The sequence below is a fragment of the Marinobacter lacisalsi genome, assembly GCF_042651045.1.
Classification (GTDB): domain Bacteria; phylum Pseudomonadota; class Gammaproteobacteria; order Pseudomonadales; family Oleiphilaceae; genus Marinobacter; species Marinobacter lacisalsi.
This window is the reverse complement of sequence record NZ_JBHSDI010000007.1, coordinates 112,632-169,400: the sequence shown is the minus strand read 5'-3', so window position 1 is coordinate 169,400 and position 56,769 is coordinate 112,632. Positions and strand designations below refer to the sequence as shown.

The window sequence follows — 56,769 nt, the reverse complement described above, 5'->3', positions numbered from 1 at the left end:
GCAGCGCGGACGAGGAGCGCGCCACATAGGCGGTATGATCCGGCCTCAGCGTGTAAACGCCACCTAACAGGAGCCCCACGACTCCTCCAAAGACCGCAAACAGGGCGCCCGCCCAGAGCAGATTCTGCACCACGAACGGAAGGCCTGACGCCGCCAGCACGGAGAACAACAGCAAACCACCCGCAGCGCCGGCCAGGCCGAGCCAGATGTGGGAGCGTATGGCGGTGTGCATGATGCCCTGGTCCTCCGGCTCCATCCTGGATCCCTTGTGATTGTCGTCGGGGCTGATGATGCGAACCTGCCCCCGGCTCAGGCTGGTCTGATTACAGAGGTCAGCAGCGACCTTCTCGGCTTCCGTGGCGGTGCCGCATTGCGCTGCCAACTTGTGATCGAGGATTTCTCCGGATATATGCATGGACGTTTTCATTTCAGCCTCCCAGAGAGTGCGTGCTCCACAGCGACCATTTCACGGGGTCGTGTGGCCAGTCTAGCCAAGTAGACCCGGCTCCGGTGGAGAACTAACAATGTTTAATGTGGCGGCCATCTGGCACTGGAGGGGAAGGGAGATGATCAACAAACGCCGGTCAGAGAGACGAAATCAGCGCGCCATCAGGTCCCGGACCCAGCGGGGCACGCCCTCGCTGGCCGGCTCCCGCCATATGCGGGCGCGGGTCATGGCGGGCACTTCGCCGGGGTCTATTACAGTGACCGGCACGTCAAAATCAGCCAGCTCCACCAGCCCGGCGGCGGGATAGACCTGAAGAGACGTGCCCACAATCAGCAACTGATCAGCCATCGGCACGATCTCGGCCGCCGCCTCGATCATCGGCACCGCCTCACCGAACCATACGACGTGGGGTCGTAGCTGGCTGCCCTGCTCGCAGGTATCACCCAGGCGGATCTCGTCATAGCCCAGGTGATAGATCAGGTCCGGCACCTTCGAACTGCGGACCTTGGTGAGCTCGCCGTGCAGGTGCACCACATTGCTGGAGCCGGCCCGTTCGTGGAGGTCGTCCACGTTCTGGGTAATCACCGTTACCCGGTGGCTCTGCTCGAGCTCCGCCAGGGCACTGTGGGCAGCGTTGGGCTCGACAGAGCCCAGCTGCCGGCGGCGCTGGTTGTAGAAATCCAGCACCAGCTCCGGGTTACGGGCGAAGGCCTCGGGGGTGGCCACATCCTCGATGCTGTACCTTTCCCAGAGACCGCCACTGTCACGAAAGGTGGAAAGGCCACTCTCGGCACTGATGCCGGCGCCGGTCAGTACCACCACATGATCTTTCATAAGGCCTCCGTCTGTTGGTTACAGGTCGAAGATCTTGCCCGGATTCATGATACCGTTGGGGTCGAAAACCTGTTTGATGCCCCTCAGGTAGGCGATCTCCGCCGGACTGCGGGTGTATTGCAGGTAGTCCTTCTTGACCATGCCCACACCGTGCTCGGCGGAGATGCTGCCCCGGTGGCGCTGGACGATATCGAAGACCCACTTGTTCACCTGCTGACACTTGTCGAAGAATTCTTCTTTCGCCATGTCTTCCGGCTTGAGGATATTCAGGTGCAGGTTGCCATCCCCGATATGGCCAAACCAGATGATCTCGAAATCCGGATAGTGTTCGTTGACCACCTGATCGATCTCGGTAAGGAATTCCGGCACCTTCGATACCACGACTGAAATATCGTTCTTGTAGGGGGTGCGAGGGGCGATGGATTCGGAGATGCGCTCCCGCAACTGCCACAGGTTGTTGGCCTGGGTTTCACTCTGACTGATCACCCCGTCCAGCACCCAGCCGTTCTCGACACACTGCTCGAACAGCGCCATGGCATCGTCCATCACCTGGTCGGACACCGCTTCGAACTCCAGCAACGCGTAGTAGGGTGCCTCGGTGTCGAACGGTGCCTGCACCTGGCCGTGGGCCAGCACGTGCTGCATGGCCTGATGGGAGAAGAACTCGTAGGCGGTCAGGTCCACTGTCTTCAGGAAGGTCTGCAGCACATCCATGGTATTGGTGAGGTCAGCCAGCCCCAGCACCATCACCGTGAGGTTGGTGGGCTGCCGGGTCAGCTTCATGGTGGCCTCGGTGATAAAGCCCAGGGTGCCCTCGGCGCCGATAAACAGGTGGCGCAGGTCGTACCCGGTGTTGTTCTTCTCCAGATCCAGGTTCAGGTCGAGGATATCGCCCTTACCGGTGACCACTTTCAGCCCCGCCACCCAGTCACGACTCATGCCATAGCGGATCACCTTGATGCCACCGGCATTGGTGGACAGATTACCCCCCAGCTGGCTGGAACCGGCGGAGGCAAAATCCACCGGATAGAACAGACCATTGTCTTCGGCAAACGTCTGCAACTGCTCGGTGACCACGCCTGCCTGGCACCGCACGGTGCGATCACTGGGGCTGAAGTCAAGAATCCGGTTCATGTTGTCAAAGGCCAGCACCACTTCCCCATTGGCGGCCACCGCACCGGCGCTGAGGCCGGTACGCCCGCCGGATGGCACCAGCGCCACCCGGTTCTCGTTGGCGAACTTCACCACCGCCTGCACCTGCTCGGTGGTCTTTGGCAGTACAATGGCCAGCGGACGAGGCGCGTACTGTTTGGTCCAGTCCTTGCCATAGTTCTCCAGGTCGGCCGGATCGGTGAGGACCTTGCCGTCATCCACCAGGGTTTTCAGGGAAGCAATGATCTGTTCCGGTTTCATGGGTTGCTGGATCTCTCGGAAGAAGGGCCGGTGACCTGAACGGCTCTTGATTCAGGTGAACAGGCCAGCTGTGAAAATTTGTCGTTATGGTATCATACCGCCCCTGTTCTGTGAGCCCGCGCCAACATCGGCAACGGAAGGCACGGTGCTTCACGTCACGCAATAGAAGGTCTGGAAGCTTACCCATGTCAGAAAAGTCTCTCGAAAAGAGCAAGATCCGCATCCTGCTGCTGGAAGGTGTCCATCAGTCTGCGCTGGATACCCTCAATGCAGCCGGCTATACCAACATCGAATACCTGTCTCACTCCCTGGCGGAGGACGAGCTGATCGAGAAGATTGCCGACGCCCATTTCATCGGCATCCGTTCCCGTACCCAGCTGACGGAAAAGGTATTTGATGCAGCGAAAAAGCTGGTCGCGGTAGGCTGTTTCTGCATCGGGACCAACCAGGTGGACCTGCAGGCGGCCACCCGCCGCGGTGTCGCCGTCTTCAACGCCCCCTTCTCCAACACCCGCAGTGTGGCGGAACTGGTGCTGGCCCAGGCTATCCTGCTGCTGCGCGGTGTTCCCGAGAAAAATGCCCGCGCCCACCGTGGCAACTGGCAGAAATCGGCCAAGGACAGCTATGAAATCCGGGGCAAGAAGCTGGGCATCATCGGCTATGGCAACATCGGCACCCAGTTCTCCGTACTGGCTGAATCCCTGGGCATGGATGTTTACTTCTACGACGTGGTCTCCAAGCTGTCCATTGGCAACGCCAAACAGGTGGGCACCATGAAAGAGCTGCTGAACCTGGCGGACGTGGTCAGCCTGCACGTGCCGGAAACACCCTCCACCAAGTATATGTTCGGCGCCGACCAGTTTGCCCAGATGAAACCGGGCAGCATCCTGATGAACGCGTCCCGCGGTACCGTGGTGGATATTGACGCCCTGGCGGAAGCCCTGAGCAGCGGCAAATTGCTGGGTGCGGCCATTGATGTGTTCCCGGTGGAGCCCAAGTCCAACGACGAGGAATTCGTATCTCCGCTGCGGGAATTCGACAATGTCATCCTGACGCCCCACGTAGGCGGCTCCACCATGGAAGCCCAGGAGAACATCGGCAAGGAAGTGGCCGAGAAGCTGGCCATGTACAGCGACAACGGCACGTCCGTCTCGTCCGTCAACTTCCCGGAAGTGGCGCTGCCGTCACACCCGAACCAGCACCGCCTGCTGCACATTCACGAGAACGTGCCGGGCGTGATGTCCGAGATCAACCAGGTATTCTCCGAAAACGGCATCAACGTTTGCGGCCAGTACCTGCAGACCAAAGAAGAAATCGGCTATGTAGTGGTCGATGTGGACAAGGCCTACGGCGAGCTGGCCCTGGAGAAGCTGCGCACGGTGAAGGGGACTATCCGCTGCCGCGTGTTGTTTTAAAGACCAACTGAACAAGCTCGGGTGCCTTCTGACGCTGCACTTGTGTCCCTGAAACATCAGAAGGCGGACAGAGCTTTTCAAGGATTCCGGGCCCCACCTGGTCAGGTTGCGGGCCCGGCTTGCCTCAGAACAAACCGGGCTATACCCACTTCAGCCCTATGCCGACATCACCTCATCCCCTTCCCCGGCGTAGACTTCCGCAAACACCTCCTGGGGCAGGCGCGACGGTTGGGCCTGTTGTTTCTCTCGAACCTTCCTGCTCAGGCGCTTGAGTTCATCACTGGGCTTCGCCCATTCTGTTTCCGGTAGCGCTTCGGACCATTCCGCCATCTTCTCCGGCACGGCGCGGTGGGTCAGGGTTTTCACCTTGTTGGCCTCCCATTCCACCAGGCGGTTGGGAATCGTCCAGAAGGTCATGATGTGGTACAGGTACCAGCCGGCGAAATAGAAGATGCCGGCCTCGCCATCCCGGTACTGCTGGTGCAGGCGGGCGCGGGCATTGCGGAACACGTGGACACCTTCCCAGGGCGGGTCGTCCGGGCCCTGGAGGTCCAGCGGGTCCTGGATCTCTTTCAGGGTGTGTACCTCGTACTCCATATAGGCCCGGATCGCCTCCCAGTTGCTGATGGCCTGGGCCAGACCGTAGGTCTGGTACTCCAGGGTGTACTTCTCGCCGTTTTCCGGGTGGTAGAACCCGAAGCCAAAGCCATACTGGCGCTGAACACCGTATTCCGTCACGCCACGGGCCTCGGTGACCCAGGCCACCAGGTCCTCCCAGGGCACCACAATGGGCTCCTTCTCCCCCTTAGGCACAAAGCAGGCTTCCCGGCGCTGCCGGTGGAAGCGGGTAGGCACCTTGTACATTAGGTGACCATGGGCCTGCCAGCGGGGCAGGTACCCTAGAAACAATGCTCCAAGCCCACCAGCAACAGCGATCCACCACATATAATCGAATAGTTGCCAGAAGGCTTCAATCGCCCGAACCATACCGACCCCCTGGAGCAGGCCTATAACAGCAATGCCCAAGGGGGTAATAAATGCCAACATTATGAACACACCAAACGGCCCACCAAGTGTCGCCTGCCAACTGAAAGCCGAGGGCACCCCGGTACCAAATTCCAGGTAGGCATCGTTCACCTCGCCGATGGCGTGGGCATGGTCCACGGGGGGCAATCCGGTGGGCAAGGGCCTTGGCGAAAGAAACGTCAGTTTGCCGCTGGAAAACGGTTCCGTCCGGCCCGCCCGGGGCGGGATTTCCTGTGCATCGTTATGTTTGCTCATGGGTTATCCAGGCTCATCGTTGGGTCCGGCAGGTTTCGCCACTGGACGCTCCCCTTGGGTGTTTCGTCCGTTGGTGTTATCGGGTTGCCGCTATCCAGATAGATCTTTGGACCAGCCAACCGGCACCCAATTTGGCCCTATGCCGACATCACCTCATCCCCTTCCCCGGCGTAGACTTCCGCAAACACCTCCTGGGGCAGGCGCGACGGTTGGGCCTGTTGTTTCTCTCGAACTTTCTGGCTCAGGCGCTTGAGTTCATCACTGGGCTTCGCCCATTCTGTTTCCGGTAGCGCTTCGGACCATTCCGCCATCTTCTCCGGCACGGCGCGGTGGGTCAGGGTTTTCACCTTGTTGGCCTCCCATTCCACCAGACGGTTGGGAATCGTCCAGAAGGTCATCACGTGGTAGAGATACCAGCCGGCGAAATAGAAGATGCCGGCCTCCCCGTCCCGGTACTGCTGGTGCAGGCGGGCGCGGGCATTGCGGAACACGTGGACACCTTCCCAGGGCGGGTCGTCCGGGCCCTGGAGGTCCAGCGGGTCCTGGATCTCTTTCAGGGTGTGTACCTCGTACTCCATATAGGCCCGGATCGCCTCCCAGTTGCTGATAGCCTGGGCCAGGCCGTAGGTCTCGTACTCCAGGGTGTACTTCTCGCCGGTGTCAGGGTGGTAGAACCCGAAACCAAAACCGTACTGGTGCTGTACACCATATTCCGTCACGCCACGGGCCTCGGTGACCCAGGCCACCAGGTCTTCCCAGGGCACCACGATGGGCTCTTTCTCCCCCTTGGGCACAAAGCAGGCTTCCCGACGCTGGCGGTGGAAGCGAGTGGGGACCTTGTAGATCAGGTGGCCATGGGCCTGCCAACGGGGCAGATAACCCAGAAACAGTGCTCCAAGCCCACCTGCAACAGCGATCCACCAGCCGTAGTCAAACATATACCAGAATGTTTCAGTGGCCTTGGCAAGATCGTAGCCGTGAAGAATAGCCAGGGCCGCCGCAATCAGTGGAACAAGAAACGCCACCATAATGAACACACCAAACGGTAGGCCAAGCGTCACCTGCCAACTGAAAGCTGATGGCACCCCGGTACCGAATTCCAGGTAGGCATCGTTTACCTCCCCGATCGCATGGGCATGGTCCACAGGGGGTAAACCGGTGGGCAAGGGCCTTGGCGAAAGAAACGTCAGCTTCCCGCTGGGAAACGGTTCCGTCCGGCCCGCCCTCGGCGGGATGTCCTTCGAATCATTGGGCTTGCTCATAGGTTATCCAGGCTCATCGTTGGGTCCGACAGGTTTCGCCACTGGACGTTCCCCTGGGGTGTTTCGTCCGTCGGTGTCACCGGGTTGTCGCTGCCCCAGGACAATTTCAGCATGTATACATCTTCCGTAAACTCATCTTCCTTGATGCGCCTGCCCGATTTGACCATTAGTGCCAGGTCCCGGGTTCTCCTCATGTACTGGGTCCTCGTGTGTTCGGGCTCGGTGAAGGACAGTTGCAGGCTGCCTGCCCCTTCCACCAACTCCAGGCTTGCCAGCACGGCATCGGTACAGGGAACCCAGGTTTCCGGTGCAATGTGGAATTTGGAACGCAAGCCGGGCTGGATACGCCAGGCCGCGATGGCGATACGGTAGGGCGATTCGCCCCCAAGCCGCTCGGCCAGTGCATTGGGGGGTAACGCGTAGCAGTTCAGGGTGAGCCGCTTACTTCCGTTCTCCCCGCTTTCATGGGCCAGGTCAACGCTGCTGGATACGCTGGCCAGGGCTTCTTCATATTCTTCCAGGGTGCCGTCATGGATTTGCTCGGGTTCCGTGGACCAGGGCACTGTCAGCAACCACTTGTCCCGTTTGTCCAGGTTGTACCGGTTGTACAGCCAGGTGCCCGCCAGTTCGAACACCGTGAACGCAAGCCCAAACATGTTCAGGCGTCCAAATAGCGTGGACAGGCGGGTGCCAGCTGTGGCCCAGGCGGCCCCCCTGGCTACCTTACCCTGGGCCCTGAGCACCTGAACCCCCATACCTACGGTCCGGTAAAGACCATAGCCCTGTGACACTGCCAGCCCGCCAGAGCCCACCATACCCATCACGGCCCCCACCTGCGCGCCGGCATTTCCCCGTCGCACGGCTTCCTGCCACTTGGCTTGGTGCCCCATAAAGACCATGGCGGAACTCATGGCACCCGCCGCATAGGCAAAGCCACCTAACCACGCATGCAGCTTACCCATTCGGATATGCACTGTCTTCAGGGTGCTGCGTTGCCAGATATCAGCCAGGGCCTTGGCCCTTGCGCGATAAGCGGTATCCATAAGCCCCTGAGACGCCATTAAACCGGCCCCAAGGGTTGAAACCACAGCTCCAAAGAATTCCAGAGCCGCCTCCTCTCGCTTTGACTCATCGCCGAAGAAATCACTCGAAACGTGCCAAAGATTGACCGCCTGGGCCGCAAATACCACATACCCTAGGCCATCCCCAACCAGATTGACCTTGGGCGCAGTCACCACCCCCTTGCGGAAATGTTTCACCAATCGCCCGACTTCTTCCTGGGCTGCTGCCGGTGCGACAATTGACAGCCTCGCCCGCCCCTGGGCGCCCTCCTCGACCTGAATAGCGGGGGACGTCTCGTCAACCGGGCTCAGCGCGCCGGCTACCCGCTCGCCTATGGCACGGTGTTCCTTGCGCACCTCACTGAACTCGGCCCGCTTGGCTGAGGCCTCAGCGGATGTATGTCCATGATGTTGCTTGGCCAGTTTATATTCATGGCGAATGTCGGACAGCCGCTCCCTCAGCGCCAGCATCCGGGCGACATCCTCCCGGAACGCTGCCAGTTCCGCTTCCGAGGCGAACCGGAATTCGGCTTCGCCGGCTTCAATCGCCGCCAGCATGCGCTTCTTGAAGAAGAACGGAAGGTCCCGGAACAGCTCGTCCAGCTCCGGCATAGACTGGCGACCGATGCCGTCGTACAGCTTCTGGAGGGAGCGGGCCATGCCCATGGACACGGCGGGGGAGAGCACATCGCCAATGGCGTCCGCCTTCAGCTGGATATCCTCTGACAGTTTCTCCAGATCCGGCAGTCTGCCGGCCTCGGCGCTACGCAGCTTGTCGATCCACTGCTTCGCCTCGGTCGCCACGCTATACCCCGCCTTGGTAACCGAGGCATAGGTCTTGAGCAGTTCCCCATCCGGCGACTGATCGTCGATCGTCAGGGTCTGAAAGAGCGGGTGGGTGTACTGGGGGTGGCGCTCCATCCAGGCCAGGATATCGGCGCTGGCCTCGTCGGAACGGCCAATATCCTTCAGGCAGGCGTATTGCAGGTCAAGCGCCTTTTCGATCTGCTCCTGGTCATCGGCGTCAAAGTACCAGGTGGCCCGCTGCAGGCGGTTGCTACACAGCATGTCGACACGGTCTTCCGTGATCACGTCCAGTTGCGGCTGCCAGCGGGCCAGCCGGGCGCGCTGGTCCGCCATGAACTGGTCCATCTCGTCCCGTTTGATCAGGTCGTTGATGCCCCGATCCCCGAAGCCATCGCCCTCCAGGGTCTTTCTCAGGGCGGAGCGCTTCTGTTGCTCCAGTTCATAGAGGCCATCGATGTGATGCTCGACAAAATCCGGGTCCGCGCCCTCAAGCGCTTCCCGCAGGTACCACTTGCCGACAGCCGCCTTCATGGGCCCGTCCACTGCCGCATAGTTATAAGGATGGGCAGTGCGTTTAATGTTCACTATCTCTTGCCTGAGCTCAGGCGGCAAAGATTGATCATGGGGTGAGGGCAGAGACTCCTCGTCAAGCTGATTGAGGCCATCCAGCATTGCCGCCTCGGTTTCGGCGCGGGTCTCCGGGTCCATCGCATCCAGATCTTCCCGGAGGGCTCGGACGGCGGGGCTCTGGTTACTTTCCAGGAGGGCATCCAGGGTTTCCGCGGTCAGCACGGTCATCGACTCGATGAGGGCGCCCAGGACGTAGTTCCGTTCATTGTTCTCCTCGTTGGCCCACTGGTTCAGCCAGCCGACCACCGTGTCCTGGTGCCCGGCAAGATCAAGCATCACGCCAACATCATCCCGCATCACCAGGCACAGACAGTCGTCCGGGTCGTCCACGTTCTGCTGTTTCAGCAGTTTGCCCACCCGGGTCTTGTGGTAATAGGGCACGTTCTCCCAGGCGTAGGGGGTGGTTTCCTCCGGGTAGCCATCTTCCATGGGGTCGGGCTGGTAGTCCTCGGCGAACTCGGCGACCCATTGCCGTGCCTGCTTGACGGTCAGCAGGTGCTCGCCGCCGGATAGCGGGGAGCCGGCGCCAAGATTGACCCGCTGCATCCAGTGGTGCCGTTCGTCGGGGTTGTCAGTGATCTGGGCTTTCTTCCTCGCGGTCCACTGGGCGTCGGACTCGGAGAAGCAGACATAGAGCACGTGGTCCGAGGGGTATTCCATCGGGCCACCACTGAGTTCATTCTTCTCGTATTTGTATTCCTTCAGTTCGCCGGCGTCTTCATCGTAGATGTAGATAAAGCCGTCCCGGAGCATGCGATAGCCCAGGGGGCGGGACTTCAGGGAATAGGGCATGCCGGCCACGGAACCCGCCGGGGGTGTCTCCACACGCCCATAGCGCAGGGGCAGCAGGGTCACGGTGTGCAGCAACGGGCAGGTGGCTGGTGCATCGATGGGTGTGGCGGGCAGTTCCCAGCTTTTCAGGTCGCCGGAGTCCCGGTCATCCCCGGGGCGTGTCTTTGGTGCCATGGTTCATCCTTGAATCTGAAAGGTGGTTGCTTTCTATGGACGCTGGTCGGCCATTGCCTCCTGTGAACAACACTGGCGGAGGTATTGCGTTCGCTGCCGGATATCATTCTTTCCCGCCTTGCCGGCTTCAGCCGACAGCCGACACAGTTCCGGCCAGGCTTTGGGCAGTGCCGGACCACCCAGCGCTTTGCGGGTCGGTTCGTCCAGCCCGTCCCAGATCATCAGGTCGGCCCGGCGGACGTTGAAACGGCTAAAGGCCTCAAACAGGCCGGGGGAAAGGGAGACAGTCTGGTCAAGGTCCGGCGGCGTTGTGTCGGTCTTCAGGGCCAGGTGGTGCCATTGCCCGGTGGTCCGGTCCGGCAGGACCATTTGCTGGATGGCCCCTTCGGGGCCGGTGCGGATCAGGTGGTCGCCAATGATCTCGCGGGCCAGGGCCGGGTGGCTGATGCGCACCAGTTCCACCGCTTCCGGTGCCCGTTCGATCTGGATTCGCTGGCGCATCCAGCGGCTGAATTGGGGGTAGCTCAAGGGGGTGAACAGGAGGTAGCCGGCTTCGTTCGCAGCTTCGTGTTCCACAAAGTGCCGGAGGGCCGGGTCGTCGGGGCCGGACAGCCAGACCGCCCAGGGGGAGACGTCTCTCACGGGCTCCCAGGGGGTGTTGTCATACAGACAGTCCACCTGGGTAATATCGCTGGACCACTCAAACAGTGCCAGGCCCAGGTCCTGGATGATGCAGGAGTCCAGGACCAGCACCACGCCGGTGTCCTCCGGCCAGGCGATGAAATCGAACGGGTTGTGGCTCAGGGGGTAATGCCCGGGAGTCATGCCGGTGCCGCCTCGCACACCGGACAGGTGGCCTCCCCCTTGAGGATGGCGGCACGCTGGGCGTTGAGGTCAACCAGCGGAGCGTAGGGGGCCGGGCTTCCGCCCGGACCAGCGGAGGACCGGCCACTGCTGCCGGCGCCGGACCCCTTCCCCATATCCAGCCGGGCAACACCGCCAACACCGCCGTCAGGCGTTACCGACACACCAGCATCACCAACATTTACCGTGGGGTTGCCCACCGTAACCGTGCCACCGTGGGCCGTTTTGTCGCTTACGCGAACAGCGGACTGTCCATTGAAAGAGACGGAAGAAGAGCCCTGTACGGCGGTATCCGCCGGGCCACGGCAAACCAGCTTGTCGCCCACACGGGCCGCTGGCTGACCGCCGATCATGACGTTGCCCGAGCCTTTGAAAAACACACCGCCAACATGGTCTTTCTTGCTGGTGGTAGCAGGGCATACGTGGTAGGAGCCGAGAGTAGCAGCGGGTTTTCCCATCCTGGGTTTCCTCCGTGAATCATCCTTGGTTTGGTTCTTTTTTCGTCAGCAGTATACCCACCGGTCTCGGCAAGTCCAATGACTAGGTTCTCAGTTTGCACTGACCAACAGTGTCAGGGGCAAGCGAGGTCTCAGGCTGCAAAAGGGTCGTAAGACCCTATTGCAGCCAACCCCAATCAACCTGCCGTTGGCTACTGCTGCATTGGCACCAGGGTCAGCTCGACGCGGCGGTTCTGTTCGCGGCCAGCCGGAGTGTCGTTGGTAGCCACCGGATAGCGCTCGCCATAGCCGGTCGCCCGGGTACGTGCCGGGGCAATGCCCTGGTTAAGCAGAAAATTACGCACGGAGGTGGCACGCTGCTCCGAGAGCATCTGGTTGTAGCTGTCGGAACCGGTGCTGTCGGTGTGACCATCCACCTGGATCACGGTCTGGTCGAACTCTTTCAGCACCAGAGCCACGGATTCCAGCACACCGGTGAAGGACGACTTGATGGATGACTGATCGGTGTCAAAGGTGATGTTGCCCGGCATGACCAGTTCGATCTGGTCACCGTTGCGTACCACGCGAACACCGCTGCCTTCCAGCTTGCGCCGCAGTTCCGCTTCCTGGCGGTCCATGTAGTAGCCGATGCCACCGCCCACGGCGGCGCCACCGGCCGCCCCGATCAGAGCACCCTTGCCCCGATCGCTGCTGCCTGAAGTGGCAGCGCCCACTGCAGCACCGCCAATGGCGCCAATGATACTGCCCTTGGTGGCATTGGAGGTTTTCTCCTCACCAGTATAGGGGTCGTAGGTCATGCATCCGGACAGGCCGAATGCCGCCACGGAGAAAGCGATCAGAGTTTTTTTCACGGTCAGGTCTCCTGTGTTGTTAACCGTTCGTCAATGCCAGCAAACACGTCTTCTTTCCCGGTTTGGTCAAAGGCATGAATGATGCCCCTGAAGACGCTTGCCTGCAGATCCTGTGCTTCATTGACCAGATGGTGCCGCCCGTCGGGCAGCCTGATTTCCTCCACCGAGGAGAACTTGTTTCTGATAATCCGCAGGTTGTGCTGCCAGTCCACCGTACGGTCTTTTTCACCCTGGATCACCGTGACCGGAAAATCCACCGGGCGAGCGGACTCAATATGCGGCACCCACTGGCGCAATGCTGTTACCCAGTCGACATGTACGGCCCTTGCCTGCAAAGGATCATGTTCACGCAGGAACTTGAGGAACCGGGTATTGGCGCTGTTCTCGGAGAACGCCCGTTTCCATCGCTTCAGGAACGGCTTCGCCACACTGTGAAGAGCTCGCGCACCCAACCAGCCCATGGGGCGTATCAGGGGCGCCAGCAGTACCACAGACCTGAAAGCCGAGGTGCCAACGCCATGGTGATTCGACAGCAGGTAATCAATCAGTATACCGCTGCCCGTGCTCTGGCCTACCGCGTGCCAGGGCTTGGGAGCGTGTTGGCCGACCCTTGCCAGCAAGTCGCTCAAGACAGCCTGGTATTCGACGAAACTGCCGATGGCCGCCGGCGTACCGCTGGACAGGCCGTGCCCGGGCTGGTCCCATGCCAGCACGTCATAGCCTGAATCCAGGCAGCGTTCGATAAGCTGGCTGTAGAGCCCGACATGGTCGAAATAACCATGCAGGATGAAGACCGTGCCCCGGGTCTCCTGTTGCTCCGGTTGCCGGTAGAAGTGAACGGCTATCTGGTGGCCACCGGCCTCAACAACGCCTGGTGTGTAACGTACATGCGGATGCTCCACCCACAGGTCCAGACCATAATAGCGACAATACGCCTGCATGCCCGGATTCAGTTCCTGCGACTCATTGGGAGAGAAAGGACGAAGGCCCTCACGGACAGCGTCGCTCTCCCACTGCGGTACACCGATTTTGTCTTTTTTCCAGTACACGTATACCTACACGTCTGTGGTGGCCGAAGGGTTCCCAGGATAAAATGTAGCATCAGGAAGCCTTTAGGCAGAATAACACAGTCATCCTCCCTATCCGCCCTTGTTACGGAATTTACGGGTTTTTTACCTCAGCCGGACCCAAGCAACGCTCCCCTCGAATCAGCTCATCCTTATGACGGCGGGGCCAGCGCTTGACCCGCCACTCCAGGCTGAGGGCGCGGGAGCGATTGCCAACCGGCTGACTGAACACCAGCTCCAGCGGCCCCTTGCCACGCAGGCTTCGGGCGCACCGGGGGCCGCTGGCCTGATGCTCGGCAAATCGCCGCTCCACATCGGTGGTCACCCCGGTGTAGAGACTGCCGCTGGCGGTGCGAATGATATACAGGTGCCAGTCAGTCATTGGCCACGTTGCCTGCACCGGTCCGCTTACTGCCGGATTGCTGCACCCAAAGGCCGGCCACGATCAGGATCAGGCCGACCCAGGTGGAGGCCAGGATCACCTCACCCAGGATCAGGTAGATAAATACCAGCGACAGGAAAGGCGATATAAAAATCAGGTTGCTGACCCGGGCCGTGTTGGTGGCCAGCTTCATGGCCCGGGACCAGAGCACAAAGGCCAGCCCCATCTCGAAGGTGCCGACATAGAGACTGCCGGCGAAACCGGCACTGGCCAGGGGCGGAAGGCCATCCTGCCACCAGGTTATCGCGAAGATGAACGGCAGCCCGAACAGGAAGTTCAACAACAGGCCTGCGACCGGCTCGCGGCGGTCACGGGTAGCCAGGATCCAGTAGCTGGCCCAAACCAGGGTACTGGCTATGGCCAGGGCGACCCCCACCGGGTCGGAAAACGACAGGTCCGACAGATTGCCCCGGGTGGCAATCACCACCACGCCGCCATAGCAGACGAGCCCGGCCAGGATGTCCGTCACCCGCAGGGTGTGCCCGAGAAAAGGCACCGACAGATAGGCCAGCACCAGAGCCCAGGTGTAGTTGATGGGTTGCGCTTCCTGAGCGGGTAGCCGGTCGAAGGCGCCGAACAACAACAGGTAGTAGAGGAACGGATTGATCAGGCCCAGGGCCAGTGACTGGAGATACTGGCGCCGCGACAGCCGGAAAACACCGGCCAGCCGCCCCTGAACAGAAAGTATCAGGGCCAGCACCCCAATAGAGGTCAGGCAGGCCATCAGCAGCATCTGTAGTGGCGTGTAGTAACCCAGGGTCAGCTTGAACGCGGTAGCCACGGTTGACCAGAGCAGCACGGCACCCAGCCCGGACAGCATGGCAAGGCGCTGGTTTTTCATTCCTTTGCTCCACCGTTATCAAGCCAGCGGTAAAGCGTGCGGCGATTAATGCCCAGCACCTGGGCCGCACGGCGTTTGTTTCCGCCGACCGCCGCCATCACCTGGCGGACATAATCCTGCTGGAGAGCCTCCAGGGTCGGCCAACTGGCGATGGAGTCCTGGTCACCCCCATCGCGGCCCTTGTCCAAGGCGCCCATCTGGCGCTTGCGAATACGGGCAGGCAGGTGTTCCGGCTGCACCACGTCGCCGTCGCAGAAGGTGACGGCCCGTTCCATGGCGCTGGAGAGTTCCCGTACATTCCCCGGGAACGGATAGTCGACAAGGGTTTGCAGCGTCGCCTCGCCCAGGCGCAGGAAGCCACGCCCATGCCGGTCTGCCGACTGACGGAGAAAGTGCATGGCCAGCAGCTCCACATCATCGCCCCGCTGACGCAGGGGCGGCACCGACAGGGTAAGCGTCTCCAGCCTGTAGTAGAGGTCTTCCCGGAAATCGCCTCGCTCCACCGCTTCCAACAGGTCTACATGGGTCGCAGCAATGATTCGCACATCCACGGGTTCCTCCCGCTCCGCACCCACCGGTTTGACCTGGCCTTCCTGCAATACTCGCAACAGTTTGGCCTGCAACGCCAGAGGCATCTCCCCGACCTCGTCCAGTAGCAGTGTGCCCCCACTGGCTTCGGCGAACAGTCCCTTGCGGGCCTGTCGGGCTCCGGTGAAGGCCCCCGCCTCGTGACCGAAAAATTCGCTTTCCATCAGTTCGTGGGGAATGCCGGCACAATTTACCGGAATGAAGGGCTTCTCACGGCGACTGCTTTCCCGGTGTATGGCCCGGGCCACAAGCTCCTTGCCGGTGCCGCTTTCGCCGTTGATCAGAACGGCTGCATGGCTCCGGGCCACCTGACGGATCTCCTGGCGCAGCCGATCCATGGCGACACTTTCCCCCACCAGCCCCAGGTTGGCGGGCTGCCCGGATACCGAACGATAACGGGCCAGCTCATGACTCAGAGCGGCATGGGCAAGCAGCCGCTTTACTTTCAGCCGCAGGTGTTCCGTGGACAATGGCTTGGTGAGAAAATCGTCAGCGCCAGCCTGGAGCGCCTCCACTGCCTGGTCAACAGTGCCGAAGGCGGTAATGATGACGAAAGGCACCACGCGCCCCTCGGCCTGTAATTTGCGCAAGACCTCCAGGCCATCACCATCGGGCAATCGCAGGTCGGAAATGACCAGATCCGGAGCCTGGCCCAGGACCTTCGATACGCCTTCAGCTGTGGTACCCGCCACCAGAACCCGGTAGCCATCCAGCTCCAGTTCTTCCTGAAGCAGTGTGCGCAGACTGACGTCGTCCTCGATCAGTAACAGGGTTTCCGATGCAGTCAAACTGATTACTCCTGACGCGATGAGATTGGTGCGGCGGCTGGCCAGAACAGGCTCATGCGGCAACCGCCCAGGACGCTGTCGGTTACGGTCAGCTCGCCCCGGTGTTCTTTGATAACACTCTTGACCATGGCCAGGCCAAGGCCGGTGCCTTCACCCGCTGGGCGCGTGCTGAAGAAGGGCTCGAAAATACGCTCCCGGATGTCTTCAGCAATGCCCGGGCCGTCATCATCTACCCGCATCTCCCAGCGATTGCCAGACCGCTGTACCGTCACATCCACCCGGGAATGGGCCGCCTCGCAGGCGTTGCGAATGACGTTCAGGCAGGCCAGTTCCAGTCGCGTCGGCTCTGCCTGCACAAGAACCGGTTCATCCGGTAAGGCAAGGGTGACCGGCACCCTTGCCGTTCCGGGCTCATCCCGCAGGCCATCTGCAAGCTCGCGGAGAATCGGTGCCAGGTCCACCGGCCGACGGGCATCGGGCACGTGACGAAAGCAGTCCAGCAGTTGCTCGATAATGCGGGTCATTCGCTGCACCTGGTAACGGATATCGTCCAGGTGGCGCCTGTCATCGTTCCCCAGATCATTGCGTGCCAGTATCGCCGCCCTGCCCTCGATAACGTTCAGGGGGGCTCCCAACTCATGGGCGACCCCCCCGGCCACCCGGCCGATCATGGCGACTTTTTCCTGGTACTCCAGCTGTTCACCCAGCTCCTGTTCCCGCCGGACACGCTGGCGGATCTCTTCTTCCGCCTGCGCCATGCGCTGGCCCAGATGGTGAAGCCCCTCGTGCAACTGACGAATTTCCCGGGGCCCGGAAGGGGTGGAAAGTATCTGCCAGTGTCCCGGCCCCATACCGCCCATGGCAGACAACAAACGATTAACGTAACGGCCTACGGCGCCGTAATGGCCCAATACCACCACGAGGCTGACCACCAGCAACACCAGGCACCAGGTAACCACCGCCCAGATCCGCGCAGATGCAACCTGACGGTGGAAATCGCTACGTTTACGGGTTACCTGCAGCAGGCCAATGATACGACCGTCTGCGGCTACCAGCGGCGTGAACTGGGAGAATACCGACACCCCGTCTACCCGGCGAAAAGTGCCCCCCCGCTCACCACTCTGGATGACTTCGTTGGCACTGCGGCTGGTACGCACATTAGTATCGGCAACGCCCAGACTGGCCACCTGTATACCTTCAGCATCAAAGATGGATGCGCCATAGACGCGACCGATCCGGAAGATGGATTTAAGGGCCTGGTCCAGCACGATGTCATTGCCGTCTTCCATAGCCCTCGCCAGGGGACCACTGGCCGTCCGGGCCACCAGTTCGAGGTCCTCCCGCAGGCGCTCATCCAGGTTGTCTTCTATGGCGCTGACGGCAAGAAAGATACCAGCGCCGACGACCAGCATCAGTGGTACAACAATACTCAGGAACAGCGTCAGCCGTACCGAGTGGAAAACTTGTCCCGCGCTTCCAAGCAGACGATTCATGACCGGCTTCCAGAATGTGTCCATGGCCCGGCAGGTTAACAACCTGCACCAAAGCGGGAGGCTCCGGTGAGACCCCGTTTATGCACCCTGCAGGCGCCAAAAGACATAGATGTCACAACACGGTGTCACATGTGGCATATTGCCTCAACCAAGATTACAGCGCCGTCACCCAAGAATAAAATAAGTTCCTGTATTTTATGGATTTTCTATACCTTCCAGATTTGGCACGACTCTTGGATGCTATAAACAACGACACCGAACGTTTCGTCAACAAGGAGACTGACCATGAAAAAACTGCTGACTTCTTTCACCGTATCACTGGCACTGGTAGCCGGCGCACCGGCTGTATACGCCCAGTCCCAGACCACCCAGGAGCCGGCCCAGACCGACCAGGGAACCTACAGCAACCCGGCTGCCAGCGGTGAAGCCGAAACCAGCTACAACGATGAAGAACTGCGCAAGTTCGTGGAAGCCCAGGACGGCATCAATGATATCCGTGATGAGTACATGGGCAAGATTGAGGATGCCGATTCCCAGGATGATGCCCGGGAACTTCAGATGGAGGCCAACGACAAAATGGTTTCCGTGATTGAGGACGCCGGCCTGGATATCCCCACTTACAATGCGATCGCAACCGCATACAACAGCGAGCCAAGCGTGCGCAACCGCGTGGATGCCCTGATGTAACGAACGACCCTCCGAACACATCCTGCTCAGCTTGCCCCGCCTCTGGCGGGGCTTTTTTGTTGGCGAGACGGGCCCGCGCCGGTACCGTAATGACTGTATCTCGTCTACGATAGCCTCAGACACGCACTGCGCACGGAGAACACCATTTCATGAAAGCCAGGCACTATGGCGCCCTCATGCTGGCACTCGCCAGCGGACTGTTGCTGTCTGCCTGCAGCGACGATGACAACCCGGTGAAGGGGTTGCTGTCTGACGAGCCGGAACCGGTGATCTGGCGTTTTGCCCTGGAGGAAATTGGCGGCAGTGTTCAGGACGCCTGGGCTCAGGAATTCCGCCGCCGTATTGAGGTACTGTCCGACGGACAGATTCAGGTGGAAGTCTACCCCTATGGCTCCATTGGCACCTCGCCCCAACTGACCAGACTGGTGACCGACGGCCGGGTACACCTTGCCTTTGCCTCTCCCGGCCATGTCGCCGACGACATTCCCGAAGCCGGCGTCTTCCTTCTGCCCTTCCTGTTTCCGGAAAATGACGGCGCCAACCGCAAGGTGCTGGCCGATAATGAACTGCGCGAGCTGCTTCAGGCCGGGTGGCAGGACGCCGGCCTGCAATTGCTGGACCTGGTGCCGGAGGGCTGGATGATCTGGACGGCTAACAGGGCCCTCGACACACCGGATGACTTTTCCGGTCTGCGCATGCGAACCATGACGGCCCCCCAGCAGGCTGAAGTGTTCCGGGCCTGGGGTGCTGATCCGGTGCACCTGCCCTACTCAGAGGTATACGATGCCCTCCAGCTGGGTCAGGTGGACGGTCAGAGCAATCCGGCCTTTGCCATTGCGGAAATGAATTTCCATGAGGTGCAGTCGGTGATGACTGCGCCGAAGGCCACACGCTTTGTGGCCAGTGTGGTCAGCAACCGCGACTGGTACCGCAACCTGGACGAAGAGCATCGCCAATGGGTCGACGCGGCCCGTAGTGGCATGCCGGAGTTCATCGACGAGATCCAGCGGGACTATAACCGGCGGCGACTGCAGCAGCTGCGGGAGTCCGGCCGCATCACCCTGGAACAACTGACGGATGAACAACGTGCACGATTCCTGGAGGCCAGCCTGCCCGCCCGTGAGGCCTACCGGGCACGCGCCGGAGAACGCGGGGAGCGCATCCTGCAGCGGGTGCAGGCATTATCCGGCCCTTAGGCACGAGGGTGCCGCTGTCTACTCGGGCACCAGCCAGTCCTGCTGATGCCGGATATCCAGACCATCCGGTCCGGCGACCTCTGCCAACATGGTGCCCAGCCGGTCCCCGAACCCCCAGGGTGGATTCACCACCAGCATGCCTGAGCCGGTCATGCCCCGCTCAGGCGGCTGATTGAGCAGCGCCTCACTGTGCCAGATCTTGCGCACGCCACTGCGTGCCAGTCGTTCCGCCAACTGACTGTGAACGCCACTGGTCAGCTGTGGATACCAGACCAGGAAAACCCCGTGGCGGCACTTCTGCCAGGCCCTGGCCAGAGTGTCCGCCACGCGCCGGTAATCCTCCTTGAGTTCATAGGACGGGTCCACCAGTACCAGCAGTCGCGGCGCCCGCGGTGGCAGGTGACCCAGCAATCCGTTCAGGCCATCCTCCGCCAGCACCGACACCGGGCGCTCCCGGGCCCATTGCTGCAGACGTGATGACTCTCCGGAGTGAAGCTCGAAGGCGGTCAGCGAGTCCTGTTCCCGTTGCAGGCAGCTGAACCAGGCCGGCGACCCAGGGTAATAACGCAGTTGCTCCAGCCCCCTGTTCAGTCGTTCGAGCTCCTGCAGAATGGGTTGCCAGTCGGCCCCCGAAAGCTGATCACGCCGCGCCCATAGCCGCCGTATCCCGGCATCCGCCTCGGCGGTCTTGCGGGCGCGATCCGCTTCCAGGTCGTAATGGGCAATCCCGGCATGGGTATCAAAGCCGGCGATGGCCGAGGGCTTGGCCTGCATCATGGTCAGGGCCAGCACCTGGGCCGCGTGCTTGTGCACATCGGCAAAATTGCCGGCGTGGTACTCGTGGAGATAACTCAACATCCGATCCGCTCCGGACTCCGTATCAGGGGTGGCTTCATTAGGCCCGATGATCGACTTCCAGACAAGGCGGGTGCCGGTACGACTGACGGGGAAAGCCTGTTAATCTTTGCCATCAACAAACGACGGCTCGACCATCGTGACTTACCATCAACCGGGAGATCGCCCTTGTCGGAGACGCAACGCTCGCTGAAAACCGCTGACCAGCTCTACAGCCTGATCGCCAATGAAGAGGATGCCAGAGTCTGTACCGATCTGCCGGAGGACGCCTGCCGGGAGGTACCGCGCAACTTTTTCCTGATCCTGTTCAGTAACGTGCTGACCAAGCTCGGTGATCTGCTGATCAGCCCGAAAACCGTCCTGGCCTGGTTGTTGAACGCCGTTGGGGCGCCGGCATTGGTAGCCTGGCTGGTTCCGATCCGGGAGTCGGGCTCGATGCTGCCCCAGATGGTCATCGGTGCCTGGGTAAGGCGCAAACCGGTACGCAAATGGTTCTGGACCCTCGGCGCCCTGGGCCAGGCCGTCAGTGTTGCCACCATGGCTGCCGGGGTATGGTTCCTGCAGGGTTATTACGCCGGTGGTGTGGTGGTCGCGGCACTGGTGCTGTTTTCCCTGGCCCGGGGGTTCTGTTCTGTATCCATGAAGGATGTGCAGGGCAAGTGCATTCCCAAGGGCCGCCGGGGCCGCCTGTCCGGTCTGGCCACCACCCTGGGCGGCAGCGCTACCGCGATACTCACCATCGTGCTGTTCTGGGACCGGGGCGACCCGTCAATGCTGTTCTATAGCCTGTTGCTGTTGCTGGCAGCGGGCTTCTGGGTGGTGGCCGGCGTGCTCTTTGCCAGCGTCGACGAGTATAACGGCGAAACCAGCGGTGGCGGCAATGCCCTGAAGGATGCCTTCAATAACCTGAGTCTGTTGCGGGATGACCCGCCGTTCCGCCACTTTGTGATCACCCGTGCATTGCTGCTTTGCTCCGCCCTGGCGGCGCCCTATTTCGTATTGCTGGCGCAGAAACAGGCCGATTCCGCCTGGCTGCTGGGGGTTTTCCTGCTCACCAGCAGCCTGGCCAGTTCCATCAGCGCCAGTATCTGGGGCTGGATGGCGGATGCCAGCAGCCGACAGGTCATGATCCGGGGTGCCATCATCGCCAGTGGTATCTGCCTGGTGGTGGGTTTTTCAGCGTTGATTTACGGCGAGCAGGTCGGTGGCATCTGGCTCTACCCCCTCGCCTTCTTTATTCTCAGCATCGCCCACGCCGGGGTGCGCCTGGGCCGCAAGACCTATCTTGTGGATATGGCCGGCGGTAACAAGCGGACCGATTACACCTCGGTCAGCAACTCGGTCATCGGTCTGCTGCTGCTTGTTGTCGGCGGCCTGACCGCCCTGCTGTCACTGGTGTCAAACGTGGCGGTGATTCTGGCACTGGGTTTCATGGGCCTGGCAGGTGCGGTCAGTGCGGTGCGCCTGGAAGAGGTCTGAGGCGCCGTCCCGGGATTATCAGGGCGCACGACCATCATTCAGCGCCAGCGCGCCCCGCACCACCCGGTAGATATACCAGATGGCCAGCCCCAGCAGGATGAACCAGCCGATGAAAATGACGATGGTCACAGTGCCTACCACCCCCCACAACAGCGCGAGCCAGAAGGTGCGGATCTGCCAGCGGAAATGGGCAGCGAGCGTAGGGTTCCGGGCCTCGTCCTGCTTCACATAGTTGATAATGACTCCGGCTACCGCCATCAGGCCGGTCGTGGGAATGGCTAACGCCTGCAGCAGATAGACGGCGACGACCACCTTCCACAGGGGGTCTTCGTCCAGGCGTCGCTCTTGCTGCCCGGCGGGAATAAATTCCGCATCGGTCAAGGCTTGTTCCTGTATTTGAGCATGTTGGCCCAGTATAGGCACTGATGAGGGCGGGACACCAGTGTGCCTTAACACTAGCGTCCCGTGTGGCTGGTGGCCGGCTTGTAGCCAAGCCGCAACCCACCCCAATGGCGACCCTTCACGAAGATCGGCACCGACAGGTCGTGCATGATCTCGCCGGTATCACGGCGATAGGTCTGCAGTAGCATGTTGTCGGTGTGGCTGCCGCAACGGGCACCGGTGCGGTCATTGAACAGCCGCTTGCTGCGGCTGCGTACCAGGTCCTGTTCCGGGTTACCGGTAGGCTCATGGGCAAAAACCCGGTTATGGGTAGGCACGTAACCATCGGGGGCCGTGGCAATGGCAAAGACCAGGGCGTCATGGGAGGCTGCGACCGGTTCCTGGAACTCCGGCAGCACACGATCCGTAAACTCATCGAAGCCGCTGTGGTACTTGACGGGAGAGGTATTCGCAATAGGCGTGCGTTGCTGGTCAAACAGTTGTGCCTCAGTCAGCTCGCCCTTCTCCAGAGCCTGCTCGAAGCGTTTACCAATGGCATCGGCGGTGGTTGTCGCCTGCTCGTAAAAGAAACGGTGATAGCTTTCCCTGCTGCTGGCGGCAAAGGCGGCATTAGCCTGCTCCGCCAGATCCATCAGGCGCGCCGCCTGAGTCGCCAGCTCGCCGACACCCCGGTCGCTCTCGGACATCTCGTCCCGCAGGGTTTCCACCCCCTGGAGAATCTGCTCCAGGTTGCGCTCGTTCTCCCGGTCACTTTCGGCGATGGCAAACACTTCAACCTCCAGTTGGTCCGCCTCATGTCCGATACGCTCCAGGCTGCCGGAGACAGACTCCACCGATGTCAGTCCCCGGTCCACGGAATCGGACAGTTGCTCCACACCATCCAGGATACTGGCGGTGGCCTGGCGTATGTCCGCCAGCACACCGGCCACTTCCGAAGTGGCCTCTGTGGTTCTCGATGCCAGGCTTCTTACTTCGTCGGCCACCACGGCGAACCCCCGCCCCTGTTCACCGGCGCGGGCCGCCTCGATGGCAGCGTTCAGCGCCAGCAGATTGGTCTGCTCGGCGATAGCCTCAATGACCGAGGTGACTCCCTGGATCTGGTCAGACTTGTCGTTGAGTTCGCGGATCAACGAGAGATTCTGTTCTGACTGTTGATGCACCTTGCGGATATCGCCGATGGCAGATTCCAGGGCCCCGCGGCCATCGCCGCTGAGCCGGCTGGCACCCTGAGCCCGCTCGGCGGCGTCTCCGGCCTTGCGGGCACTGTCACGGACGGTTTCGGTGACCTGGCCGGCATAGTCGGCCATTTGCCGGGTTTCACTGACCTGGCGGTCCAGGCGTTGTTTGAGCTGGTCCACGGCCCAGGACACCTCGGCCGCGGAAACCGCGTTCTGGTCTGCGGAGCTGGACAGGGTTCCGGTCAGGGTCCGGCCAGTGGCCGCCTCCTCGAGCAGTGTCTGGAAACGGGCATACCATGGATGGCGCCGGTCCAGTTCTCCACGGGCGAGTTGATCGGTGGCCACCAGCATGGGCGACATCACCCACCGCCACCACAAACCACCCGTCACCAGGGCCGCAAGTGCCGTCACCAGCACAACCAACCATACATTGCCGGCACTCGCCTGGCTGCTCATACCTGCTGCCACGGAAGTTGCAAGCAATGGCAGCAACCCGGTTAACACAGCAAACCGGTCTGGCATCCCCATCTGGACCTCTCTGAATTATTGTATTGTTCATATTATAGTCAGGTCAGCATACGACAAAGTCACCGCGAATAAATCCGACTTTAGTTAAATCAGGCTTTCAATTTACATCAATTAACATTCACACCGCATGGACACAGAAACGCCGGCCCGAGGGCCGGCGCAGATATCGAAGCTATCTGTTTCCGTTCAGCGACTGGTCAGGGCATCACGCCCCAATAACGCCACCACCATCCCGGGTCACAACCACAACGGAAGAGCGGGGATGTCCTTCCGCAGAGTCCTCGGGCCAGGCAACCGGATGCTGGATGCCCACGAACATGCTGGTGCGGTCCGGGGTGGTCACCACACCGGTAACCTCACAGTTGGTGGGCCCCACCAGGAAACGCTTGATTTCCCGGGTATCCGGGTTCGCTGCCAGCATCATGTTGTTGCCCCAGGGCTCGCCCCAGCGCCCGTCGGTCTGGATCCACAGGCGGCGGTCAGAGTCGAACCACAGGCCATCGGGGCTGTTGAACAGGTTCGATTGATCCAGCTCCACCACGGCGTCTCCCTCCACCACGGTCTGGGTGCCGCTGTCGCCAGCGAACACAAAGATGTCCCAGTCGAAGGTGGTGGCGGTATGATCGCCATTGGCTTCCATCCAGCGAATGATGTGGCCATCCGGGTTGGGGCCATTGGGGTTGGCAGCGTCTTCCTGGGCTTCGGTGCGATTGTCGTTGTTGGTCAGCGTGAAGTAGACCTCTCCGGTCTGCGGGTCCACGGCTCCCCATTCCGGGCGATCCATGGGAGTAGCACCGGCGATATCGGCGGCGAGACGGGTATTCAACAACAGGTCGGCCTGGTCCTCGAACGCCGCATCGAACTGGATATCACCTACCATGGTGCCAACCGCGTCGGTCATCTTCTGGACAAAGCCGGCATCGTCCATGGACAGGGGCAGCCATTCCCCGCTGCCATCGTCATTGAAACGGGCTACATACAGGGTACCGGTGTCCAGCAGGCTGCCATCGGCGGTGGCAGCGCGATATGGCTGGGCCGACACAAACTTGTAGATGTACTCGAAGCGGCTGTCGTCACCGGAATAACAGACCACCGGCTGGCCTTCCACCGCCGGGGCGAAAATCACCCCTTCGTGGCCGAACTTGCCCAGGGCGGTGCGCTTCTGAGGAACGGACTCCGGGTCAAAGGGATCAATTTCGACCATATAACCGAAGGTGTTGGCCTCATTGCGGTAATCGTCAGTCGCGGAGGCTCCAGTGCTGGTCGCATCGAAGCGGACATATGCATCGGCGCGACTATCCGCCAACTCCCACTTATAGCGGCGGGATTCGGCCATGACACCCGCACGTTTGTACTCCTTTGGCATGGGCTCGTCACGGCAAGCGAAATAGCCGTGCCAGTTTTCTTCGGCGGCCAAATAGGTGTTCCAGGGCGTGGGGCCCATGGAACAGTTGTTGAGGGTGCCGCGGGTAGCGGTGCCATCGTTGCTGTACCTGGTCACCACCTTGTCGTCGCCCCGGACCGGCCCCTGCAGTTCCATGGGTGTGGCACCGGTGATACGGCGGTTATACGCGCTGCCATGCACCAGCTCCCACTGGCCATTACTGTCGCGGCGGATGTGCGCCACAGTGACGCCGTGGGCAGCAATTTCCTTGCGCACTTCATCGGCCGGCCGGTCACCGTTGCCCAACGTCGTAGGCCCGTTGGGATGCGCTGCGTCCGCATCGATATACTCGTGGTTGAACACCAGCAGGCCCTCAGTGGAGCTGTTACCACCCTCATTCACGTCGATGGGATAATAGTGCATGCCGTCATGGTGCATGCCTACCTGCTGCTCCTGCTGCTCACCGGTGTTGTTGGCCTGCAGGTCAAAGTCCGGATAGGCACCGGTTACCGGCGTCCCCCAGGGCAGGAAAACCGTGGCTGTGTAGCCAGCCGGCACAGTGATCTGATTCGCATCGGTGGGTGCTACCGGCTCGAAACCCAGAGAAAGGGATTGGCCACCACTGTCGCCATTGCCACTGTCATCACCGTCGTCATCATCGCTGTCGCTGCCGCAGCCGGCCAGAGACAGGCCCATAAAGCCGACCAGGGCAGCGCCCATGGTGCCTTTCATGACAGTCCGACGCTGCATGCGTGAAGAAAGCACCTGATGGAAGGGCTGATTGTCGCTGTGGTTCACGACGGGTTCGTGTTCAGGGTCAAGCTTGATCAGGCTGGGTGCATTCTGGTCTTTCATGGTCTCTCTCACTTCTGATTATCAGAGGTTGTGGAGACCACAGGATGGGCAGGATAGTTTACAGAGCAGTGACAGAAACTTGTCACTTTTTACTACCCTGGATGACAGGGCGCCTGGCATGCCAATTCGATGGCACCGAAAAAACCAAAAAAAAGCAGGCACCCGGGATGCCTGCTCTTCCTGACGAAGATGTGCCCGGAGATTTACTGGGTCATTTCGTCTTCGGCCTCTTCCATGGACTCATCCACTTCCTCGCCGGCTTCCTCCATTTCCTCGCCCATGTCATCGGCGGCATCGGAGGCAGATTCAGCGGCACCTTCTATCGGGCCTTCCTGAGTGCCGGTTGCATCCTCGAAGGTTTCCTCGGTGGCATCGGCCGCGTCCTCGGTCATTTCCTCAACGTTTTCCGCAGCCTGGTCAAAATCTGCGCCTTCTTCGGTGTCGTCGCTGCAGGCAGCGAGCCCCAGAACCAACATCAATGTGAAGAAACTCAGCGTCAGCTTTTTCATCAGTCATCCCTTTTGGTTGGTGAGAACACGGCCAGCCCCGACAAATCGAGACATGGTTCACGTTCGCCGTGTCGTCAGCACCGATACTAGGACACTACCTGTCACAATTGCATTGCCATCAGATTACCGGATGTCAATAACCGTTCAGGTTGTAACCATCGATAATCAGGATGTGATCCACTGCCAGCAGCACACCCTTGTCCAGAGCGATATAATCGCCCCCGGGACGGGTGAACAGGTCACGGATACGTGAATGTACTACCTGAACCTGTCCGGCTGCATCCCGGTAGACCAATTCAACAATCTGCTGCTGAAGGATGTAATGGGTCAGTTTCGACTTGAGGGACGATTCCAGTAAGGGCCTTGCTTTCGCCATATCCTTGCCTATGGTGAGCGGGAACCGAAAATAGCGAATTCCTGGAAATACGCCATGCTGCATAATGATTATCAGACACCGTGATAAGTCTGGATCAGTTTGCCGGTATTTTCCAGAAACCGGCAGCAACAATGAGACGATGTGTCAGACCGATTCAATCGCCCACCTGTTCGCTGTCGAGGCTTTTGTTTAGAATAGCCCCCCTTTCAACTCGCCACCGAACAGGATGATCCATGGACTGGCTTCAGGTTGTGATCCTAGCTCTGGTACAGGGCATTACCGAATTCCTACCGGTTTCGTCTTCCGCCCACCTGATCCTGGTGCCGGTGCTCACCGAATGGCAGGACCAGGGTCTGGCCTTCGACGTTGCCCTTCACCTGGGCAGCCTGCTGGCCGTGGTGCTGTATTTCCGCACAGAGCTGATGGCGATGACCGGCAGCTGGTTCCGCTCACTTCAGACCCGTAAACCGGACGCTGACGCCAGGCTGGCCTGGGCTGTCCTGCTGGGTACCATACCGGTGGGACTGGCAGGCCTCGCGTTCAAGGACACCATTGAAACGGTGCTGAGATCACCATTGTATCTGGCCGCCGGCCTGATCGTATTCGGCGTGGCGCTGGCCTGGGCCGACCTGCGTCATCGTGGCAGCCGCACGGAATATCAGATGACCTGGAAGGACGTTCTGATCATCGGCTGTGCCCAGGCCGTGGCCCTCTTTCCGGGCACGTCCCGCTCGGGCATCACGATTACCGCCGCCCTGTTCATGGGTATGAACCGGGAGGCGGCGTCACGCTTTTCCTTCCTGCTGTCCATTCCGGTAATCGTGCTGGCCTGTGCGCTGTTGATCAAGGATCTGGCGGCAACACCGGAACCCATCCAGTGGGGCGCCATGGCGGCGGGAGTCCTGCTCTCGGGGATCTCTGCCTACCTGTGTATCCACTTCTTCCTGGCCTTTATCAAGCGCATCGGCATGATGCCGTTTGTGGCGTACCGGATCATCCTCGGCGTTATCCTGATCGGTGTGTTTGCCTGATGATCTGACCCTCGTCATACGCCGATGTCAGAACCAGTTTGCCTGCATATCGAGGCAGGTGGTGTCCTGGTTCTGCAGCAACACCAGGTCCTGCGCCACTTCCGGCAGGGTCCAGTGGAAGAAGTAGCGGGCGGCATGTAGCTTGCCCCGGTAGAAGCTTTCCTCGCCTGGTGCGGCCTCAGCCAGTTTGCGCGCAGCCGCATTGGCCTGTTGCAGCCACATCCAGCCCGCCAGCATCTCACCAAACAGGTGCAGGTAACGGCTGGCGTTGGCCAGAACACGATCCTCCGCCCCATCCTGCAGGCCCTGCCCAAGCCCCTGGGTAACCTTCACTGCCCGTTGCAGGGTCTCACTCAGGGACAGGGCCCACTGCTGGGTGTCCTGGGTGGACGCTGCTTCAAGATCCTTCTGCAGGGACTGCAGGAACAACTGCAAACCATGGCTCTGGTGTTGCCACACCCGCTGCCCCAGAAACTCCCGCGCAAGGCGGCTGGTTTCCCCGGGATCAGGGATCCGGCTGGTATCACCCGCCTTTCCCAGGCTCACTGAGGTCAGCCAGGCTGCCTGCCGGGGCCACCAGGCAATCAATGGTTCCAGGAATGCCAGCAGACGTTCGCTGTTCTGTCGCCGTTCCGCTTCGGGATGACTCTGGACATCCTCGGCCAGAGACGCTCCATACAGCCCCATGGCCAGAGCGGCTTCGCTGCGACTCTTCGCCACCAGCAGGCGCCCCCGCAAATCCGCCGCTTGCGGTGCATCCAGATCCGCCGCCTCCAGTTTTTCCAGCAATGCCCGGTAATCCTGCCAGGCGCTGACCGATGCCGCCATGGGCGCTGCCACCAGATCTTCCGAACGGGTACGGAACAGTCGCGATTGCTGTCCGGCACTCTCGTACAGGGCGTTACCCAGGGTCAGGATGACTTCCGGCACTACGCCCACGGAATCACCTGCCAATGCTTCCGCCCGCTCATCGCCGGCACTGCTGCGACCTGCCGACAAACGACTGAAGGTCTCCACCACGGCCCCGAGAGAGCTGCGGGAATGCTCCTGGTAGCGATCGCGGGAGGCCAGGGCACCGGTATCAAGGACGTCAAACAGCTGGAACAGGAATTCCCGGGATTCGACCTGACTGGCAACCATGATTTCTCACTCTGATCTGATGGACAACGGGCCGGGGTTCGGAGAGCCCGGCCGCCCGGCGGGCGCCTAGTGTGCCTTAACATTCGGCGACAGCCTCGCACAGGGCGGTCTACAGATCCATAGTCAGGCTCACATTGCGACGGGATAGTGCCTGGCTGAAGGCGCGGCACAGATCCACCAGGGGGTGGGAACCATCAGTTCACGCGGGGATACACACCGCAGACACCGCCTCTGGACAATACCCACTGCCACAACTGGATCTCACGGGCACGGAAAGCTCCGGCACAGGACAGCAGATAATAGCGCCACATCCGGAAAAACCGGTCCCCTAACTCGTCGGCGAAACGGGGCCAGGCTTGCTCGAAGTTGCGGTACCAGGCCATCAGTGTCTTGTCATAATCCGGACCGAAATTGTGCAGGTCCTCCACCACGAACAGATCGTCCACCGCATCGCCAATCTGGCCGATGGAGGGCAGCTCGCCATTGGGGAAGATATACCTGTCAATCCAGGGATCATTGCCATGGGTGCGCCGGTTGCTACCGATGGTGTGCAGCAGGAACAGGCCGCCCTCCTTCAGGCAGCGATGGGCCACTTCCATGTAGGTGCGGTAGTTCTTCTCACCCACATGTTCGAACATGCCGATGCTGACAATGCGGTCAAAGGTTTCGTTCACCTCCCGGTAGTCCTGCAGCCGGAATTCCAGCGGAAGATGCGGGTATTTTCGGCGGGCGTGCTCAGCCTGCTCCCGGGATATGGTGATACCCACACATTCCACCCCGTAATGCTCGGTGGCATAAGCCATGAAACTTCCCCAGCCACAGCCTATGTCGAGCACCCGCATGCCGGGCTCCAGCTGCAACTTGCGGCAGACAAGATCGAGTTTGGCTTCCTGGGCTTCATCCAGGGTTCGGGCATCTTTCCAGTAACCGCAGGTGTAGGTCATACGGGCATCAAGCATGGCCCCGTAAAATTCGTTACCAAGATCATAGTGCCGCTCGCCGACTTCCCTGGCACGGGCAACCGTCTGCCGGTTGAGCAGGCGGGCTTTCAGGCAGTGCAACAACACCCGGGTCGGGCGCACCTGCTGGGCCAGGCGCGCCCTCAATAGCCGGCAGATGAACTCATCAAGCGCCTGCGACTCCCAGGCGCCATCCATATAGCTCTCGCCAAGCCCCAGATTACCGCCGGTGAATATGCGTTCGGGCACCCCGGGGGCGTTGAGCTGCATATCCCAGGGCCTGTCGCCGCCCAGGGAGATATCCGCTTTCGCCAGAAGATCCCGCAGGTAGTCCTGCATGGACGATCGACCTGTGAGCCTTGCCTTGACAGATTGCCTGGACAGTTCCATGACACTTTTCCTCCTGAAAAGCCGCAGAAACTACATACCTGTGTTAACAATAGACCCGGAACGCCCATTTTTTAAATTGGCACGCTCTATGGAACAGGAAGGTCCTATATATTCCTAACTATGACGCCCAAAGCGACACTCACCTTCCGGGAAGTCACGGACGGCTGCGGACGGGACCCGCCATTCTATCGGTTCCAGATCACCACGCCCTGGCGATCATCACCAATGCCGATAACGATTCCACCACGATCACGGTCGTACCGGTGATGGTCCCGATAACCTTGTCTGTGCCGACGGTCGCGCCTGTCGTTATCATGGTGCCACCGACGCTTCTTGTGATGGCCATGGTGCCAGCCGTTGTCCCGGTGGTGGTGCCTGCGGTGGTACTCATGGGAATCCCGAACCCGCATTCTCATCCGCCCGTCGGAGCGTTCACCTTCTTGGTGCCATTCCCGGCCCCGTTCGTGGTGATCACGGTCAGCCATGACCACGGGGGCGGTGCCCAAAAGCACCAGAGTTGTTAAGGCAATCAGCCAGCGTCTCATCATGATCCTCCTTTTGGCCTCTGCTGCCGGATACAGGAAACCCTGTCCTGTCCGGCATTTTCCGTACTTTAACGCGGGGGATGTAAAGCCATGCCTGGAAAGGCGTAAAGATCCGGTAAAGACCCGGTGTCCCGTGCGGTTAATTCGCTGACCTACTGCGTGACGCTGGGGCCTCTGGCCAAGGCGCCAGTCCGCAGGTGTGGTGGTTCCACATCAAGGGCTGGCAACACCGGCCAGAGGCCCCAGCGTCGCGCCCTTCGGGAGCCACTGAGAGCCTTGAGAGCTGTGTTGCGCTGACTCGATTTGGAACCACCGGAGCGCCGGCCGCCAACCCTTCGCCACCGCGCCTCGCTCTCAAGGCTCTCAGTGGCTCAGTAGGCCAGCGAATTAACCGCACGGGACACTAGTACCCTGGTCTGGATAAAACAGGCCATTTGGCAAGTCGGGCCGTGACTCCATCGACCCCATCAAGACAAAAAACGCCTACCGTGTCTCAACATGAAGTATTTGATGTAAGACATGTCATATTTCTCGAGACATTTACTGGTTTTGTCTTAATTAATCTTTAGCCTTGCTATACAGGTTCCGGTTAAACACCGGTAATCCGATGTGGGAGGAACTGGAGTTTCTCCAATAAAAACAGGGCCCGATGGCCGGCACAGCCATCTCCAGTGGGCCCGATAAGTAATGTGAGGGAGGTGCCTGTGTCAGAAGACAAACCGTCAAATAAGCCGATCAATTCCGGGAGGCGTCAACTGATGATTGGCTCCGGCCTGGTTGGCGCAGCAGCGGCCGTAAACCCCGGCATGGCATTCGCAGGCTGGGGAAACCGCAGCTGGGGCTGGTGGTGGAACCCACAAGAAAACGTTGAAACCGTTGACTGGACCGTTGAGCAACTGCGAACGGCGCTCAATGCCCTGAGAGATGACACGTTCTTTGCCATGATCGCCTTTGGCGTTCCCGGCGATGACCCCTATTCCGAGTACCAGGGTGTCAGCACACCCTACCCCGGTGGCATCACCACCCGGGCCGACCTCTACCTGGCCGGCGGTACAGACCTGCTGATTCCCATCCCCTCGGAGTTCAAGGCACAACTGCTGGCCTCAATCGCCACCTATCTGCAGTTTTCGCCTATGGACATCCCCGAGATGGCCTCTGAGGATGTTGGTGAGAACGGCGAATACATTCTGGAGAACCTGGACCGCACCTTTACCGAACTACTCGAGGGTGACGTATCCAACTCGGTTCTGGCGGCACTGCTGCTTAACCTGGCTGCCACCCGCATTGCTGGCTCCATCGACGGCCCATTCCCATCGCCGTTTGCCAACCTGAGCTGGGACCAGAAGGCTCAGGTATTTGAAGAGCTGGAAAACGAGCACTCCTGGCTCAAACGCGCCATTGCCTGGGCGATCCCCAACCGGGATTACCGGGAAGCGACCCCTGGCGTCATTAACCTGATGGTTGCGTTCCTGTTCCGCGTCAGCGGCTTTGGCAGTTACTGCGAGTTCGCTGTATTCAACCCGGCCACCCGCGAAGTGGTCCAGCGTCCGCTGGGATGGGTTCTGAGCCAATATGCACCCGATGCACCGCCCAGTGGCATCGGTAGTGACGACTTGATCGGTTATTTCCAGGGTCGGAGGAGTGTTTGATGCGTGATGTTATTATTATTGGCGCCGGTGGCGGTGGTCCCGTAGTCGCCAAAGAGTTGGCCGAACGCGGCCTGGATGTACTGATGCTGGAAGCGGGCGCACGTCACGCTAATCCAGAACAGGAATGGTCTGCCCTTGAAAATCACATGAACAGCTCCCTGTCGGGCAAGCTGCGCTTTGGACCGTCAGACCCGGCCAAACCTGCCTGGTTCCGGGAAAAAACCTCGCCTGGCGCCTTCTCCCAGGTCGCCGGCGTCGGCGGCACCACCCTGCACTACTACGGCAACAGCCCCCGGGCCATGCCCGGCGTGTTTGCCGGTTACAACGGTCGCGACAGCCGCATGTACGACCATCGGCACCGTTTCCCGTTCAGCTACGACGAGATGCGTCGTTACTATGAGTGGACCGAAGCGACCCTGCCCGTGCAGACCGCCGCCATGGGCACGAAGGAAAAGGCCTTCTTTGACGCGGCAGCGCTTTCCGGCCTCACACCGATTACCGGCAAGGACATTACCCACGCCGGTTTCCGGCCCCAGGAGAATGCCATCCTGCAGCCGGGCGGCACTGCCGGCAAGACCAGTGATCCATCTCAGCTGAACTACCCCAATGCAACCGGCTGTACCCTGTGCGGTCACTGCTTCCAGGGCTGCATGCTGCCCAAGGGCGCGCCTCGCAACCTGAAGGCCCGCCGCTCGACCGACAACAGCTATACGCCCATGGCCCTGACCGCCGATCTGTGGAAACCGGGCGGCAAGGCCGTCACCCTGATCAGTGATGCCTACGTTACCCGGATCCTGTCGGACCGTCGCTGGGGCCGTCGTATGCAGAAGGCCACGGGTGTTGAATGGCGTGACGTCAACACGGGTGAAGTTCATACCGAGGATGCCAAGGTCGTGGTCATGGCCGGCGGCTGTATTGAAAACCCGCGCCTGTGGATGAACAGTGACCTGCCCGATCCCAATGGCTGGGTTGGGCGGGGCCTGACCGATCACGCCCTGGACTGGGTAACGGGCATCTTTGATCATGACGTGGGCGGTGCCACGGGTACAGCCTGTTCCTCCCGCGCTGATTTCCCGGGTTATGGCGCTATTCAGAATACCGCGAACACCCCGGGTGTGGCCGCCAACAACCTGGCGCAAAGCGATAGCGGCATCCGTGGAGCCTACACCAATGGTGTCGGCGGCCAGGGTGCCTGGGACGGCCAGGCCGGTCGCGTCTTCGGTACCGAGCTCAAGGAGATGATGTCCAACATCAACAACCAGATGAGCATCCTGGTACTGACCGATGATGACGTGGAAAGCCAGAACAAAGTGGACGTATCCCGCGTGTTCGAGGATGACCACGGCCCCGTCGCCCGGGTCAGCATCGACAAGCGCCGCCGTTCACGCCGCACCCAGCGTAACCGGGACTACCTGGCCAACAAGTCTGCGGAGATCCTGCGGGCTGCCGGCGCCACGAAGATCATTCGCACCGACTGGGCGCCGGTGCTGCTGCACCTGCAGTCCTCCATGCGCATGGGCGACAGCCACCGCGACTCGGTGCTGGATGAAAACTGTGAAGCACGGGCCGTGGAAGGTCTGTTCATTGCAGATAACTCCGCCCTGCCGAACTCACTGGGCGGGCCCAACCCGACCCTGAGCACCCAGGCTCTGGCCACCCGTACTGCGGAGAAAATCTTCCAGCAGTACTTCGGCGGCGATATCTGGGTAGGACAGGAAAGCCCGATCTGCTCCATTGATGACGTGGTCACCCAGGCCGTTATCAATCGGGGCCTGTAAGAGAATATCGCTACCAGGAACCGGTAGCGATAGCCGGAACGGACTCTGGCGACCTTTGGGGGTAACACTCTGCTTGCAGAGTGTCGTTTTGGCCCGGCAGTTTCTGCCGGGCCTTTTTTGTGCCTGACGGTCAGCGGTCAAGTGCCCTGAGACAATGGGAGAGTGTCTGGGCAATACCGGCGTTGAGACGCAGGTCCAGCATGTCATCAGCCCGGGTGCGCCCCAGATTGAGCGCGGCCATGGGTTTGCCCCACTCCCGGGCGTAACGGCAGAAACGCAGCCCCGAATACACCATCAGCGAAGACCCCACCACCAGCAAGCCGTCCGCCTCGCGAAGGTAGTCCAGCCCACGATTGACTCGCTCCCCCGGCACAAAGTCTCCGAAAAACACCACATCCGGTTTCAGGATACCGCCACAATCCGGACAGTCGACAACCCGGAAGCGGCTGAAATCCACCTCCAGATCCGCGTCGCCGTCCGGGGCCGCACCGGCGGAAAAGTCCAGGAAGCCGGGATTGAGGTCAGCACACCAGTGGTGCATCTGATCACGTTCACAGCGATAACCACAGCCCATGCACAGTACCTGATCTGCTCGCCCATGCAGATCGATTACCGCCCTGCTACCGGCCTTCTGGTGCAGGCGGTCAACGTTTTGGGTAATCAGCAGATCGGTGTAGCCCAGCGCCTCCAGTCCGGCCAGATGCTGATGGGCTCTGTTCGGTGACGCATGGCGGATTACCGGCCAGCCCAGCAGGCTTCGCCCCCAGTAGCGCTGGCGAAGTGTGTGATCTGACAGGAAGGCCTGGTGCTGCACGGGCTGGCGACGTTTCCAGGCACCCCGGGCGTCACGATAGTCGGGAATCCCCGAGTCCGTGCTTACCCCCGCCCCGGTCAGTACAAGTAGCCGGGGATGGCGACGAATATACTCCGCCAGTCTCGCCGCCGCTTCCTCCGCGGCCATTTCCACCGGTTCAGGGCCCTCGCCGGGCATGGCAACCGAACGTGTGGTGGGGCGCATGGATGTCATTACCGGCCTCCTGGTGTCCCGTCTGGGTCATTCGTTAATCTAGAGCCACTGAGGGGACACTACCCTCAAGCAATGGTTGCAGGGGCGTGAGTCTGTCGACCAGAAAGTCCTGGGCAATCCGGACCCGGGCCATCTTGCGCAGGTCCTGGTGGGCCAGTAGCCACAGATCTATGCTCTCACCCTCAAGGGGGTCGGACAACCGCCTCAGGTCACCGGCCCGGTCACCCAGGTAACAGGGTAACACCCCCAGACCACCGCCCGAACGGACCAGGCTGTACATGCCAAACAGGCTGTTACAGCGAATGGTCGCTGCCGGTCTGCGCAGGTTACGTCGATACCAACGGCCCGTTGCCAGGTGCACAAGGCTTTCGTCCGGTACAATCCATACGTGAGCGCCTGGCAGGTCGGATTCATCGAACGAATTCTGTTCCAGGTAAGCCTGACTGCCGTAGATGGCGGATTTGATGCAACCGATGCGGGAACCCACCAGGGTCTTCTGTGGCTGATTGGTCGGCCGCAGCACCAACTCCGCATCGCGCTGGGTCAGGCCGGCCACATCGGTGCTGGAAATGGCCTCCAGTTCGATACCCGGGTGGGCCGCCACCACCTCTGTCAGCACAGGCGCCAGCAGCCCGTTGAGCAGGCTGTCGGTGGTGGCTATACGCACCCGGCCCTCCGGCTGGGCTTCCTGGCCCACCAGACGGCGCTCCAGGTTCTCCATATCCATCGACAGCCGATCCGCTTCCTGGAAGGCGAGTTCACCGGCAGGTGTCAGGGCGAGACCATCCCGGTTACGCTCGAATAAATGAACACCCAGCTCTTCTTCCATCTGGTCCAGCCGCCGGAGCACCGTGGTCTGGTGCACGCCCAGCAGCTCTCCTGCCCTGACCAGAGTGCCCCCATTGGCGAGAGCGTGTACATATCTCAGATAGTCCCAGTCCATAGTCCGTGCCCGTGTTTTTTATGACTGCAAATTTGCAACAGGAATATGCAGTTTAACGTATTTAAACTGCGGATAAGAGCGATCAAAATACCACCATCCTGACGAACAGGCCGGAAACCTTTCGTCGGGAGGCACCGAATCATGCAAGCAAACCAACCTCAGGAGGTAAGACGTATGCAAGATCGCGCCATAGTAACTCCCGTCCCCTCCACCGTGCTGCACAACGCCGTAGAGCTTCGTCGGGTGTACACCCGCATAGCCGCCCGGAAAGCTGTGAAAGTGGTGGCCCGCTGGATGCACGCTGTTCAGCAGCGTATCGCACTGTACATCGGCCCCACTCGGCCGACGGCAGGTTAATCGCAGGGACCGGCAAACAGACGACCGGCCGGGCCAAACGGTACACTGGAGCTGGCCGGACGCAAAAACACTTGCCACGGGAAGATGGGGCAGGCAGCATTCCGGTTCCATACACAGAACAGGAAACTGATCATGACACAGGCTACCGCCCGCCATATCCTTGTTGACAGCGAAGCCAAGTGCGAAGAGCTCAAGCAAGCCATCGAGAACGGAAAAGATTTTGCCGACGTTGCCCGCGAGCACTCCAGTTGCCCATCTGGTCGCAACGGGGGCGATCTTGGTTCTTTCGGCCCCGGTCAGATGGTGCCGGAATTCGACAAGGCCGTATTCAACGGCGAGCTGAATACCGTCATGGGCCCGATTCGCACCCAGTTTGGTTATCACCTGCTGGAGGTGACCAGCCGCTCCTGATACCTGATGGTTGCGGCCCGGATTACCGGGCCCGGCGGAAGGTCAGGTTGAAGCGGACATGGCCGGTGGCGCCACACCGGCCATCCGGGACCGGCGCGATACCATGGTATCGAAGCCGGTCTTCCCCACCCCACACCAGTACGTCCCCGTGTTCCAGCCGCAACCTCGCTGGCGAACCACCCCGCTTGAGACCGCCCCACAGAAAGACTGCAGGCAACCCGAGAGACACCGAAACCACCGGCCAGTGGAGGTCCTGTTCATCCTTGTCCTGATGCAGCCCCATCCTGGCACCAGGGCGATAACGGTTAATCAGGCAGACATCCGGATCAAAGCCTTCAAAACCCGCCCTCGAGGCAACGTCACGGGCAAGCCCCGAAAATGAAGGAGGCATGGCCGGCCAGGGTCTGCCAGTCTCGGGGTCCACCGCGCTATATCGGTATCCGCCTCTATCAGTAATCCAGCTCACATCGCCGCAGCCAGTCATGGCAGCGGACATCCGGCGACCACCCGGTGTCTGCATCTGACGGAATGGCGACACGGCCGACACCCCCTCAATGCCATCAAGTAAATCCTGCGCCAACGGCAACGCATACTCCCGGAACAGGAAGGCACATGGCCCCAGCCGTTCCGGCCCTCCAGGCTCGTTGAGGATATCCTGATCTGTAAATAAATCCGGCACTGCCCACCTCTTTTTTTACAGCCGAAACTGACGCCCAGGGTCACTATACAACGCTGTGCGGCGCTCTCACGACTGGGTCGGTGCGCGCAATGCTGCCTCCATCACGGCAGGAACCGACCAGGAACGCCTTTGGTCAGCCCTGGCCTGAATTATGCTCGATAACCGGTAGGTGCCAGTTTCCCGGCAAGTCGTAAAATAAGTTGACATAATTGGGGAGTCATCATGACCATTGTCACCTCAAGCCAGCAGGCCGATCTTCTCAACCGGCTGTACGAAAACAAACAAAAACAGCTCATGGCCGCCAGCAAACAGGGCAACTCACTGCTATACCGTGTTCTGGAAGCCGAGGCTCGCGCCATCAGTGACGCCATGAATTCTGCCAGCCGTCGCTGATCCACCCGCCGCATCGATCGGGGGCGCTCCTGACAAAGACTGCCCCCCCCCGGCCACGGATGCATGGCACCCGGCCATCAACCTTGCCAGTGCCGGCACCTTCATCTTGCTGAACCCTGACCACAGACTTCCTCCGTTACATTGGCGTTCCCTGGCGCCTTTTTGAGTACCAAATTACCCGAGGCTCCCTTACCCCCGCAATTCAGTCAGGTCGGTAACGAATTACCTTGTATTTAAGTGAGACGCTTAACATAAACGTCTCATTGTGAAGGCATAATGTAGGCGAAGTGAAAGAGCCCCTGAAGAGGATCCGTGGCCTGGCCGTTGTCAGGCAACCGATTGTTTTCCGGGGCTCTTTCAGTGTAGCGATCTTGTTCATGCCCTTATTCGCGACAAGTCGTCCTTGGATGCGCAGGGTATGACAACCAACCGGTCGCCTCTGGTCGTCCGAACTGCAAACGTGGATTGCTCGCTGTAACGCAAACCGATCGCAGGAGACCGGAGTGGCTCCAGCACACAGGTGTGCCTTAAAACAAGCCACCCCTACAACGAAGCATGCCAAGGAGGCGTTCGTGAAACGAGAGAGAGAAGCACAACACCCCCCACTCAACCCCGGCCGTCGTCGGGTACTGGTGGGTTCCGGTGTCCTGGGCGCGGCCGCCGCGGTGGCGCCGGGACTGCTGGTGCCGGGCCGGGCCTTTGCCGACCTGGACAGCGGTGACGTCCAGTGGACCGCGGAACAGCTCAAAGCCGCGCTGGAAGCACTGCGCGACGATACCTTCTTCGGGCTGGTCGCCTTTGCCGTTCCCGGTGACGACCCCTACTCCCAACAACAGGGTGTCAGCACACCGATTCCGGGCGGTATCGGAACCCGTGCCGACCTGTATCTTGTCGGCGGTATCGACCGGGTCGTGCCCCTGCCGCCAAGGTTCATGAACCAGCTGCTGGCGGGCATCGGGGCTTACCTGGACGCCGCCCCCCTTGCCATTCCGGACGACGCCGCTGCCACCCTGGGCGAAAACGGCGAATGGATACTGGAAAATCTGGATGCGTCCCTGAGCCAATACCTGGAAGAGGAGGTTCCCAACTCCATCATGCTGTCCCTGCTCCTGAATCTGGTGGCCAACCAGGTTATTGAGCAACCGGGCACAGGGCCCTTTATCGCCCCCTTTTCCAACCTGACCTGGGAACAGAAAGGCCGGGTGATGGCCGCACTGGACGGGGAAGGTTCCTGGCTGAAGAACGCCCTGCAATGGACCATTGCCGATCGTGACTTCCGGGAAGCCGCCCCGGGTGTACTGCAGACATTCGTATCGTTCGTGATCCGGATTGCCAGCTTCGCCAGCTACAACGAATTCGCGGTATTTGATCCGGAGAACCTGACGGTTAGCCAGCGCCCGCTGGGCTGGGTACTCAGTGGCTATGAGCCGGACGCGCCGCCCCTTCCGGATGGCGGAGACGACTTTATCGGTTATTACCAGGGACGGAGGAGTGCAGACAATGCGTGATGTGATCATCATCGGAGCCGGCGGCGGAGGCCCCGTCGTCGCCAAGGAACTGGCCGAACGCGGCCTGGACGTACTGGTACTCGAAGCCGGCGCACGCCACGCCAACCCGGAACAGGAGTGGTCCTACCTCGAAAACCACATGAACAGTACCCTGACGGGCAAATTCCGGGTGGGCCCCTCAGACCCCGCCAAACCCGGCTGGTTCCGCGAACTGACAAAGCCCGGCAGCATCTCGCAGGTGGCGGGTGTCGGCGGCACTACCCTGCACTATTACGGCAACAGCCCCCGGGCCATGCCGGGCGTATTCGCTGGCTATAACGGTGCTGACCGCAATCTCTACGACACACGCTTCCGCTTCCCTTTCAGCTACGATGAAATGCGCCCCTACTATGAGTGGACCGAAGCCACTCTGCCCGTTCAGACCGCCGCCATGGGCAGGAAGGAGAAAGCGTTCTTTGATAGTGCAGAAGCGGCCGGCCTCACGCCCATCACCAGCAAGGACGTCACGCGGGCCGGCTTCCGCCCGCAGGAGAACGCCATCCTGCAGCCGGGAGGCAACGCCGGTAAGACCCGGGACAGCTCACAACTGCGCTACCCGGATGCCACTGGCTGCACCTTCTGCGGACACTGCTTCCAGGGCTGCCAGTTGCCCAAGGGCGCACCGCGGAACCTGAAAGCCCGTCGCTCCACCGACAACAGCTATATTCCCATGGCACTCACGGCGGACCTGTACAAGGCCGGAGGCAAAGCCATCACCCTGATCACAGACGCCTATGTCACCCGCATCCTCAGTGAAAGGCCGCGGTTCAGCATGACCCGGGTAGCCCGGGGCGTGGAATGGCGGGACACCAACACCGGTGACGTTCGCAGCGAAGAGGCCCGGGTAGTGATTATGGCCGGCGGCTGTATCGAAAACCCGCGCCTGTGGCACAACAGCGAGTTGCCGGACTTCAATGGCTGGGTCGGTCGGGGCCTGACGGATCACGCACTCGACTGGGTAGTGGGGCAATTCCCCCACGATGTCGGCGGAACCCAGGGCCCGGCCTCATCCTCACGGGCGGACTTCCCCGGCTATGGCTCTATCGAGAATACCGCCAACATGCCGGCCATCCACGCCAACAATCTGAGCGACAGCAACACCGGTATCCGCTCGCTGTACAACAATGGGCTGTCCAATACCGGCTCCTGGGACGGGCCCTCCGGCCGGGTCTATGGCACTGAACTCAAGGACATGATGTCGGATGCCAATCGCCTGATGGCGGTATTGATCCTCACCGATGACGATGTGGAATACCAGAACCGTGTGGATGTCTCCCGGGCGTTCACCGACGACCATGGCCCGGTGGCCCGGGTGCAGATGGAAAAGCGCAACCGCTCCAGTCGAACCATCCGCAACCGCAACTACCTTACCAATCGCGCCGCGGAAATCCTGCGGGCCGGCGGCGCCTCAAAAATCATCCGCCTGGACTGGAATCCGGTGCTGCTGCACATGCAATCGTCCATGCGCATGGGGAGCAGTGCCCGCAATTCGGTGCTTGATGAGAACTGCGAGGCGCGCGCGGTGGAAGGGCTTTACATTGCGGACCACTCCGCCTTGCCCAATGCCATCGGGGGGCCCAACCCCACCCTGACGTCCCAGGCGCTGGCTACCCGCACCGCCGAGAAGATCTTCCAGAAGTACTTTGACGGCGATCCCTGGGTTGGCCGTGAAACCCCGGTGTGCTCCATTGACGACGTCGTCACACAGGCCGTTATCGAACGGGGAATCTGACCTTGTTCCTCCGGTAACGACCTTGCAGTACCAGCCCGGCGCAGCCGGGCTGCCCTTCCTCCTCTTGCCGGCCCGGCACCTGGGCCGGCCTTTTTCTCTCCGCCCGCATGCCCCTGAATCACTTCCGAAAGCCTGCCGGATATCAGGATAAATACTTACATATTCAACAAGTTGGGAGTTAACGCCTCATTACCAAAGTGTACTTGGATTTTAACTTGGAACCTATTCGTTTTGATTTAGCCTTGAATGTGCGGGTCGGGCGACATAGCTCGTGCCCGGGTAGTAATATCATCCGATGACCCAGGGAGGTCTGTACTATGCGAATGACATCCGGTATTGCCTGTGTGACTGTTTTCACAACTGCCATCTTCGCGGCGCCAGCGGTCATGGCGCAGGGGAAGACAGAACGGGACAGCTCTGGCTTCTTTGTCAGTGGCAGCTACGGTGGTTATAAGGCCCACGGCGGAGAATTCGACGACGAACGTGATCTGTACGGTGTTTCCGCCGGTTACCAGTTCAACCCGTTCTTTGCCCTGGAAGCCGACTATATCGACTTCGGCAAGTTCGGCGAGGATGACGTCCGCTCCGATCTCAAGGGCCTGTCACTCTCCGCCAAGGGCCGGCTGCCGCTCACCGAAGCCTTTGGTATTTACGGCAAAGTAGGTGCCTTCGCCTCGGATATGGAGGTCAGCGCCTTTGACGAGGATGAAACCTACGACGAAGTAAGCCCGTTCGTCGGTGCCGGCGTCGACTTCATGGTCACCCCTTCCCTGACCGCCTTCGCCGAGTACAACCGCTACAATGTGGATGACGTGGACGAAGACGACTTCAACGGGCAGGTTACCAACGACGGGCCCGAATTCGACACCGCCCGCGTTGGCCTGCAATACATGTTCTGATCTGACCGGGAGCTGCCGAAAGGAAACCGGCAGGCCAGGCTCCTTCAGTAACGCTATGCTTGAAGGAGCCAGACGGGACACTAAGTGGCTCAGGTTTTCGGGCCCCAGTGTCCCGTTTTTACTTGCACGCCAATGCAACGGAGGAGTCGATGGATCAATCCGAACTGCCATTGATCGACCTGTTGATCCGTTTGTCCATCGCCACAGGACTGGGTTTCCTGCTGGGCATTGAGCGGGAGCTACGGGGCAAACCTGCGGGTCTACGCTCCCACATGCTGGTAGCCATGGGCTCGGCGGCTTTCGTCATGGTGGGCATGGAAATCCTGTACGCCACGGCTACTGGCGATCCATCCGCACGGATTGATCCCACCCGCATTGTTGAAGGTGTCGTCGGAGGCATCGGCTTTCTGGGCGCAGGGACCATCATCCAGGCCCGGGGCAACGTGCAGGGTATCACTACCGGCGCTTCCATCTGGATCGCCGGGGCCGTGGGTGTTGCCAGCGGGGTGGGCAACCTGCCTCTGGCCGGACTGACGGCTGCCTTTGCCCTGGCAACCATGACCATACTGGGTCTGTTCGAGAAGGAAGTTCTGGACGAATAGTGTGCCGTGCGGCTAAATCGCTGACCTACTGCGCGGGACACTAGTAGAAGTTGCCGACCAGCCGGGTACCGCCCAGCTGGTCCATCTGCCGCCGGATCCAGGACACCCGTTCCCAGACGTAGGGAGAAGGATGGCTGGCGTCAAACACCTTGGGGTTCGGCAACACCGCTGCCAAACGTGCTGCCTGGATGGCCGTCAGCTGATCCGCTGACACGCCGAAATGGGCCTGACTGGCGGCCTCGACCCCATAGAGCCCCGGACCGAATTCAGCCACATTGAGGTAGACTTCCATAATCCGCCGCTTTGGCCAGAGTCCGTCCATGGCCATTGCCAGCACAGCTTCGACACCCTTGCGGAAATAGCTTCGCCCGCCCCACAGAAAAAGGTTCTTGGCGGTTTGCTGGGTAATGGTGCTGGCACCACGCAGTCCATCGCCGTCCCGGAAGTCATTGACCGCCGCGACAATGGCGTTGGTATCGACACCCCAGTGGCTGAGGAAGCGCTGGTCTTCGCTGGCGATTACGGCCAATGGCATCCAGGGCGAGATCTCCTCCAGCGGCACCCAGGTCTGGCGAACGCCGGACGGCGACCCGGATTCGATCTGATAGCCCACGATAAAGGCGGTGGTGGGCGGATTCACAAAACGGAAGAGCAGCAGCACCAGCAGGGTCAGGCCGAGAACCAGTAGAACCAGGAGGAAAAGCCACCGCAGGGTGATCCTCACTACCTTCATCGGCTACTCGCCCCCAACATCCGGACAAGCTGGTTTCCCACCGAGGATACCGGCCCCATGATGGCGTCGTGGATGGCATCGCCAGCACTGGCGGTATACGCCTTCCCGGCGCCGGATTCCAGGAACCCGAGGTAGGCCTCCAGGTCCTCTTCCGAGAATGGCTCGTACATGGACAGGAACGCCAGATAGACCTGCTCCTGCACCTGACGTTCAATCGCCGGGCGATTACCCTCGATCTGGGCCCTTACCGATTCGGCGGAATCCTCCTTGCTCAGTGAAGCCAGAGACCCGGCCAGCTCGAGCTGAACGGCCATGGCGGTTTCCACAGCGGTGTCTGTGGCCCCCGTGGCCCGGTCATAGCGCGCAAACAGCGCCTCACGGGGGGTACCATTGAATTGATCCCGCAGAGAGGGCGCCGCCGCCCGGACAGATTCCCAGGCGGCCGGCGCTGCTGCGTCCGCCTCGGCTCCGGCGATGCGCTGGCCCAGGTCAGACTGGTACCAGGCCTGCACCACTTCCAGTTGCGACGTGTCCAGATCTTCCGCGAGGCCGGAAGCCAGGCTCGCGCGGATCTGCCGGGGACTGAATGCACGGCTACCAATGCCGGCGATGGTCTCGGCCACAAACGGGTCGACCTGCCCGGTACCAGCCAGCCCGTCACGAATACCGGCTTTCAGCATGGCCTGGGAGCGATCGGCAATCGCCCCCCAGAGGCGAAAGCCGCACCACCGACTCCGCCAGCGGTGACGCCTGCGCCACCGAAAGCAACAGGCTCAGCAATAAGCCGGCCATGAGTGCAAGCGCCGGCACCCGTGAAAATGACTGACGCATAACAATACCCCACCTGAAAATGTCAGGCCCGTTTATGCCATGCCCCGTCAACCCGGGCAAGGTAAAGCGGCGGGGTTTCCATGACGGTTTGGACACCTGGTGTCCCGTCAGGCTAGTTCGATGACCTGGTGCGAATTAGGCAAACGGAACACTTGCGGTAAACTGCTTCAGCCTGACCGGGCACGAACCAGAAGATTCTGCTGTGCGGTGCCGATGCGCCCCTGCTCATCGTAGACTTCCGACCACACCAGCCCTACGCCGCTGGGCTCAATGACCGTTTTGCTGTCCAGGGCCACCCATTCGGTTCTCGGCAGACGGTGCAGGTAGACGGTCAGGTCAGTGTTCACAAAGGTGTACTCCTCAACCGGCAGGATCCAGCTCAGGCCGTTGCCAAAATCCGACGCGGCAACAGCACGCATGGCCCCTGAAACCGCCTCCCCCGCCACCAGCGGATACTGCAACCGGAACCAGGCAGCGGCGGGCCCCGGCGCGACGGTCTGGCCCTGGGCCACCCGGATGTCCATGGCGGTGTAATGGAATGAGGCCACCTGCTCCATACCCGGCACCACAAAAGGTTCATGGCAACGGTCAGGGCCCGGCAACGGGTGCCCTGTCAGGCGGGGTTCTATGTCCAGGGACTCGGACCGCAGGAACAGTGCCACTGCCCTGGCTACCACGGTTTCGTCGTGCCTCAGGGACAACTCGACCCGCCGCACGGAACGTCCCTTGCCCATGCTGGCCTGCACCGTCAGCGCCGCCATGGGCACCGGGCGCACCAGCTCAAGGGTCAGCCGGGACAGGACCATGTCCGGGTCGTTCACCAGCTGCTCCGCATACCCCGTCAGTAACGCCGCCGGCGCGCCACCATGGAGGGCATCCGGACTCCAGGGCCCCCGCCCCAGCGCCGAAGGCACAAACACGTCCCCTTCCCGGACGAATACAGAATCCGCAGGAATATCGCTCATGGTCTACCACTCTGTTTGTCTGGAAGCGTCTGGATCGCACTCTCTGGTAGTTATACCACCGCCCTGCACCAGCCCCAAACGCAAAAAGGGCACCCCGGCAGGGTGCCCCTTGTTCTACGTGAGCCAGGAAAGCACATTTACAGGCTGGCGAGCGCGTCCTCAACAATCTGCATGCCTTCCTCGAGGACGTCGTCTTCGATGGTCACCGGCATCAGGAAGCGGATGGTGTTGCCATACAGCCCGCAGCTGAGCAGGATCAGGCCATGTTCCTTGGCGTAGGCAGTGACCTTGGCGGCCAGATCCGCCCGGGGTTCACGGCTTTGCTTGTCGGTCACCAGCTCGATAGCCGCCATGGGCCCCAGGTTCCGCACGTTATCCACATGCTCGAACTTCTCCTGCCACTGGGCAAAGTGTTTTGCCAGCTTCTCCCCCAGTGCCTGGCTCTGGCCCAGGATGTCCTCTTCCTCAAACACTTCCATTACCGCCAGGGCTGCGGCACAGGCAGTGGGGCTGCCCGTGTAGGTGCCACCCAGTGAGTTGGGGCCAGAGGCATCCATCACCTTGTCAGTGCCGACAATGGCGGAGATGGGCATGCCATCGGCCATGCTCTTGGCCATGGTCATGATGTCCGGCTCAACGCCGCTGTGTTCAATGGCGAACATCTTGCCTGTACGGCCGAAGCCGCTCTGGACCTCATCGGCGATCATCAGCATACCGTGCTCGTCACAGATCTCGCGGATCTTCTTCAGGAAACTGGCGGACGCCTGATAGAAGCCACCTTCACCCAGCACCGGTTCGATGACCACGGCAGCGGTGTCCTTCGGGTTGGCATCGGTTTTCAGCACCATCTTCAGGCCACGCAGCGCCTCATCTTCAGACACCCCGTGGTAAGGCACCGGGTAGGGAGCGCGAAATACGGTGCCGGGCATGGGCCCGAAGTCGGTCGCATAGGGGGCAACCTTGCCGTTCATGGCCATGGTCATGAAGGTACGGCCGTGATAGCCGCCATCAAAGCAGATCACATTGGTTTTGCCAGTGGCCGCGCGGGCGATCTTGAGGGCATTCTCCAGGGCTTCGGCGCCGGAGTTGGCCAGCATTACCTTGGCATGGCCACGCACCGGTACAACCTGACTCAGCTTTTCCGCCACCCTGACATAGCCCTCATAGGGCATGACGGTCTGGCAGGTATGCATCAGCTTATCCAGTTGTGCTTTCACCGCTTCAACCACTTTCGGGTGGCGGTGACCGATGTTAAGCACACCGATGCCACCAGCAAAGTCGATCATCCGCTTGCCATTGGCATCCCACAGTTCGGCGTTGCGGGCGTGATCCGCAAACTGTTGGTTCGGGCTGGCAGCACCAGCTGCTACATACCGTTCTTTCAGCTTCTGCAGTTCTTCGTTGCTCATGCGTCGCCTCGACGTTTTTCAGGATAGATTGGATGTGTCTTCAGTATGGTCGAAGGAAGGCCTGTCTTGCCACCCCGCCCGGACATAAATCCGCTGCCCGGAACCTTTCCATAAGTTTCTTTTATGTTTTGTTATCAGAATAATTCAGTTGATTGATTCGTTCGTCGGTTTCATAGTGAATCCACTGCACAGGATCTGATCAGCTCCCACTGTTCAGGCACCACTCATAAACGCTGACGCCCCGGAGGCAGATGATGGATTTCCAGTATTCCGACAAGGTGAAGGAACTGCGCCAGCAATTGCTGACGTTCATGGACGAGTACATTTATCCGAACGAAGAGCTCTACCAGCAGCAGAAGGAAGCCAATCAACAGCGTGGCCGCGCCTACGCCAAGGTGCCCATTGTCGACGAACTGAAGGAGAAGGCCAGGGCGCAGGGGCTGTGGAACCTGTTCCTGCCGGAGGAAGAATATGGCCCCGGTCTGACCAACCTGGAGTATGCACCGCTGGCCGAAATCATGGGTCGGGTTCTCTGGTGCTCGGAGGTCTTCAACTGCGCTGCGCCGGACACCGGCAATATGGAAGTACTGGCCCGCTATGGCAGCAAAGAGCAGCAGGACACCTGGCTGCAGCCCCTGCTGGACGGCCAGATCCGTTCATCGTTCGCCATGACCGAGCCGGCAGTGGCCTCCAGCGATGCCACCAATATCGAAACCCGGATCAAGCGTGACGGCGACGACTACGTGGTTAACGGTCGCAAATGGTTTATTACCGGTGGCTGCGCCGAGGAAACCAAGTTCTTTATCGTGATGGGCAAGTCCGACCCGGACAACGCCGACCGGCACAAGCAGCAGTCCATGATCATCGTGCCCAAGGACACCCCGGGCGTGACCATCGTCCGTGACATGCCGGTGTACGGGTACTACCACGCTCCCAAGGGTCACCCGGAAATCCTGTTCGATAATGTTCGGGTACCGGCAGCCAACCTGATCCTCGGTGAAGGCCGTGGCTTTGAAATCGCCCAGGGGCGCCTTGGGCCGGGCCGCATCCACCATTGCATGCGGGTCATCGGCCAGGCGGAACGGGCGTTCGAGATCATGTGCCAGCGACTGACCTCGCGGGTGGCCTTCCACAAGCCGCTGGCGGATCAGGGCGTATGGCGCGAGCGGATCGCTGATTGTCGCATTGCCATCGACCAGACCCGCCTGATGGTGCTGCAGGCGGCCCAGATGATGGACCTGGTGGGTAACAAGGTGGCCAAGCAGCAGATCGCCATGATCAAGGTGGCCGCCCCCGACATGGCACTCAAGGTGATCGACTGGGCGATCCAGGCCCACGGTGCCGGCGGCTACACCGAGGACTTCCCTCTTGCCGACATGTGGGTGTATGCACGCCACCTGCGGACGGCGGATGGCCCCGACGAGGTCCATCGCAACGCCATCGCCAAGGAGGTCCTGAAGGCCTACCGGTAACAATCGTCATGGCCCGGCAGGCACATCGCCGGGCCATGCACCAAGGCACGGATCCTTTAACGACATACTTCACCGTCCCGATTGTACCCGCCATAGTCACTGCGGTTCCGGCCCGCACCTGACCCTCCCCAGAGGGACACAAAGCGTTACTCCCTGTTACGGCACAGCCACTGACGATTAACTACAATTCACTATAATTAATCGTAATCCCACAAGACGGAGGACGACGCCCATGTCACCCGGCGCCGACCCCATTGACTGCTACAACCTGCAGGCGCTGTTTGACCTGTCCAACCAACGCTACTTCAACGGTACTCTGGAGTACGGTGAGGCGTTCGTTGTGCGTTACAGCGCTGCGGAGAGGCAGATGGGCCGCTTCCGTTACTGCGCAGACACCCTGCAGCCCCTGGCCATTGAGCTTTCCTGCCGCTTGCGGGACCACCCTCTGGCGTTACGCAGTGTGATGGTCCGGCAGATGATCCCCATGCTGGCACTGCAGAGCTACAGGGAGACCGGTGACGAGACCTTCCTGGATCGCGAGCCCCTCTATGGTCACCTGTTCATCGAGCCGGGCATCGGCGCCTTCTTCCTGTCCCAAATGGAGCATCTCAACCTGCTGTTCCCGGAACTCTGCCTGACCGTCAAGCCGCGCTTCGGTAGCGGCACCCTGTTCAATCAGAGCCTGATTCCAACCGCCCGACTGGTCATCATTCCCTCCGACCCTACCAACAACACCGGCGTCATCTATCGCCTGCATGACAAGGCTCCAACCCAGTGGCGGGAACTTCGGGAAATGGCATGGCTTCATCACAACGCCCATGAAATCAGCGTACTGCGTGTAGCCGGCGCCCTGGCCGAAGCACATCCGGTTCTGCGCAAGGATAATCAGCCCCGGGCCAATACCCGCGCGCACCTGGAAACGGACTTCGATCTGGTGGTCCAGGAGCTCCGTGACCACCGGCTGACCGCCGAGCTGTTACCGCCAGGCGTTCAGCCGGAAGCGGATGCTATCAGCGGGCAATTCGCGGCATGGCACCCCGCTGCCTACTCGGGCTACTGAGCCGGAGTTTCCCGGACCTCCCCGAAAGCCCCGATAACCTTAAGGCTGCCCGGGCGACAGGTCACGTCTAACGGCGTCTTTCCTGCCACGTCACCGTCCACGGTCACCGTCTTGATATGGCGGGTGGTGACATGACAGCGGGGAGAGGCCAGCTCCACCACGGTTTTGTTGTCCTTCGGCGTTCGCCCCAGTATGCGGGTCGTTATGAACGCCCCCATCAGGGTCAGCACCGAGGCCGGTCGCACGGCAATCACCTTCAGTTCTCCACTGGTCATACTGGCGCCAGGCACTACGGTACCGCCCCCGAAATAGCCGCCATTGGCAATGGCGATAGACAGCCAGCGACCGGATACGGCCGCCGAGTCCGTTGAGATGGTGGCCTGGAACCCACGCCTGGTAAATATCCGCCTGGCAAAGGACAGCAGGTAGCTGACCTTGCCCAGTCGCTTCTTGGCATCACCATTGGCGTTGGCGTCCCGGGCGGGCATGGTTCCCAGACCAACATGAATGACGTTCAGGCACAGGCCGCCCTCGAATTCCCCCTCCGCGACATCCACCGGGTGCGCACTATAGTCGACCAGTGCCTGGCAGATGGCATCCGGATCATCGTCTATCCCCAGGTTGCGAAAGAAATCGTTGGCGGTGCCCGACGGCAGCACAGCCAGGCTGGCGCCGGTCTCCAGGCAGAGGGCGGCGGCCCGGTTGATCGAGCCATCGCCCCCTGCCGCCAGGATACGGTCCCCCGACGCCAGATCGCGGACCCAGTCCTGATTGTCGAGGTCACAGCCTCTGGCGCCTTCGAGACCGACCCTGGCCAGGTGCTCCCGCCAGAATGCCTCGTTGCGCTCGCCATCGCCTGCCCTGGGATTGACCAGCAGCCAGTCTGTCATTCTCCCTCCGGGATCTCTGTCGTTAAGCGTCGGGCACCCCACCCTTCCATCACAGGTTAGCCCATCGGGCGACATGACAGAGGTGACAATCGCTTAAGGACGGCTGTCGATCAGTGCCGAGGTGTTTTCCCGTGCTGCCAGGTATCCGTGGCGCGGCCTGGTACCGGCGAAGGGCTGGGCCAGCCGGTTTTCGACACTGTTGTAGACTGTAGACGAAAAACAGGTTCGCCCTTGGCTTGGGTCAGGAAGGGGTGTCGACAGACCGGCAGCGGCTCAGGAAGCCGGGCTGGCGGGGCTGCCGACACTGGTCAGGGTACGCTCGAGGATATTGACAGGCTCTTCGGCCACCCGCTGCCGGATGTAGAAATCCACCAGCTTTTCAATGACAAAGCGCCGCACAGGCTTGTGATAGCAGGCCTGCATGCCCGCCTTCATACAACGCTCGCGGAACTCCGGGGTGTCATTGGTGCTGATCCCGATAATGGGAACATTTGCCGGCAGCAACGCCCTGAGCCGAATCTCGTGGGCCGTCTCGGGACCGTCAAGCCGGGGCATCTGGCCGTCCATGAGGATCATGTCCCAGTGCCCCCGCTGAACCGTATCCAGTGCTTCCATGCCATCGGCTGCGCTCACGGGTTCAACGTTCAGCCTCATCAGCTGTTTGCGCAGGATCATCCGGTTGATGGGATCGTCGTCCACCACCAGAACCCGGGGAGTGTCACTCCTGCCGAGGCAGGGGTCCGGGTCATGGGAAGCCGACGCCCGGACGGACCTGCCGGTCGGCGGCGCAGCGGCCGGCTCCGACGGCTTACGGCGCCGCCAAACCCGTTCATTGCCGAACTGCAGCATTTTGACCCAGAGGATCAACGCCGCTTCCAGAACCAGGATGCCGCCAATCAATACCAGGGGGCCATGGAAAGGCAGCGCGGGTTCACTCCAGGTGTCACCCGGTATGCTGAGACTATTCCAGATCAGCGCCGGCATAATGGCGGCCAGGGCAACCACCGAATAACTGACCACCCTGAACCCCCGGACGCCCTTTACCCAGGGGAGCCAGCGAATCAGCCTACTGGCGCTGTCCGGCAGCCACAATGAGCGGCGCACTCCAAACAGTGGTTTCCTGCGAGCTAGTCCCATTGCTGTCCTCCAACCTGGTCATCCGGTTCGCCGACAAGGCGTACCTGTAGCGCCCCGCCTGGTTGACTCGTCAAACCGACGGGAGACTCGCGACCCAAAATACCGGAGGCGCTATCTGACCCGGGACTGATGGTGGAAGGTCCATCTTCCCGGACAGATAACATGTCCAAGCCATGAATTTTGGTCCACTCAAGCTAACACCATGACCTTACGAAGGAGATAACATAAGTTATGGTGACAGGATTCCATGCTTTTACTTTTTGGAGTATGGACCCTTTGTAATAGAGAGTGAAAGAGGAACCCTACACAATTATCAAATTGGCCGTGACTGTCACATAAAAAGGGGAGCTCATGACGACAAGTTGTATTATTCGCCACTTCGAGCACTATGCCGAACTGGCAGGGGATGACCACGATCTTCTGACGTCCCTCGAGAAGAGCCCCCAGGATTACCCCAGGAATACGGTTATCTGGAATCAGGGCCAGCAATCGGAGCACTTCTTCACGGTTCAGTCAGGCTGGGCCTGCAGTTATCGCAATATGGAAGATGGCTCACGACAGGTACTTGATCTATATGTACCCGGTGACATCATCGGGCTGCGGGAATTCGCTTTCCGGCGCCGGGTGTCAAACCTGATGGTAGTGACCGACGCCCGTCTCTGCCCGTTCCCGAAATACCATCTTTCCGAGGTCTTCCAGAGCTCCCGGCTACTGTGCAATCTGTTCTTCCTGATCGCCGCACGGGATCAGGCCGTCCTGGTGGAACGGCTTATCAACCTGGGCCGCCGTACTGCCCGGGAGAAAGTTGCCCACTTCCTTCTGGAAATGGGGCACCGCCTGGATAAGGCCTGCATGGACGTCTATGACTGCAACCATCTCCCTCTTACACAGGTATTGCTCGCCGATGCCCTCGGACTGAGCACCGTCCACCTCAACCGCACGCTGCAGGAGCTGAAGCAGGAGCGGCTTGTCTCGCTGGGCCCCGACGGTACCACTCTGCTTGACCGGGATGGACTGGTGGAGGTGGCCGGATTTGACCCGGAATACCTGCAGGAGGATGTCGACGGCATGCTGAAATCACTGGGCAAGAATGTCTCCCCGATGGTCTGACGCAGGGATACTGGTCGTAAAGTTGTACGAGGTATAACCTGAAAACCACAGTCAGGGTCGGCCTGCAGGCGTACCGAGCCGTGTACTGGCCACTCCCTGTTTTCTTCCCGGAACGGAGCCAACATGGTGTCGGACATGAACCCGGTATGGCTGGGTGCCCTGGCAAGCCTTCTGGCTGGAATGGGCACCGGGCTTGGCGCTCTCGGGGTATTCCTGATACGCCGGCTGTCACCACGGCTGGAAGATGCGCTTCTGAGTGCCGCGGCCGGCGTCATGCTGGCGGCCTCGTTTTTCTCACTATTGCTGCCGGGCATCCAGTATGGCGAGGCCATGACCGGCCGGACCTGGCTGGCATCGCTCATCGTCATCGCAGGGCTGCTGATGGGTGCCGGGGTCCTTTATTGGCTCTACCGGCGCCTGCCAAGCGACAGCGAGAGCCTGGTTTCCCCTGGCCCTCATGCCCCTGAGATCAGACATGTGCATCGCATCTGGCTGTTCGTGATAGCCATTGCACTGCACAATTTTCCCGAAGGCATGGCGGTGGGCGTTGGTTTCGGTACCGGAGATCTGGGCAAGGGTACGGCCCTGGCAATCGGCATCGGGCTGCAGAATATTCCCGAAGGTCTTGCGGTCGCCGTATCACTGCTGGGTATCCGTCACTCCCGTACCCAGGCTTTCCTGATCGCGTTTCTTACCGGCCTGCTGGAGCCCCTGGGTGGGTTGTTCGGCAGCACCATGGTCTGGCTGGCCCAGCCGATGATGCCCTGGACCCTGGGCTTTGCCGCCGGCGCCATGCTGTTCATTATCAGCGACGAAATCATCCCCGAGACGCACCAGAGGCCCTATAAAACCCTGGCCACGTTCTCCCTGCTGGCTGGCTTCGTCATCATGATGTTCCTGGATGCAAGCCTCGGGTAGCCTCTGCCAGAAGACACATGACCGGACTGTATTGATCAAAAAACAGAGATCAGGTAATAATTGGCTGTACAAAATGTTACCTGGTCTTTACTTTTCTCAAACAGACGCATTCGCCAACAACGTCTAGTTTTTACCCATATACAACAACAATAGGCCGGAGATACCACACCTCCGGTACGGGAGTAATCACATGCCAGCACCTGTTGATCATCTTCAGGAGCGTGTCGTCGATGCCAGCGAATCACTGGCCGACATCATGCCTTCAGCCATTACCCTGTCCATGATGCTTCGCCACCGGAATATGGCCACCTGGCTCCGGGCCGAGTTCGAGGGCTACGACAAGGCCGCCGAACTCCCCACCTATCGACACGACGTCAATGGCCACATCGTGGCACGGTCTCCCCAGTACGGCTGGATACCAGCCCCTATCGACCGTCAGCAACTGGAACAGTTCGGCCACCTGGACCTTCGTGACAATGTGCCGAGCCTGGAGCAGACCTGTTTTAACTGTAAAAAAGGCAACGGCCACCGCATCAGCCTGCCAGGGGAGCAGTTGCTGGACCTTCAGCAAAAGATCAACCTGTCGGCGGAACTGGCCATCAACATCAGCCGCAGCACCTACTGTACGGTACTGAAAACCATCCGTGGCGGCCTGTATCTGTGGACCTCCGCTGTGCTGGAATCGGGCCTGTCCGGTGACCACAATACCTTTAGCAAGGAGGAAAAGGAGAAAGTTGCCTGCCTGGATAACCCAACCCGTTTCTGGCGGGAAGCCATGGCATCGCTGGATGAGCTGCCGGTTCCCAATCCTCGCGAGGCGGGTTTTCTGGAACGGATGTTCGGTCGGACGGGCTGATAGGGTTATCTGAACGCCAGGCTCGGGGGTCAGATCGAAAAACGTGACGGGGCTATCAAAAGCCAGCGATCCCGGTAACACATTTTACAGTTGAAGGCAGTTTCGGGGTCACTGGCTATTTATAATGTGGATACACTATCCACCATTGGCTGGTCCAGAATGCCTTCGTTGTTCCGAAAATCCCCCCGCCGGAAAAAACCGTCGAGCGTCGTTACGACCCAGCGACAGGTCGATATTCCCGCATCCCGGGCACGCCTCGGGATGCACGTGGTAGGACTGGACCAGCCATGGGAAAAGGTTCCGGTACTGTTCCAGAGCTTTGTCATAGACGAACCTGAACAGGTGGAGATCCTCCGCACCCATTGCCAATGGATCACGGTGGAGCGCACCGCCTATACCGAACAGGTTGCCGAAGAAGCCGCGGCCCACCGGAAGGCCATCGCCGCCGGCTCCGATTTCGAAGCGGAACGCCCACTCTCGGAAGAACTCCCTCATGCCCAAAGGCGCTATCAGCAAGCCCAGCATTATGTCGATGCCCTGTTACGAAAAGTGGCCGACGGGCAGAGCCTGCCCCTGAAAGAGGCCAGGGTTGTTGTCCGCAACTTCATCACCAGTATCAGCAGCAACCCGAATGCCATGTTCTGGCTGTCCCGGATCCGACACCGGGACGCCTACACTGCCGAGCACTGCGTGCGTGTTGGCATACTGTCCATCACCTTCGGGCGCTTTGTCGGGCTCGACAATACGCAACTGGAAACCATCGGCCTCTGCGGCATGCTCCACGATGTTGGCAAAATGCGGGTGCCCCCCGAGGTACTGAACAAGCCGGGGGCGCTGGACACCCGGGAGTGGCAACTGATGCGCCGTCACCCGGAATACGGTTTCGAGTTACTGGGTTCGGAGCACGAACTGGAACCGGATGTGCGCAACGCCGCCCTTTCCCATCATGAGCGACTGGATGGCAAAGGTTACCCACAGTCGCTCACTGGAGCTGCCATCAGCCAGTTCACCCGCATCGTTTCCATTGTCGATGCTTATGACGCCATCACCAGCGACCGGGCCTACCGCCCGGGCATCCCCACCTCCGAGGCGTTGAAAATCCTGTACAACAACCGTGGCAACCAGTTCGATGACCAGCTGGTGGAAGCCTTCATCCGCATGATCGGCATCTACCCCCCCGGCAGCCTGGTAGAGCTGAACACCGGCGAGGTGGCGGTGGTTCTTGCCACCAGCGCCCGGCAGAAACTGCTTCCGCTGGTAGAAGTGGTCCTCGACAGTGGCGGGCACCGCTGCCTTCCCAGAGTGCTCAACCTGAGCGAAAGCCCCTCTACAGGCGACGGTAACAGCTACCGCATTCACAAGGCCCTGCCCGATGGCGTATCCGGATTCGATCTGGCCGAACACATACGCCATCAGGCCGATGCGGGAGCTGCCGATCCACTCCCCCCTACACCAGGGCGCCGTTAACCATGGCTCTCAGCTCTTCCCGCACCGGATAGGAGGAGGACGGCATCAACTGGGTCATGAATACCATCACCATCTCCTCCACTGGATCCACGAAGAAATTGGTGCTCGCCAATCCGCCCCAGCCGTACTCACCAACCGATCCGTTGGTATAGGACTTGGTGACATCCGTTTTCACGGAGAAGCCCAGGCCAAAACCGTTACCTTCATAGGGCGTTTCGCTGAAGGCGCCGATGGAAAGCCCGGGCAGATCCTGGTTGCCCGGCAGATGATTGGAGCGCATGAATTCCAGGGTCTTGCGCCCGATGATGCGTTGGCCTTCCAACTGACCGCCCTGGCACAGGGCCTGGGCAAAACGGAAATAGTCATCGACAGTGGACACCAGCCCGGCACCACCAGACAGGAAGTTGGGACGATGACGATAGCGTGAAGTCTCCGGGTCATCCTGAAGTTTCATGGTGTCTCCCGGCTGATACAGGTAACAGGCAGCAAACCGGTCCATCTGGTCATCCCTTACCTGGAACCCCGTATCCTTCATCTGCAGCGGGTCGAAGACGTGCTCCCGGAAATAGTCGTCCAGCGGTTGGCCAGACAGCTGCTGCACCAGATAGCCGAGCACATCCGTGGCCACCGAGTAGTTCCAGGCAGTGCCGGGGTCAAACTCCAGCGGCAGCTCCGCCAGATGCTCAACCAGCGACTCCAGGGTCAGATCCCTGCCGCCATCAAGTTTCAGGGTGCGATACGCTGCATCCACATTGGAGCGGAACAGGAAACCGTAGGTCAGCCCTGACATATGGGTAAAAAGGTCCCGGATCGTCATGGTGGTGGCAGCCGGCCGTGTCAGGAAGTTGGGATACACGCCACTCGCATACACCCGCCGCTGT

53 protein-coding genes (2 of these 53 running past the window's edge) are annotated in these 56,769 nt (G+C 60.5%); 20 read left to right on the top strand and 33 right to left on the bottom strand.

The features are described 5' to 3' along the window. The 3 genes from ACFOZ5_RS04350 to ACFOZ5_RS04340 form a co-directional block, all read right to left on the bottom strand. Positions 1 to 427, bottom strand: partial view of a hypothetical protein gene (locus ACFOZ5_RS04350; protein WP_379885672.1) — the 5' portion only. 107 nt of this gene lie to the left of the window's left edge; only the first 427 of its 534 coding nucleotides appear in the window; it begins with the start codon at positions 425 to 427; the stop codon falls past the left edge of the window. Between the two features lie 171 nt (positions 428 to 598). Continuing rightward, complete coding sequence (locus tag ACFOZ5_RS04345; protein WP_379885670.1) at positions 599 to 1,282, bottom strand: SIR2 family NAD-dependent protein deacylase; 684 nt, start codon at positions 1,280 to 1,282, stop codon at positions 599 to 601. A gap of 18 nt (positions 1,283 to 1,300) precedes the next feature. After that, the gene (locus tag ACFOZ5_RS04340) at positions 1,301 to 2,695 is read right to left on the bottom strand and encodes an FAD-binding oxidoreductase (RefSeq protein ID WP_379885668.1); all 1,395 of its coding nucleotides are present in this window, start codon (positions 2,693 to 2,695) and stop codon (positions 1,301 to 1,303) included. Positions 2,696 to 2,880: 185 nt separating this feature from the next. Between ACFOZ5_RS04340 and serA the strand changes: the two genes are divergently transcribed. Next, complete coding sequence (serA, locus tag ACFOZ5_RS04335) at positions 2,881 to 4,110, top strand: phosphoglycerate dehydrogenase (protein WP_379885666.1); 1,230 nt, start codon at positions 2,881 to 2,883, stop codon at positions 4,108 to 4,110. A gap of 156 nt (positions 4,111 to 4,266) precedes the next feature. Here serA and ACFOZ5_RS04330 read toward each other — a convergent pair whose 3' ends face one another. The 11 genes from ACFOZ5_RS04330 to ACFOZ5_RS04280 form a co-directional block, all read right to left on the bottom strand. Next, positions 4,267 to 5,391, bottom strand: a complete 1,125-nt coding sequence (locus ACFOZ5_RS04330; protein WP_379885665.1) for a hypothetical protein — start codon at positions 5,389 to 5,391, stop codon at positions 4,267 to 4,269. A 137-nt stretch (positions 5,392 to 5,528) separates the two neighbouring features. After that, complete coding sequence (locus ACFOZ5_RS04325; RefSeq protein ID WP_379885663.1) at positions 5,529 to 6,653, bottom strand: hypothetical protein; 1,125 nt, start codon at positions 6,651 to 6,653, stop codon at positions 5,529 to 5,531. Beyond that, on the bottom strand, positions 6,650 to 10,117 hold the full coding sequence (locus ACFOZ5_RS04320; RefSeq protein ID WP_379885662.1) for a toxin VasX: 3,468 nt from the start codon (positions 10,115 to 10,117) through the stop codon (positions 6,650 to 6,652). The genes ACFOZ5_RS04325 and ACFOZ5_RS04320 overlap by 4 nt, the downstream gene beginning before the upstream one ends. Before the next feature lie 33 nt (positions 10,118 to 10,150). Next, entirely contained in the window at positions 10,151 to 10,942 is a 792-nt protein-coding gene (locus ACFOZ5_RS04315; protein ID WP_379885660.1) for a DUF4123 domain-containing protein, read from the bottom strand. Beyond that, positions 10,939 to 11,439: a PAAR domain-containing protein gene (locus ACFOZ5_RS04310; RefSeq protein ID WP_379885658.1), complete on the bottom strand. Its 501-nt coding sequence runs from the start codon at positions 11,437 to 11,439 to the stop codon at positions 10,939 to 10,941. Before ACFOZ5_RS04310 ends, ACFOZ5_RS04315 begins: the two co-directional genes overlap by 4 nt. A 191-nt stretch (positions 11,440 to 11,630) precedes the next feature. Further along, positions 11,631 to 12,290, bottom strand: a complete 660-nt coding sequence (locus ACFOZ5_RS04305; RefSeq protein WP_379885657.1) for an OmpA family protein — start codon at positions 12,288 to 12,290, stop codon at positions 11,631 to 11,633. A 2-nt stretch (positions 12,291 to 12,292) separates the two neighbouring features. Then, positions 12,293 to 13,339 (bottom strand): alpha/beta hydrolase, encoded by a 1,047-nt coding sequence (locus ACFOZ5_RS04300; protein ID WP_379885655.1) that lies wholly within the window; start codon positions 13,337 to 13,339, stop codon positions 12,293 to 12,295. 112 nt (positions 13,340 to 13,451) lie between these two features. Beyond that, positions 13,452 to 13,739, bottom strand: coding sequence for a GIY-YIG nuclease family protein (locus ACFOZ5_RS04295; RefSeq protein WP_379885654.1), 288 nt, complete (start codon positions 13,737 to 13,739; stop codon positions 13,452 to 13,454). After that, positions 13,732 to 14,640, bottom strand: coding sequence for a DMT family transporter (locus ACFOZ5_RS04290; RefSeq protein ID WP_379885652.1), 909 nt, complete (start codon positions 14,638 to 14,640; stop codon positions 13,732 to 13,734). Before ACFOZ5_RS04290 ends, ACFOZ5_RS04295 begins: the two co-directional genes overlap by 8 nt. Further along, positions 14,637 to 16,022, bottom strand: coding sequence for a sigma-54-dependent transcriptional regulator (locus tag ACFOZ5_RS04285; protein ID WP_379885879.1), 1,386 nt, complete (start codon positions 16,020 to 16,022; stop codon positions 14,637 to 14,639). The genes ACFOZ5_RS04290 and ACFOZ5_RS04285 overlap by 4 nt, the downstream gene beginning before the upstream one ends. Continuing rightward, a complete protein-coding gene (locus tag ACFOZ5_RS04280) occupies positions 16,022 to 17,509 on the bottom strand; it encodes a sensor histidine kinase (RefSeq protein ID WP_379885650.1) in 1,488 nt (495 codons plus the stop codon). Before ACFOZ5_RS04280 ends, ACFOZ5_RS04285 begins: the two co-directional genes overlap by 1 nt. Positions 17,510 to 17,794: 285 nt before the next feature. Between ACFOZ5_RS04280 and ACFOZ5_RS04275 the strand changes: the two genes are divergently transcribed. Beyond that, complete coding sequence (locus ACFOZ5_RS04275; protein ID WP_379885648.1) at positions 17,795 to 18,196, top strand: DUF4168 domain-containing protein; 402 nt, start codon at positions 17,795 to 17,797, stop codon at positions 18,194 to 18,196. Between the two features lie 149 nt (positions 18,197 to 18,345). Continuing rightward, positions 18,346 to 19,392: a TRAP transporter substrate-binding protein DctP gene (gene dctP, locus ACFOZ5_RS04270; protein WP_379885646.1), complete on the top strand. Its 1,047-nt coding sequence runs from the start codon at positions 18,346 to 18,348 to the stop codon at positions 19,390 to 19,392. Positions 19,393 to 19,410: 18 nt separating this feature from the next. On the opposite strand, the gene ACFOZ5_RS04265 is transcribed toward dctP, so the two are convergent. Beyond that, entirely contained in the window at positions 19,411 to 20,250 is an 840-nt protein-coding gene (locus ACFOZ5_RS04265; RefSeq protein WP_379885645.1) for a 23S rRNA (adenine(2030)-N(6))-methyltransferase RlmJ, read from the bottom strand. Between the two features lie 165 nt (positions 20,251 to 20,415). On the opposite strand from ACFOZ5_RS04265, the gene ACFOZ5_RS04260 reads away from it, so the two are divergent. After that, positions 20,416 to 21,726, top strand: a complete 1,311-nt coding sequence (locus ACFOZ5_RS04260; protein ID WP_379885644.1) for an MFS transporter — start codon at positions 20,416 to 20,418, stop codon at positions 21,724 to 21,726. An 18-nt stretch (positions 21,727 to 21,744) separates the two neighbouring features. Here the strand turns inward: ACFOZ5_RS04260 and ACFOZ5_RS04255 are convergent, their stop codons facing one another. The 5 genes from ACFOZ5_RS04255 to ACFOZ5_RS04235 form a co-directional block, all read right to left on the bottom strand. Continuing rightward, on the bottom strand, positions 21,745 to 22,107 hold the full coding sequence (locus ACFOZ5_RS04255) for a DUF4870 family protein (protein WP_379885642.1): 363 nt from the start codon (positions 22,105 to 22,107) through the stop codon (positions 21,745 to 21,747). A 74-nt stretch (positions 22,108 to 22,181) separates the two neighbouring features. Further along, on the bottom strand, positions 22,182 to 23,834 hold the full coding sequence (locus tag ACFOZ5_RS04250; RefSeq protein ID WP_449288620.1) for a methyl-accepting chemotaxis protein: 1,653 nt from the start codon (positions 23,832 to 23,834) through the stop codon (positions 22,182 to 22,184). Between the two features lie 205 nt (positions 23,835 to 24,039). Next, the gene (locus ACFOZ5_RS04245) at positions 24,040 to 26,073 is read right to left on the bottom strand and encodes a PhoX family protein (protein ID WP_379885640.1); all 2,034 of its coding nucleotides are present in this window, start codon (positions 26,071 to 26,073) and stop codon (positions 24,040 to 24,042) included. A 203-nt stretch (positions 26,074 to 26,276) separates the two neighbouring features. Next, positions 26,277 to 26,582, bottom strand: a complete 306-nt coding sequence (locus ACFOZ5_RS04240; protein ID WP_379885638.1) for a hypothetical protein — start codon at positions 26,580 to 26,582, stop codon at positions 26,277 to 26,279. Between the two features lie 133 nt (positions 26,583 to 26,715). Next, positions 26,716 to 26,958, bottom strand: coding sequence for a hypothetical protein (locus ACFOZ5_RS04235; protein ID WP_379885637.1), 243 nt, complete (start codon positions 26,956 to 26,958; stop codon positions 26,716 to 26,718). 233 nt (positions 26,959 to 27,191) lie between these two features. Here ACFOZ5_RS04235 and ACFOZ5_RS04230 point away from each other — a divergent pair, with 233 nt between their 5' ends. Further along, complete coding sequence (locus tag ACFOZ5_RS04230; protein WP_379885636.1) at positions 27,192 to 27,989, top strand: undecaprenyl-diphosphate phosphatase; 798 nt, start codon at positions 27,192 to 27,194, stop codon at positions 27,987 to 27,989. A 27-nt stretch (positions 27,990 to 28,016) separates the two neighbouring features. Here the strand turns inward: ACFOZ5_RS04230 and ACFOZ5_RS04225 are convergent, their stop codons facing one another. The 3 genes from ACFOZ5_RS04225 to ACFOZ5_RS04215 all read right to left on the bottom strand — a co-directional run bounded on the left by ACFOZ5_RS04225 (position 28,017) and on the right by ACFOZ5_RS04215 (position 31,026). Beyond that, positions 28,017 to 29,129, bottom strand: a complete 1,113-nt coding sequence (locus ACFOZ5_RS04225) for an acyl-CoA dehydrogenase C-terminal domain-containing protein (protein ID WP_379885635.1) — start codon at positions 29,127 to 29,129, stop codon at positions 28,017 to 28,019. A 194-nt stretch (positions 29,130 to 29,323) separates the two neighbouring features. Continuing rightward, positions 29,324 to 30,478 carry a cyclopropane fatty acyl phospholipid synthase gene (cfa, locus tag ACFOZ5_RS04220; protein WP_379885634.1) on the bottom strand — a complete coding sequence of 385 codons (1,155 nt, stop codon included), beginning with the start codon at positions 30,476 to 30,478 and terminating at the stop codon, positions 29,324 to 29,326. 185 nt (positions 30,479 to 30,663) lie between these two features. After that, complete coding sequence (locus tag ACFOZ5_RS04215; RefSeq protein WP_379885632.1) at positions 30,664 to 31,026, bottom strand: hypothetical protein; 363 nt, start codon at positions 31,024 to 31,026, stop codon at positions 30,664 to 30,666. Between the two features lie 755 nt (positions 31,027 to 31,781). Here ACFOZ5_RS04215 and ACFOZ5_RS04210 point away from each other — a divergent pair. Both ACFOZ5_RS04210 and ACFOZ5_RS04205 read left to right on the top strand, forming a co-directional pair. Next, complete coding sequence (locus ACFOZ5_RS04210) at positions 31,782 to 32,672, top strand: hypothetical protein (RefSeq protein WP_379885631.1); 891 nt, start codon at positions 31,782 to 31,784, stop codon at positions 32,670 to 32,672. After that, positions 32,672 to 34,450: a GMC oxidoreductase gene (locus ACFOZ5_RS04205; RefSeq protein ID WP_379885630.1), complete on the top strand. Its 1,779-nt coding sequence runs from the start codon at positions 32,672 to 32,674 to the stop codon at positions 34,448 to 34,450. Before ACFOZ5_RS04210 ends, ACFOZ5_RS04205 begins: the two co-directional genes overlap by 1 nt. Before the next feature lie 130 nt (positions 34,451 to 34,580). Here the strand turns inward: ACFOZ5_RS04205 and ACFOZ5_RS04200 are convergent, their stop codons facing one another. Further along, entirely contained in the window at positions 34,581 to 35,477 is an 897-nt protein-coding gene (locus tag ACFOZ5_RS04200) for an NAD-dependent protein deacetylase (RefSeq protein WP_379885628.1), read from the bottom strand. Between the two features lie 34 nt (positions 35,478 to 35,511). Next, positions 35,512 to 36,420, bottom strand: coding sequence for a LysR family transcriptional regulator (locus ACFOZ5_RS04195; RefSeq protein WP_379885627.1), 909 nt, complete (start codon positions 36,418 to 36,420; stop codon positions 35,512 to 35,514). Positions 36,421 to 36,594: 174 nt separating this feature from the next. Here ACFOZ5_RS04195 and ACFOZ5_RS04190 point away from each other — a divergent pair, with 174 nt between their 5' ends. Both ACFOZ5_RS04190 and ACFOZ5_RS04185 read left to right on the top strand, forming a co-directional pair. Further along, entirely contained in the window at positions 36,595 to 36,777 is a 183-nt protein-coding gene (locus ACFOZ5_RS04190; RefSeq protein ID WP_379885625.1) for a hypothetical protein, read from the top strand. A gap of 132 nt (positions 36,778 to 36,909) precedes the next feature. Further along, the gene (locus tag ACFOZ5_RS04185) at positions 36,910 to 37,188 is read left to right on the top strand and encodes a peptidylprolyl isomerase (RefSeq protein ID WP_379885623.1); all 279 of its coding nucleotides are present in this window, start codon (positions 36,910 to 36,912) and stop codon (positions 37,186 to 37,188) included. 22 nt (positions 37,189 to 37,210) lie between these two features. On the opposite strand, the gene alkB is transcribed toward ACFOZ5_RS04185, so the two are convergent. Then, complete coding sequence (gene alkB, locus ACFOZ5_RS04180; protein ID WP_379885621.1) at positions 37,211 to 37,867, bottom strand: DNA oxidative demethylase AlkB; 657 nt, start codon at positions 37,865 to 37,867, stop codon at positions 37,211 to 37,213. Positions 37,868 to 38,089: 222 nt separating this feature from the next. Here alkB and ACFOZ5_RS04175 point away from each other — a divergent pair, with 222 nt between their 5' ends. From ACFOZ5_RS04175 to ACFOZ5_RS04155, 5 genes are all read left to right on the top strand, one after another. Then, positions 38,090 to 38,260, top strand: a complete 171-nt coding sequence (locus tag ACFOZ5_RS04175; protein WP_379885619.1) for a hypothetical protein — start codon at positions 38,090 to 38,092, stop codon at positions 38,258 to 38,260. Between the two features lie 572 nt (positions 38,261 to 38,832). Then, positions 38,833 to 39,768, top strand: a complete 936-nt coding sequence (locus tag ACFOZ5_RS04170; protein WP_379885617.1) for a hypothetical protein — start codon at positions 38,833 to 38,835, stop codon at positions 39,766 to 39,768. After that, the gene (locus ACFOZ5_RS04165; RefSeq protein WP_379885615.1) at positions 39,761 to 41,539 is read left to right on the top strand and encodes a GMC oxidoreductase; all 1,779 of its coding nucleotides are present in this window, start codon (positions 39,761 to 39,763) and stop codon (positions 41,537 to 41,539) included. The genes ACFOZ5_RS04170 and ACFOZ5_RS04165 overlap by 8 nt, the downstream gene beginning before the upstream one ends. Before the next feature lie 317 nt (positions 41,540 to 41,856). Continuing rightward, complete coding sequence (locus tag ACFOZ5_RS04160; protein ID WP_379885613.1) at positions 41,857 to 42,438, top strand: outer membrane beta-barrel protein; 582 nt, start codon at positions 41,857 to 41,859, stop codon at positions 42,436 to 42,438. A gap of 149 nt (positions 42,439 to 42,587) precedes the next feature. Further along, positions 42,588 to 43,040, top strand: coding sequence for an MgtC/SapB family protein (locus tag ACFOZ5_RS04155; protein WP_379885611.1), 453 nt, complete (start codon positions 42,588 to 42,590; stop codon positions 43,038 to 43,040). 40 nt (positions 43,041 to 43,080) lie between these two features. On the opposite strand, the gene mtgA is transcribed toward ACFOZ5_RS04155, so the two are convergent. The 4 genes from mtgA to gabT form a co-directional block, all read right to left on the bottom strand. Next, positions 43,081 to 43,773, bottom strand: a complete 693-nt coding sequence (gene mtgA / locus ACFOZ5_RS04150) for a monofunctional biosynthetic peptidoglycan transglycosylase (RefSeq protein ID WP_379885609.1) — start codon at positions 43,771 to 43,773, stop codon at positions 43,081 to 43,083. Beyond that, positions 43,770 to 44,453, bottom strand: a complete 684-nt coding sequence (locus ACFOZ5_RS04145; protein ID WP_379885608.1) for a DUF2059 domain-containing protein — start codon at positions 44,451 to 44,453, stop codon at positions 43,770 to 43,772. Before ACFOZ5_RS04145 ends, mtgA begins: the two co-directional genes overlap by 4 nt. A gap of 318 nt (positions 44,454 to 44,771) precedes the next feature. After that, a complete protein-coding gene (locus ACFOZ5_RS04140) occupies positions 44,772 to 45,569 on the bottom strand; it encodes a thioesterase family protein (RefSeq protein WP_379885606.1) in 798 nt (265 codons plus the stop codon). Between the two features lie 137 nt (positions 45,570 to 45,706). Then, a complete protein-coding gene (gabT, locus tag ACFOZ5_RS04135; protein ID WP_379885604.1) occupies positions 45,707 to 46,978 on the bottom strand; it encodes a 4-aminobutyrate--2-oxoglutarate transaminase in 1,272 nt (423 codons plus the stop codon). A gap of 254 nt (positions 46,979 to 47,232) precedes the next feature. On the opposite strand from gabT, the gene ACFOZ5_RS04130 reads away from it, so the two are divergent. Continuing rightward, a complete protein-coding gene (locus tag ACFOZ5_RS04130; RefSeq protein ID WP_379885877.1) occupies positions 47,233 to 48,450 on the top strand; it encodes an acyl-CoA dehydrogenase family protein in 1,218 nt (405 codons plus the stop codon). A 232-nt stretch (positions 48,451 to 48,682) separates the two neighbouring features. After that, positions 48,683 to 49,510: a hypothetical protein gene (locus tag ACFOZ5_RS04125; protein WP_379885602.1), complete on the top strand. Its 828-nt coding sequence runs from the start codon at positions 48,683 to 48,685 to the stop codon at positions 49,508 to 49,510. On the opposite strand, the gene ACFOZ5_RS04120 is transcribed toward ACFOZ5_RS04125, so the two are convergent. Next, a complete protein-coding gene (locus ACFOZ5_RS04120) occupies positions 49,504 to 50,400 on the bottom strand; it encodes a diacylglycerol/lipid kinase family protein (RefSeq protein ID WP_379885600.1) in 897 nt (298 codons plus the stop codon). The genes ACFOZ5_RS04125 and ACFOZ5_RS04120 overlap by 7 nt on opposite strands. A 273-nt stretch (positions 50,401 to 50,673) precedes the next feature. After that, positions 50,674 to 51,537, bottom strand: a complete 864-nt coding sequence (locus tag ACFOZ5_RS04115; protein ID WP_379885598.1) for a response regulator — start codon at positions 51,535 to 51,537, stop codon at positions 50,674 to 50,676. 351 nt (positions 51,538 to 51,888) lie between these two features. Between ACFOZ5_RS04115 and ACFOZ5_RS04110 the strand changes: the two genes are divergently transcribed. The 4 genes from ACFOZ5_RS04110 to ACFOZ5_RS04095 all read left to right on the top strand — a co-directional run bounded on the left by ACFOZ5_RS04110 (position 51,889) and on the right by ACFOZ5_RS04095 (position 55,888). After that, a complete protein-coding gene (locus tag ACFOZ5_RS04110; protein WP_379885596.1) occupies positions 51,889 to 52,647 on the top strand; it encodes a Crp/Fnr family transcriptional regulator in 759 nt (252 codons plus the stop codon). Between the two features lie 123 nt (positions 52,648 to 52,770). Next, positions 52,771 to 53,565 (top strand): ZIP family metal transporter, encoded by a 795-nt coding sequence (locus tag ACFOZ5_RS04105; RefSeq protein ID WP_379885594.1) that lies wholly within the window; start codon positions 52,771 to 52,773, stop codon positions 53,563 to 53,565. 190 nt (positions 53,566 to 53,755) lie between these two features. Then, positions 53,756 to 54,421 (top strand): AbiTii domain-containing protein, encoded by a 666-nt coding sequence (locus tag ACFOZ5_RS04100; protein ID WP_379885593.1) that lies wholly within the window; start codon positions 53,756 to 53,758, stop codon positions 54,419 to 54,421. 159 nt (positions 54,422 to 54,580) lie between these two features. Further along, the gene (locus ACFOZ5_RS04095) at positions 54,581 to 55,888 is read left to right on the top strand and encodes an HD-GYP domain-containing protein (protein WP_379885591.1); all 1,308 of its coding nucleotides are present in this window, start codon (positions 54,581 to 54,583) and stop codon (positions 55,886 to 55,888) included. Here the strand turns inward: ACFOZ5_RS04095 and ACFOZ5_RS04090 are convergent. Further along, positions 55,869 to 56,769: the 3' portion of a serine hydrolase domain-containing protein gene (locus tag ACFOZ5_RS04090; protein WP_379885589.1), read on the bottom strand. It continues 314 nt past the right edge of the window; the window shows 901 of its 1,215 coding nt (coding positions 315-1,215); its start codon lies beyond the right edge, outside the window; its stop codon occupies positions 55,869 to 55,871. The two genes, ACFOZ5_RS04095 and ACFOZ5_RS04090, sit on opposite strands and share 20 nt — an antisense overlap.

Bases quoted from the DNA above. Each gene is read 5' to 3' on its own strand.
- ACFOZ5_RS04340 (WP_379885668.1), bottom strand. From the start codon at position 2,695: ATGAAACCGGAACAGATCATTGCTTCCCTGAAAACCCTGGTGGATGAC.
- ACFOZ5_RS04245 (WP_379885640.1), bottom strand. From the start codon at position 26,073: ATGAAAGACCAGAATGCACCCAGCCTGATCAAGCTTGACCCTGAACAC.
- ACFOZ5_RS04165 (WP_379885615.1), top strand. From the start codon at position 39,761: ATGCGTGATGTGATCATCATCGGAGCCGGCGGCGGAGGCCCCGTCGTC.
- ACFOZ5_RS04210 (WP_379885631.1), top strand. From the start codon at position 31,782: ATGATTGGCTCCGGCCTGGTTGGCGCAGCAGCGGCCGTAAACCCCGGC.
- ACFOZ5_RS04280 (WP_379885650.1), bottom strand. From the start codon at position 17,509: ATGAATCGTCTGCTTGGAAGCGCGGGACAAGTTTTCCACTCGGTACGG.
- ACFOZ5_RS04240 (WP_379885638.1), bottom strand. From the start codon at position 26,582: ATGAAAAAGCTGACGCTGAGTTTCTTCACATTGATGTTGGTTCTGGGG.
- ACFOZ5_RS04320 (WP_379885662.1), bottom strand. From the start codon at position 10,117: ATGGCACCAAAGACACGCCCCGGGGATGACCGGGACTCCGGCGACCTG.
- ACFOZ5_RS04110 (WP_379885596.1), top strand. From the start codon at position 51,889: ATGACGACAAGTTGTATTATTCGCCACTTCGAGCACTATGCCGAACTG.
- ACFOZ5_RS04105 (WP_379885594.1), top strand. From the start codon at position 52,771: ATGGTGTCGGACATGAACCCGGTATGGCTGGGTGCCCTGGCAAGCCTT.
- ACFOZ5_RS04325 (WP_379885663.1), bottom strand. From the start codon at position 6,653: ATGAGCAAGCCCAATGATTCGAAGGACATCCCGCCGAGGGCGGGCCGG.
- ACFOZ5_RS04230 (WP_379885636.1), top strand. From the start codon at position 27,192: ATGGACTGGCTTCAGGTTGTGATCCTAGCTCTGGTACAGGGCATTACC.
- dctP (WP_379885646.1), top strand. From the start codon at position 18,346: ATGAAAGCCAGGCACTATGGCGCCCTCATGCTGGCACTCGCCAGCGGA.
- gabT (WP_379885604.1), bottom strand. From the start codon at position 46,978: ATGAGCAACGAAGAACTGCAGAAGCTGAAAGAACGGTATGTAGCAGCT.
- ACFOZ5_RS04175 (WP_379885619.1), top strand. From the start codon at position 38,090: ATGACCATTGTCACCTCAAGCCAGCAGGCCGATCTTCTCAACCGGCTG.
- ACFOZ5_RS04295 (WP_379885654.1), bottom strand. From the start codon at position 13,739: ATGACTGACTGGCACCTGTATATCATTCGCACCGCCAGCGGCAGTCTC.
- ACFOZ5_RS04095 (WP_379885591.1), top strand. From the start codon at position 54,581: ATGCCTTCGTTGTTCCGAAAATCCCCCCGCCGGAAAAAACCGTCGAGC.
- ACFOZ5_RS04310 (WP_379885658.1), bottom strand. From the start codon at position 11,439: ATGGGAAAACCCGCTGCTACTCTCGGCTCCTACCACGTATGCCCTGCT.
- ACFOZ5_RS04160 (WP_379885613.1), top strand. From the start codon at position 41,857: ATGCGAATGACATCCGGTATTGCCTGTGTGACTGTTTTCACAACTGCC.
- ACFOZ5_RS04125 (WP_379885602.1), top strand. From the start codon at position 48,683: ATGTCACCCGGCGCCGACCCCATTGACTGCTACAACCTGCAGGCGCTG.
- ACFOZ5_RS04275 (WP_379885648.1), top strand. From the start codon at position 17,795: ATGAAAAAACTGCTGACTTCTTTCACCGTATCACTGGCACTGGTAGCC.
- ACFOZ5_RS04190 (WP_379885625.1), top strand. From the start codon at position 36,595: ATGCAAGATCGCGCCATAGTAACTCCCGTCCCCTCCACCGTGCTGCAC.
- ACFOZ5_RS04130 (WP_379885877.1), top strand. From the start codon at position 47,233: ATGGATTTCCAGTATTCCGACAAGGTGAAGGAACTGCGCCAGCAATTG.
- ACFOZ5_RS04250 (WP_449288620.1), bottom strand. From the start codon at position 23,834: ATGGGGATGCCAGACCGGTTTGCTGTGTTAACCGGGTTGCTGCCATTG.
- ACFOZ5_RS04155 (WP_379885611.1), top strand. From the start codon at position 42,588: ATGGATCAATCCGAACTGCCATTGATCGACCTGTTGATCCGTTTGTCC.
- ACFOZ5_RS04200 (WP_379885628.1), bottom strand. From the start codon at position 35,477: ATGACATCCATGCGCCCCACCACACGTTCGGTTGCCATGCCCGGCGAG.
- ACFOZ5_RS04265 (WP_379885645.1), bottom strand. From the start codon at position 20,250: ATGTTGAGTTATCTCCACGAGTACCACGCCGGCAATTTTGCCGATGTG.
- cfa (WP_379885634.1), bottom strand. From the start codon at position 30,478: ATGGAACTGTCCAGGCAATCTGTCAAGGCAAGGCTCACAGGTCGATCG.
- ACFOZ5_RS04115 (WP_379885598.1), bottom strand. From the start codon at position 51,537: ATGGGACTAGCTCGCAGGAAACCACTGTTTGGAGTGCGCCGCTCATTG.
- ACFOZ5_RS04330 (WP_379885665.1), bottom strand. From the start codon at position 5,391: ATGAGCAAACATAACGATGCACAGGAAATCCCGCCCCGGGCGGGCCGG.
- ACFOZ5_RS04215 (WP_379885632.1), bottom strand. From the start codon at position 31,026: ATGATGAGACGCTGGCTGATTGCCTTAACAACTCTGGTGCTTTTGGGC.
- serA (WP_379885666.1), top strand. From the start codon at position 2,881: ATGTCAGAAAAGTCTCTCGAAAAGAGCAAGATCCGCATCCTGCTGCTG.
- ACFOZ5_RS04235 (WP_379885637.1), bottom strand. From the start codon at position 26,958: ATGGCGAAAGCAAGGCCCTTACTGGAATCGTCCCTCAAGTCGAAACTG.
- ACFOZ5_RS04315 (WP_379885660.1), bottom strand. From the start codon at position 10,942: ATGACTCCCGGGCATTACCCCCTGAGCCACAACCCGTTCGATTTCATC.
- ACFOZ5_RS04120 (WP_379885600.1), bottom strand. From the start codon at position 50,400: ATGACAGACTGGCTGCTGGTCAATCCCAGGGCAGGCGATGGCGAGCGC.
- ACFOZ5_RS04290 (WP_379885652.1), bottom strand. From the start codon at position 14,640: ATGAAAAACCAGCGCCTTGCCATGCTGTCCGGGCTGGGTGCCGTGCTG.
- ACFOZ5_RS04145 (WP_379885608.1), bottom strand. From the start codon at position 44,453: ATGCTGAAAGCCGGTATTCGTGACGGGCTGGCTGGTACCGGGCAGGTC.
- ACFOZ5_RS04205 (WP_379885630.1), top strand. From the start codon at position 32,672: ATGCGTGATGTTATTATTATTGGCGCCGGTGGCGGTGGTCCCGTAGTC.
- ACFOZ5_RS04140 (WP_379885606.1), bottom strand. From the start codon at position 45,569: ATGAGCGATATTCCTGCGGATTCTGTATTCGTCCGGGAAGGGGACGTG.
- ACFOZ5_RS04345 (WP_379885670.1), bottom strand. From the start codon at position 1,282: ATGAAAGATCATGTGGTGGTACTGACCGGCGCCGGCATCAGTGCCGAG.
- ACFOZ5_RS04225 (WP_379885635.1), bottom strand. From the start codon at position 29,129: ATGGTTGCCAGTCAGGTCGAATCCCGGGAATTCCTGTTCCAGCTGTTT.
- ACFOZ5_RS04185 (WP_379885623.1), top strand. From the start codon at position 36,910: ATGACACAGGCTACCGCCCGCCATATCCTTGTTGACAGCGAAGCCAAG.
- ACFOZ5_RS04195 (WP_379885627.1), bottom strand. From the start codon at position 36,420: ATGGACTGGGACTATCTGAGATATGTACACGCTCTCGCCAATGGGGGC.
- mtgA (WP_379885609.1), bottom strand. From the start codon at position 43,773: ATGAAGGTAGTGAGGATCACCCTGCGGTGGCTTTTCCTCCTGGTTCTA.
- ACFOZ5_RS04100 (WP_379885593.1), top strand. From the start codon at position 53,756: ATGCCAGCACCTGTTGATCATCTTCAGGAGCGTGTCGTCGATGCCAGC.